Genomic DNA, 41,440 nt, shown 5'->3' on the forward strand with positions numbered 1-41,440 from the left:
CAAGGCGGAAACCGCCTTGAAAGGCGTTCCTTGAACACTTCATCTCCGTCCCAAACAGATGACATTGGGCAGAATTGGCGCGTTTAGCTGCACAGACAAGCACTATGCAAAGGTCTCTCAGAATGTGAAACCAAAAGTAAATGCAATGCCTTTCTGGCAAGGAGGGGCATTTTCGTGGTAACTGGACGGCTTATCCGCGTTGATCCGCCCGATCAGAAAAAACTGCAACAGGGCGCCGTTCGAGCATGATCGCGGCGGCCACCGATGCGGTGACCGCGACTACGCCAATACCCATGGCGGCCAGCATCGGCCAGACGGTGCCCGGCCACATGGCTTCAGATACCGCCCAAGCCACGAGAGCACTTGTCAGCGCGCCGAACCCCACCTGCAAGGTCCCTGCAAGACCAGCTGCCGCACCTGCCAGATCCGGACGCACACTCACGGCCCCTGCAATTGCACTGGGCAAGCAGATCCCATTCCCGATCCCAACCAGCACCATCGGCAGAAAAATCGAGAGCGGCGTGCGCATTCCCGCATATGCAGCCAAGGAAATGACGAACACGGCAACGGCAGACAGCACCGAGCCGATCACAACCATCCTGATAATGCCGAGGCGTTCCGACAGGCGTCCGGACAGGAAGTTTCCAATCAGGTACCCACCTGCGACGAACATGAAATAAAAACCCATTTCGGACGGTTCCAGCCCAAGCACCTCTGCGGCGATGAAAGGCCCGCCGCCAAGATAGGCAAAATAAGCGGAGGCCGTGAACATGGCCGTCAGGGCAAAGGCCCAGAATTGCGGCGCGCGGCCAAGGGTTTGGTAGTTTCGGGCAAGGCTGGCGAAGTCGCCTTTGGCTGTGAGATTATGGTTCGTTTCCGGCAAATGCGTTAGCACGGCCGCAAACACCATCACTCCGGCAACCAGGATCAGCCAGAACCCGCCTTCCCATCCGAAGCTCCGGTCGAGCATCCCGCCGAGAGCGGGAGCCACCATTGGTCCGACCGCCATCCCCATGGTGACGTAACCGATCATTCCGGCCGCCTGGTCACGGGAGCATAGATCCTTGACGATGGCACGCCCGATCACCAGTCCGGCACAGCCTCCCGCACCCTGGATCACCCGGGCCGCAATCAGGAATTCCACACTGGGTGCGACCAGGCAGAGTACCGAACCAAGGACAAAGGCCGCCATACCGGCGACAATCACCGGGCGCCGGCCGTACCGGTCCGACAACGGGCCAAGAAACAGTTGGGCAACAGCAACAGCCCCCAGATAAACCGACATGGTCAACTGGATCTGTGCCTGATTCGTGTGAAATGCGTCCACCATTCCCGCCATCGACGGCAGGTAGATCGTCATCGCGAGAGGACTGATGGTGGAGACCGCAATCAGGATCCAGAGCGACGGTGCAGGCCTTGCGGCGTGCCGCCCTGATTGCGGAGTTTCATTGATGAGATCGACCGACATGCGCCAAAAGGACCGTTCCAAGAATTGCCCACAACCCTAGTTAACAACCACAACAATATCAACCTATGATGCGGAGGGGCGTATCCTAAATGACGGCAAGGTTGCAATGCGTACGTTTTACATGTCTTTCCGAACGCTCGGCATGTGGATGAAATTCGGCATCTCAGTCTCCCCCCTAAACAATCCCCCGCACGTCAGTTTGGCCGCCCATGTCGCGTGCGGCCCGACAGAAACGAGGGTTGGCTGTTACCGTTTTGGTGTCCACAAAGCGTGATCTGGTCACAACCGCTTCACTCCAGATCAATCCTGCCTTTGACCTCGTGAACAAAGGTCGTCCCGTCGATCGTCAGCACGACCCTTGCCTCCAGATGACCGCTGTCCTTGCCGCTTTCACGCACATGCGCCTCGATTGCCTGTTGCGATGACACGCCGACCTGCTTGAGAAACTTGCGCAAGGACATGTTGAAATTCGCTTCGTTCATATTCGTGCCTCCCGTTTGGCCCAGAGGGGTGGCCGGGCGATGACCGCCCCTCCGGTGGTGCCATGCCCGCAAGTTTCGCGAAGGCTTGCCAAAACGTCAATCCAAAGCGGTCCGCTGACACGGCAATAAAAAAAGCAGCGCTGACAGCGCTGCTTCCGGTGACGATGGCTCAAGACGGCAGGTTCGAAGGATCCTCAGCCGCGATGCCGGCTATTCAATCACGATCCTGGGCGCGCTCCGCCCCGTATCCGCCTCAAGCCGGTCGACTTCGGCCAGCATTTTCCGGGCGATGTCCTTGTAAATGGTTGCATGTGGCCCGTCCGGGTCAGACACGACCACAGGTTCGCCCGAATCGGACGTCTCGCGGATCCGCATGGTCAGAGGCACTTCGCCCAGGAATGGAACACCAAGCTTTTCAGCTTCCGCGCGCGCGCCGCCGTGCCCGAAAATGTCGTGACGGCTCCCACAATCGGGACACACGAAATAACTCATGTTCTCGACAATGCCGAGGACGGGCACATCGACACGGCGGAACATGTTGAGCCCCTTGCGGGCATCGATGAGTGCAAGGTCTTGTGGCGTCGAGACAATGACAGAGCCTGCGAGCGGCACCTGCTGCGCCATGGTCAGCTGCGCGTCGCCCGTTCCCGGCGGCATGTCGACAACAAGAACGTCCAGTTCGCCCCAGGCGACTTCCCGGAGCATTTGCGTCAGGGCCGAGATGACCATCGGCCCGCGCCAGATCATCGGTGTTTCCTCCTCGACGAGAAACCCCATGGACATGACCTTCACGCCATAGCCTTCCAGCGGCTTCATGATCCGGCCAGAGACCGGCTCCGGGCGGCCGTGAACGTTGAACAGGCGCGGGATGGAAGGCCCGTAGATATCCGCGTCGAGAACGCCCACCCGCAGGCCATTGGCTTTCAGGCCCAGCGCCAGATTGGCGGTCGTGGTCGATTTGCCGACACCGCCCTTGCCCGACGCCACCGCGATGATCCGCTTGACACCCGGCACACCGGCCTTCTGGCCAGGTTTCTCGCCGGGGGTGCCCGGATTTCCGCCTGATGAGGGCGGTGCACCACGCGATGCCATGCCGCCTTGCGCCGGCCGCGGGGCGGCTGGCCGGGACGCGGGGCTTCCGGGCGCGCGCTCTGCTGTCAGCGCAACCATCGCGGTTTCGACACCGTCGAGTTCAAGAACCACCTTTTCAGCCGCTTGCCGCAAGGCCTCAAGCTCCTGCGCCCGTTCGGCTGGAACCGTGATCGAAAAGGCTACCCGGCCATCGGAGACAAACACATCGGAGACAAGACCGAGCGAAACGATATCGCCCTCCAGATCTGGCCCCTTGATTCGCGAAAGCCGCTCCAGAACCGATTTTTTTAGGGTGTCGCTCATGCGCTCATTCCGTTTGTTTGAAATCGGGCTTAACCTAGTCACCCGAGCGCGGGCGTCAATTGGCGGCCTTCGGCAAAGACTGGAAAAGCGGACAGGACAGCGTGGCTTTGACACCCGATCAGGGCTTCGGGAAGGCGGTCACGCCATGCTTCGGTAGCCGGCAGATGAAAAGGTGTTCCAGACCACACCGTCTTTCCGCGCTTGCGTGTACTTAGGATTCTTTGCAATGTGACCGCGCCTTTCCGGCGCTCCCTTCCCTTTCCCTTTTCCGGGCAGTTCCATGACGTCACTTCTCATCACCGCGACAAACCGCGGCATCGGCCTTGAACTCGCACGCCAGGCCATCGGCCGCGGGTGGCTGGTTTACGGCTCCGCACGCACCCGCGAACAGGCCGAGCTTACCGGCAGGGAGCTTGGATCTGACCGGTTCGTGCCGTTGGTGTTCGACGTGACCGATCACACGGCCGTTGCCAATGCAGCTGCGGAAATCGATGCACCGATAGATGTTCTGATCAACAATGCCGGGATCATCGGCCCTGACCGGCAGGCAACGCTGGACATGGATTTTGCAGGCTTCGCCAAGACCCTCGAAATCAACACCCTCGCCCCCCTCGCCGTCGCACAGGCGTTTTTGCCGCACCTGAAAAGATCGGAAAACGGCCGGATCGTGACCATTTCCAGCCAGATGTCATGGATGGGCTATGCCAAATCCGATCGAATCGCCTATCGCGCCTCCAAGGCAGCCGTGAACAAGGTGATGCAGGGTCTTTCCACGGACCTGAAGCCGGACAACATTACGGTCGCGCTGGTCGACCCGGGCTGGGTCCGGACGGATATGGGCGGGCCCGAAGCCGACAATGACCCGGTAGACGTGGCAGGCGGTATTCTCGATCTTGCCGGCGGATTGACACAGTCGCAGACCGGACGGTTCTTCAAATGGAATGGCGAAGAACGCGATTTCTAGGAACACCAGCGGTGCTTGGCCCGTGTGCTCTGCAAGAAAGGCGCACACGGCCAAATCTACGCTCTCTTGCCATGACCATTGCGCCGGACGCCCGAGTCCGAGCGGGCACGTCATCTATTTGAACTGCTACTCACCTCCCCGACAACGGATTGACTGAAATGAGCTGGCCTGCCCCGATCACACTTGAAGGCGTGCATGTTCGTCTTGCCCCCCTTTCTCATACCCATGCGCCGGATCTCCGGGACGCCGCCCGCGACGGTGACTTGCACAAGCTTTGGTATACGAGCGTGCCCGCTCCCGATGCGATCGAAGCGGAAATTGATCGCCGCCTCGGCCTGCAGCAACAGGGCGGGATGCTGCCGTTTGCAGTCATCAAGCCGGACACGGGCCAGGCTGTCGGCATGACCACCTACATGAATGTGGATGCAGCGAACAAACGTGTTGAAATCGGATCGACATGGTACCGGAAAGCCGTGCAGCGGACACCGCTCAACACCGAAGCCAAGCTGCTGCTGTTACACCATGCCTTTGATGCCCTCGACTGTATTGCGGTCGAGTTCCGGACCCATTTCCTCAACCGGCAAAGCCGTACCGCAATCGAACGTCTCGGCGCCAAACTCGACGGCATCCTGCGCTCCCACCAGAAAATGCCGAACGGCTCGCTTCGCGACACGGCGGTTTATTCGATCATTGCCTGCGAATGGCCGGCGGTGAAAGCGGGTCTGGAATACAGACTGAACCCAGACTCATTGCATGACGCAGGGAAATAAAACACTTACGGGCAAATTCTTCCGATTTTAAGAGAATGTGAAGAAATGAGGCGCAGCCTGTTTTCATCGGGACGTCAACTCGATGAGGTGCACGATGCAGGTATATCGCATTTGCTATCGGGCCAGGATCAACTGGCTGCGCCTCAGGTTGTGCCTGTCCGATGAAATCGAGCATTCCCTCTCGCGGATCCGGCAGATCAACCGGCGCGCCGGGGTGACGGGTGCCCTGCTGATGACCGACAATTACATGATACAGCTGCTGGAAGGCGATACAGGCCGTGTGCTTGAAACACTTTACTGCGTGATGGGCGACCCGAGGCTGAGCGATTTCGAGGCGATTTTTCACGAACCCTCGCGTGACCGATTGTTTCCGGACAGTCTGATGTTTTTCCGGGACCTCACCGAGAGGGATGGCCCCAAACGCCATGCACAGCTGCGGTCCCTGATAGACCGGCCCTCCCCCCTCTCGCGGCAGGAAGGGCTCGATGCCTTCAGCACCTTCGCGGACGATGTAGCCCAAGGACGGCTGACCAACGGCATGATGATGATTTGAACTATAGACCCGATCGCCTCAACCGGCATCGAACCACTTCGCGCTGGACGCGCCTGCCTTGAACCGAATAGGCTTTAGCCACGCCCCCTCCAAGGCTTCAGTCTTTCTATGCCGTCAGTCTATCCATCCTACCAGACAGTTTGGGCAGGCTTCCTGTCAGCCGTGATCGGCGTCGCCAGTTCATTTGCGGTGGTCATTCACGGACTGACCCATGTCGGGGCCACTATGGCCGAAGCAACCAGCGGCCTGATGGCGCTGTACATCTCCATGGGCATTTGCGCGATTGTCGTGAGCCTGGCTCTGAAAATGCCGGTTGCAATGGCCCAGTCGATGCCCGGAGCAGCGCTTCTGGCGACAACCGGCGCAGTTGCCGGCGGCTTTCCCGCAGCCGTCGGGGCGTTCATCCTGTGCGCCGGCCTGATCATGTTGTCAGGGTTGTTCCGCCCGTTAACGCGGCTGGTTTCCGCTGTTCCGATGCCGCTTGCCAACGCAATGCTTGCCGGTGTCCTGTTCGGGCTTTGCCTCGCACCGGTCAAGTCTGTGGCCCTCGCTCCGCTCGAGGCCCTGCCGGTGATTGCCGTATGGGCTATCGGCCTCCGCTTCTTCCCGCTTTTTTCAATGTTGCTGGCACTCGCTGTCACCGTGATCCTGACCTTTACAGTTGGAACGCCCGATCAGCTGGACAGGATTTCCGCTTTTGCCAAGCTGGAGTTGGTGCCCCCCGTGTTCACATGGCAAGCGATTGTAGGCATTGCCCTGCCGCTTTATCTGGTCACGATGGCATCACAGAACATTCCAGGCGTTGCCGTCCTCGCGGCCTATAAATACAGCCCCGAACCGGGGAAACTGTTTGCAGCAACCGGCTTTTTCAGTTTCCTGAGCGCCCCGTTCGGCGGCCATGCCATCACATTGGCGGCAATCACGGCTGCCCTTTGTGCTGGAGAAGATGCCGATCCAGCACCGGAACGGCGATATTGGGCTGCAGTTTTCGGCGGTGTTTTCTACATTGTCCTCGGGTTATTTTCCGGGCTGGTGTCCGCATTCATTATGGCAACCCCGGACCATCTGATCACTGCACTGGCGGGCCTGGCATTGATCGGCGCGTTCGCTCAGGCGGTGATATCAGCGACCCGCGAGGCGGCCACCAGAACACCTGCAATCATCACGTTTCTGGTGACAGCATCAGGGGTTCCGATTGCCGGTGTCTCCAGCGCATTTTGGGGATTGGCCGCCGGTGGGGCCTTTTTCGCGTTGATGCGGTTCAAACGGCCGCGCTAAGCCCTTGTTCAAATGGATTATGTCACCATACTCAGGGCAAATGTAATTGCGGAGCCGTCTGTGTCTGAAACCTATCTTGTGAAGCCTGATCCGAAAGACCCCGCCTTGTCGGTCACAATCGGCGGCCTCGACCAGAACGGAAACCCGGTCGATACCCGGGTCGTGACCGAAAAGGCCCTGACACTTTTCCTGAACTCGCAGGAAGTGGTGACCATGATGACCATCGGCGACCATCCCGACCTGCTGGCCGTTGGCTATCTCAGGAACCAGAACATGTTGCGCGATGACGATGTCATCACCGGCATCGATTACGATGATGATCTGGAGGTCGTGGTCGTGCGCACCGAGCGCGAGACCAATTACGAGGACAAGCTCAAGAAGAAGGTCCGCACCTCCGGCTGCGCGCAAGGAACCGTCTTTGGAGATGTCATGGACAGCTTCGAAGGCATCACCCTGCCCAACGCCGAATTGCGGACCTCCTGGCTCTATGCCTTGACCAGGGCCATCAACACGACGCCGTCGCTTTATCTGGAAGCGGGCGCGATCCATGGCTGCGTCCTGTGTCAGGAAGACCGGCCTCTGGTTTACATGGAAGACGTTGGCCGCCACAACGCAGTCGATAAAATCGCGGGCTGGATGGCGCTGAACAAGGTTTCGCCAAAAGACAAGATATTCTACACCACCGGACGGCTGACGTCCGAGATGGTGATCAAGACGGTGCTGATGGGCATTCCGGTTCTGGTGTCGCGTTCCGGCTTTACTGCGTGGGGCGTCGATCTTGCCCGTCAGTCAGGATTGACCCTGATCGGACGGGCCCGGGGAAAGCGCTTCACCGCGCTTTCCGGAACCGAACGCATGGTATTCGACCTTGACCCGGCAACCGTTGACGACGAGCCGGTACGCGCCTCCAGAAAAGGGAGCTTGGCAGCGGAATGACCTCGGGTTTGGCCCAGCCGAACATCTTAGCTTGCATCCTCGCAGGCGGACAGTCGCGCCGCATGGGCGGTGGCGACAAGACGCTTCTGGAACTTGGCGGCAAGCCCATGCTTTCAGTGATTTTGGAGCGGCTGACGCCGCAAGTGGACACGATTGTGCTCAATGCCAATGGCGACCCGGCACGGTTCCGGGATTTTGGCCTGCCCGTCGAGCCCGATCCGGTCGGCGGTTTTGCAGGGCCGCTTGCGGGCATTCTGGCAGGCATGAACTATGCGAGACGGCAACGCGGCACCATCACCCATGTGATTTCGGTAGCCGCCGATACGCCTTTCTTCCCCAAGGACTTGGTGAAACGCCTGTGTGATGCGGTCCCGCAAGACCAGACAGTGATCGCCCTGGCCAGTTCGCACGAGAAGCTGCATCCGGTGTTCGGACTGTGGCCTGTTGCGCTGGCTGACGATCTGCATCATTGGCTTGCCAGCGGCCAGAACGGCAAGGTTCTGGCGTTTGTCGATGGCTATGACAGCGTCGAAGTGGCTTTCGACACGGCCGCAGAAACCGGCCTTGACCCATTCTTCAATGCCAACCGGCCGGAAGACCTGGCAACGGCACGTTCCGCGATGAACGCGATTGCTTCATGAGCCAGAACCGCGTCTTCGGGATTACCGGCTGGAAGAATTCCGGCAAAACACAGCTTGTCACCCGGCTGGTCGCCGAATTCACCCGGCGCGGCTACAAGGTGTCGACCGTCAAGCACGCCCACCACAATTTCGATATCGACCGGCCCGGCGCCGACAGTTACCGGCACAGGGAAGCCGGTGCAAGCGAAGTCGCTCTTGTTTCCGGGCGCCGCTGGGCCCTGATGCATGAACTTCGCGAGGAGCTCGAACCGCCGCTTGAGGAGATCCTTTCCCGGCTGGCTCCCTGCGACCTTGTGCTGATTGAAGGTTACAAGCGGGAGCACCACCCCAAGATCGAAGCCCGCAGGGTAGATGCCAGCAACACGGCCCCGCTCGCTGTGGAAGACCCCAACATTCTGGCAATTGCCGCCGACCATGCACCGGAAGGCGAAAGCCTGCCGCTGTTCGATCTAGATGACGTACCGGGCATGGCCGATTTTATCGCAAATGCGGTTGACCTTCCGCAGCCGGCAGAAGGGGTTCTGCCATGAGCGGAAAGCCACTGATCGATGACTGCTTCCTGCACGACAAGGACCGGTTGCGGCACGGCGAAGCCCTTCAGATCCTGAAGGACCGCTTGTCGCCGGTTGCGCAGACCGAGACAGTCCCGCTGGAACAGGCCCATGGACGGATCCTCGCCGAGACGGTCACAGCTCCGCGCGACATCCCGCTGACCGACAATGCAGCCGTCGACGGATATGCCTTCCGGCATGCGGATTATGAACCTGCTGGCGGGTTCTTCCGGCTCGAGCAGCGTATCGCTGCCGGTCATCCAAGCGAGCGCCCGATCGGTCCTTGGGCCGCAGCGCGCATCTTTACCGGGGCTGTCATGCCGGCGGGCACCGACACGGTCGCGATGCAGGAAGACTGCGAGCGCCACGACCAGGACGGACAGCACTTTGTCATCGTTCCGCAGGGCCTGAAACCGGGAGCCAACCGGCGCCGCGCCGGTGAGGATGTGAAGCGAGGGTCCGTCATTCTTGATGCGGGCATTCGATTGAAACCGCAGGATCTTGCGTCAATTGCCTCAACCGGCAAGGCAAATGTCGAGGTTTATCGAAAGCTGCAAGTCGCCCTGATATCGACGGGTGATGAAATCCGGCGGCCGGGGACGGATCTGCCGCCCGGCGGTGTCTACGATTCCAATCATTTCCTGCTGCGCGGCCTGTGCGAAACCATGGATGTCGAGGTCTCCGATCTGGGCGTCCTGCCAGACACCGCGGACGCGGTGGAGGCAGCCCTTGCCGCAGCCTCGCGGGAAGCCGATGTCATCCTGACCACCGGCGGCGCCAGCCGGGGCGAGGAAGATCACATCCTGTGGAGCCTCGACCGGCTCGGATCCCGGCACATGTGGCAATTGGCAATCAAGCCGGGACGCCCGATGATGTTCGGCCAGATTGGCAGTTGCGTGCTTTTGGGCCTGCCCGGCAATCCGGTGGCTGCCATGGTCTGCTTTCTGCTCTATGCACGGCCCGTGCTGTCGGTTCTTGGCGGCGGTGTGTTTCTCACTCCACAAGCCTTTCAGGTACCGGCGGACTTCGAGGTTCCCAGAAAGAAGCCCGACCGGCGCGAGTTCTATCGCGGCATCCTGGAAGCCGGTGCGGATGGCCGCACCCATGTGAGGAAATTCGACCGGGACGGCTCCGGCCTGATCACCGGTCTTCGGGAGGCCGATGGCCTGATCGAGATCCCGGAAGAGGCCACAAGTGTGGAGAAAGGCGATCTGGTCACCTTCCTTCCCTTCTCCGGCATGGGGGTGCGGTAGCCGCAACTCGGGATAGCCGTTTTACAAAGCGGCTATCTTCCGGCCTCTATTCACAAGGTATAGGGCCATTCGGCGGCAACGAAGCGGTAGCCGTCCCCGTTTCTGGCAACATGGCCAAAGCCCGGGAACGGGATGTGCATGCCTGCGAACAACACCCGGTCGGCGGCCGCTTCATCGAAGAAACGCCTGCGGCTTGCAACGGCTTGCGCCGGGTCGACATCGAAGCCGATGGCCCAGTCCGGCCTGGCGAACTGGTAGACGGAAGCGTGAACGATGTCTGCGGCAATGATCAACCGCTCGCCATTGTTGTCGATCACGAAGCCCGTGTGCCCCGGCGTATGACCCGGCATGGCCTTGGCGGTAATCCCCGGCAGGATTTCCTCGCCATCAACGAAGAGCGTCTGACGCGATGCATAGGCGTCGGCGGATTTGCGCGCGCCGGTGAAAAAAGGTTTCATCCCTGCCGCAGCGGCGTTCATCATGGCATCGTCATACCAGAAGGCGCGGTCAGCTTCCGGCAGCAACAGCTCGGCATTCGGAAACATCTTTTCGCCGTTCGGTTTCAGCACACCAAACAGATGATCCACGTGCATGTGGGTGATCAGAACTGCATCGATCTGGTCCGGTGCCACACCGGCCGCAGCAAGCGCCTTGTCCAGATGCCCCGCCGATGGCCCCAAATAGTCCGAGGTGCCGGCGTCGATCAGCACCAGCTTGTCGCCGGTGTTGACCAGATAGGCGTTGACCGGCCCGGTCAGCACAGGCCCCTCTACAAAAGCCGCCTCGCGCAAGCGGGTTGCTTCCTGATCCTCCAGCCCGAGGATCAGTTCCGGGCTGAGCTGAATATGGCCGTCCAGAAGCGCCGTCACCTCGTAACTGCCGACCTTGCGCCGCAGCGCACCGGCGGTCGGCACACCGGAGAAGGGCGCCGCCGCCTGCGCAAATGATGGCATCAATGCCAGGCTACCGGCGGCCATCCCTGCGGCGAGCCCTCCCGTCAGGGCCCCTTGCAGGAATCCGCGCCGGTTCAATGAAATCTGGTCCAACATAGTCTTACTCTCCAAGGCAGTGTCTGTCCGATCAAAGGCCGCAGCCTACGGTTGCTTTCTAAGTGATTTATTCGAAATAATTTGACCAGATGGCTTAGTCTTATATCTTTTAAAATAATTTCTTATTAATTGACTGCTGCTTCACCGCGTGCTCCCGCCTATTCTGGATCAATCATGGACAAACTTACAGCCCTCACCAGTTTCGTGCAGGCGGCAAAGCTCGGCAGCTTTTCTGCTGCCGCCGGTCACCTTGGTGTCTCCCAACCTGCCATCAGCCAGCAGGTGCGCACGCTGGAAGACCATTTGGGCACCCGCCTGCTCAACCGGACCACGCGGCGTCTGTCGCTCACCGAGGCAGGTGAACGCTATCTTTCCTATGCAACGGATATTCTCGAACAGATTGACGAGGCAGACCGCTCGATCCAGAGCGCCGAGGCGCAGATGCGGGGCCGCCTGTCGGTCAGCCTGCCCTATGCCTTTGCCGAGCCGCTCCTGGCATCGTTCCTGATCAACTTCAAGACCAGCCACCCGGACATCCGGCTCGATGTCCATCTGTCGGACAGTTTTGTCGATCTGCAAAAGGAACGGGTCGATCTGGCCATTCGCATGGGTGTGATCGAGGATGAGCGTCAGGTTGTGCGTAAACTCGGTGACATGCAGCGCTGTCTTGTGGCCTCCCCGTCCTATCTTGAGCGGATGGGCCGTCCGAAGCACCCGGAGGATCTCACCGCCCACGCCTTCGTACTCTACCCGTCAATGGCTGAAAGCGGGCGACTGGTGCTGTCCTCGCCGTCCGGCAAACAGGTTCGCGTCCCCTTCAATCCGGTGATGCTGATCAACAATTCGGCCGCCTTGCGGCAAGCGGCAATGGATGGCGTCGGGATCACGCTCGCAGTCACGTGGCTTGCCCAGCCCGGTATTTCCAGGGGCGATCTTGAAACCGTGCTTGATGGCTGGATGCACACCCCGCACCCGGTTCATGCGGTCTATCCCTCCAACCGCTTCATCCCCCTGAAGGTGCGGCGCTTTGTCGACGCCTACAAGACGTTCATGATGGAAAATGGCGCGTTTCAAAGCCATTCTCCACCCTGCTGAGGCGGCAAGATCCGTCAGATCTCGTCCACGGCAACATGCCACGGCTCTTTCACCGCCTCCGCTTCCCATTCTTTCCAGGCTGGCGTCGCGGTCAGGGCATCGGCGTAGCGATGGAAGACTGGATCATTTGACAGGCAATAGGTCCGGAACCGGCTGACGACCGGCGCATACATCGCGTCGGCGACAGAAAAATCGCCAAACAGAAACGGCCCGCCGGAGGCATCAAGACACTCGCTCCAGATTTGGGCGATCCGTGCAACGTCGGCCTTCACGCCGTCGTCAACCGGCAACACTTCCAGGGGACGCTTCATGTTCATCGGACATGTGCCGCGCAAGGCGGTGAAGCCGGAATGCATTTCCGCCGACACCGCCCGTGCCTTTGCCCGCACCTTCGTGTCTTCAGGCCAAAGTCCGGCTTCCGGGAACAAATCCGCGATATATTCCAGAATGGCAAGACTGTCCCAAACCGTCAGATCCCCATCCTTGAGAACCGGCACCTTCATGCTGGGCGAAAAATCCTTGAAAGCCGGATTGCCGTTTTCGAAGTCGAACGGAACAAGGTTTTCCCTGAACGGAATGTCCTTGTGCCTGAGGGCGATCCATGGCCGGAACGACCAGGATGAGTAGTTCTTGTTGCCGATGAAAAGTTCCAGATCAGCCATGACATGCTCCCGTTGTTTGCCGGGACGCTAGGTTTCGGGAAAGCATACATCAAATTGAAAAAAATCATGAGATTGATCAAAAACCCTGATTAATATTATGAAATCCGGAGCTTTTCTCTGGAGAACGCTGCTGCGAATCATCTCACGGGAGGCAGACTTGCTGCCGAAAATCGAAGCACCGCGATGCTCCCGTCCACACCTGAACCGGCGCGAAAGCACAAAAGCCGGAACTGGCCTGTGTTTTTTTTATAGGCATGCTTGAAATCTGGTCGGAAGTATTGGGATTATGCGGCTCGGGCAAAACGAACGGGCGAAGGCCCGTCTCGCCCCCAAGACAGACCATAGGGGAACTACAATATGCGAATTCTGCGTTTGGCTGCGGCCGCTGCCGTTGTGTTTGCCGGTGTTGGCGCCGCACAGGCTCAGGACTGGAGCAAGATCCGGATCGGAACCGAGGGCGCTTATCCTCCGTTCAACACCCTGACCGCCGATGGCCAGCTGGTCGGCTTCGACATCGACATTGCCAAGGCGCTGTGTGAGGAAATGAACGCCGAGTGTGTGTTTGTCACCCAGGATTGGGACGGCATGATCCCGGCTCTGCAGGCAGGCAAGTTCGACGCCGTGATCGCTTCCATGTCGATCACCGAGGAGCGCAAGCAGAAGGTCGATTTCACCAACAAATATTACAACACACCGCCGGCAATCGCCGTACCGAAGGATTCCCCGATCAAGGGCACCAGCGCGGAAGACCTCGATGGCGTGGCTCTGGGTGCCCAGTCCTCCACCACACACTCCAACTATGCCGAGGCAAAGCTGCCGTCAGCAGACCTGAGACTGTATCCGACCCCGGACGAGTACAAGCTTGATGTTGCAAGCGGCCGGATTGACGCCGTCATCGACGACGTTGTGGTTCTGTCGGAGTGGCTGGAAACCGAAGACGGCGCGTGCTGCAAACTGCTCGGAACGCTGACGCCGGACCCGGTCATCAATGGTGAAGGCGCCGGGATCGCGATCCGCAAGGACGACACCGCCCTGCGCGACCAGTTCAACGAAGCCATCGAAGCAATCCTTGCCAACGGCAAGTACAAGGAAATCAACGACAAGTACTTCGTTTTCGACGTTTATGGCGGTTAATCCTCCGGCTTGACGACTGAGCGGAAGCGCGGCGTGATCCATCTGCCGCGCTTCTCGCATATGGGCCCCTGGAAACAGCTGGCCACCCGCAGAACCGGACCGAACAACAACAAGAAAGAAGCGCCGACCCATGAACGAGCTATGGACGCTCATATCCTTCGGGGACCAGGGCTGGGGCGATGAAATCGCCGAAGGTGTGCTCGTCACGATTTCCCTGGCCCTTGCGACACTGCCATTCGGGCTGCTTCTCGGATTCATCATCGCGCTGGCGAAAAAATCCGAAGAACCGTCCCTGCGCATGGCGGCCAACATCTACACAACGATCTTCCGTGGCCTGCCGGAACTGCTGACCCTGTTTCTCGTCTATTATGGCGTGCAAATAGGTATTCAGGAGCTCGCCAAGCTGATCGGCCTCAACATGTATATCGAGGTCAATTCTTTTGTTGCCGGAATGGTGGCGCTGGCGCTGGTGTTTTCGTCCTATGCTTCCGAGGCATTCCTGTCGGCCTTTCGCGGTATTCCGCAAGGCCAATACGAAGGCGGCTTTGCGCTTGGCATGTCCCGGTTCAAGACCATGCGCCTTGTCGTGATGCCTCAGCTGATCCGTCTGGCACTGCCGGCACTTGGAAACCTGTGGCTGATCCTTTTGAAAGAAACCGCCCTCGTCTCCGTGATCGGATTGTCCGATCTGGTCCGCCAGGCGGGAATCGCCGCCCGCGTGACCAAGGAACCGTTTTTCTTTTTCGGCATTGCCTGCCTGATCTATCTGGTGCTTGCGATGATTTCGTCTGCCGGCCTGACCCGCATTGAATCCTGGTCCAAGCGGGGAGATGTCGCAAGATGACCGCTGCCAACCCTGCAACCGGCATGCCCGCTCCGCCGCCATCGGCCCGCAAATGGACGGGCGGACGCATTACCGGCCACGTCCTGATGGCGTTGTGGATCGTTGCCGGTGCCTATCTGCTCTATTATTTGTCGATCAACGTCGCGAGCCCGTTCGTTCAGAAATACTGGGGCGAATATGTCGACGGTTTCGTCGTGACCGTCCAGATCGTCGCCGCGTCATTGTTGATCGGTGCGGCACTGTCCGTGCCGATCGCCTTTGCTCGAAACTCGCAATGGAGGATCTTCCGCTGGCCGGCCTACGGCTATGTCTACTTCTTTCGCGGCACCCCGCTTCTGGCCCAGACCTTCCTGATCTATTACGGGGCCGGTTCCTTCCGCGCCGAGCTTCAAAGCATCGGACTGTGGTGGTTCTTCCGTGAAGCGATCTACTGCATCATTTTCGCGTTTTCCCTGAACACATCCGCCTATCAGGCCGAAATCCTGCGCGGCGCGATCCTCAATGTTCCACGCGGCCAATGGGAAGGCGGCATGGCACTTGGCCTGCCGCGCACTGTGATCTTTTTCAAGATTATCCTGCCCCAGGCCCTGATGGTGGCGCTGCGTCCCTATGGCAACGAGATCATCCTGATGATCAAGGGCTCAGCGATTGCTTCGATCGTGACCGTCTTTGACCTCATGGGCGAAACCCGGCGGGCGTTCTCAAGGTCCTACGACTTTCAGGCTTACATCTGGGCGGCGGTCCTCTATCTGCTGATCGTGGAAATGCTGCGGCGTATCTGGGACCGGCTGGAAACGCGCCTCACACGGCACCTGAAGCGCTGACCCGCGCTTCCCATCCCTCGAACCGGGCAGGAGACCGTCATGGATCAGGACCCCCGCAAACCGCGCCTTCATCCCGACAGTCTTCTGGCCCATGGCGGCGGCACCGACCCGGCAACCGGCGCGATTGTGCCGCCAATCCCGCTCACCACGACCTTTGCGCGGGACGAGGCCTATAACCTTGTCAATCCCGGACATCTGTACGCCCGAGACGACAACGATCTGTTTCACAAGACCGAGAAGCTGATAGCGGCACTGGAAAACGGAGCGGACTGCCGCCTGTTTGCATCCGGCATGGCCGCCATCGCCGCCGTTGCACGAACCGTGAAACCCGGCGGCACCCTTGTGGCCCAATCCGGCATCTACTGGGGCACCACCCTGTTTTTGCGCAAGCACTGCGAGCGCAATGACATCGCCCTCATCGAAACCGATGCGGCTGACCTGAGCACGTTCAGCGACGACATTGCGATTTCAAAACCCGGGCTTGTCTGGCTGGAAGCGCCAAGCAACCCCTATCTGAAAATTGCCGATATCCAGGCCATCGCGGCCCGCTGCAAGGCCGCCGGTGCCCTGCTCGCCGTCGATGCGACAGCCGCAACGCCACTCGTTCTCAGACCACTGGACCTTGGTGCGGATCTTGTCGTGCATTCGGCAACCAAAGCCCTGAACGGGCACTCGGATCTGCTTGGCGGGGTGGTGACGGCAAAGGACCCGGCCAGCAACGCATGGAGCTTCATTTGCGAAGAACGCAAGATGGCCGGTGCCGTCATGGGATCCTTCGAGGCGTGGCTTTTGCTGCGCGGCCTCAGGACCCTCGGGTTGCGGGTTCAGCGCATGAATGCCAATGCAGACCGGCTGGCAAGCTATCTTGAAAACCACGACAAGATCGAGAAAGTACTGTATCCGGGTCTGGCCTCCCATGCCGGGCATGCCGTTGCCGTGGCCCAAATGTCCGGCGGTTTCGGGTCTTTGATGTCGGTTCTGGTGAAAGGCGGCAAGGAGGCCGCATTGACGGTTGCCGGAGCGCTCTCCCTGTTCCAGCGCGCGACTTCCCTTGGCGGCGTCGAAAGCCTTGTCGAACACCGCTACACGATCGAGGGCGGCACATCCGGCATCCCTGAAAACCTCCTGCGGCTTTCCATTGGCATTGAGCATCTCGACGACCTGAAAGCCGATTTCGAGCAGGCGCTCGGTGTTTTATGAGCCTTGCAACAAATCGTCTTCGAACGGGAATTGCGACAGCAGCTCAAGACCGGTTTCCGTGATCAGAACCTGTTGTTCCAGTTTCACCCCCTCCTTGCCACCGTCCGCACCGATATAGCTTTCAACGCAAATGGTCATGCCGGGTTCAACGACGCCGTCATAGCCGGCATCGGGAAAGTCGCCATGATGGTAGAGATAGGGGTATTCGCCGGTCATGCCGCAGCCGTGAGCCGACAGATAATAGCGGTTGGCGTAATATTTCTCCGGAATGTCCCAGGCCCGGTCAGCATAGTCGCGAAAACTCATGCCGGGCTTGAGAATGTCCATGTTGTGCTGCACCTGCTCATAGGCTGTCTTGTAGAGATCCCGCTGCGCAGCTGCCGGGCGGCCCGGCCCTGAATGAAAGGTTCGTGAAAAATCCGAATAGTACCCATGGCAGCCGACCACGTCAGTATCGAGTGCGATCAACTCGTTCTCGCCGATGATGTTCGACGACGTCTCCTGAAACCAGGGATTTGTGCGCGCGCCCGCATTGAGCAGACGCGTTTCGCAATAATCGCCGTTTTGCGCGATGATCGACTGGTGCAGCACTGACCAGAGTTCGTTTTCGGTCAATCCCGGCCGGATGGCCTCACGTAATTTTCCGACACCGATCTCGGTCGCCCGCAAGGAGGCGATCACGCATTTCATTTCTTCTGGCGACTTGATAGCCCGTGCCATTTCGACCGGCTGCTGGGCATCAACGATGGTCAGTCCGCAGTCTTTCAGCGCAATGGCAGCCCCCGCATTCAGACGCTCCAGCCCGACCGTTGCGCCCGTGCCGGCCAGCTCCCCGATCAGATCCGCCATTTCGATCGCCCAACGCCGTTCGCGCGCGGCAATTTCCGGTCCCGCAGCAACAAAACTCGCTGTTGACGAGGGGCGAACCTCGTCAATGGTTTCATAGCCCTGCGCCAGATGCGCGCAGCCGGTGAATTCGAACAGGATCGACCTGTCGCGCGTCAGCAACAGGTAGCGTGCCGGGGCATTGCGCTGGGAAAACACCTGCATGTTGCGCGTGCCGGTCGCATACCGGATGTTGACCGGGTCCGACAGGATCACGGCATCGACCCCGTATTCGGCCATCTTGTCCCGCACCCGCTGGCGCCGGTAGAGCCGGACGGCACGAAGATCAATGCCGTCACTCTCCGGGGCTCGATCCAGAAGCGCGATCCCCGACAGGTCGCTGCGTTCGGCATGCCAGTCGAAATTTGCCACAGGCTCTCCCTCCAATAGCGCGTACCAGCCGGTACTATACAAGGTTCCGCGATTGCCCAACCTCTCCAGATCGGACACGCTCCATCCGCAACGCGACATTTGATAAAACAAAGTGCCTGGTCCGAGGCCAATAAAATGCTGGGTGTCTTGAACGTTGCCAAACAGGCCGATTGCACAAAGGGGCGACAGAATAATAATAAAATTTAATTACAGGATCGATTAACAGCTCATTACATAAAGGCAGGATACATATTTAAACGCCCTCACAGGGGGAAATACCATGAAAACCCTCAGGCAAAGATTGTTCGGGAGCTCCCGCCCGGAACACAAGCAACAGCCTTCAGCCAAGAACAAATACACCGTGGCAGGCCCAAAGGACGACGGCCCGGTGTCTAACCTTCCGCATTGGCGCCCAAACTACTGGATCTGACACCTAGTTTGATTGCCGCACCCGACCGGGCATCATGATAGATAAATTGCGTCACCTTGCAGCGCCCTCCCCCTTGTGACTGCGCAGCCAGGAAACAAATGTCTTGACCGGCGCCCTTTGCACCCCCGGCCGTGTCACGATGTAGTAGCCGGAACCTTCGCCGCGCAGATCCTCAAACAGAACCTTGAGGTGGCCGGCCTCCAGTTCACCCGCAACAAACTCCCGTGAAGCCGCGCAGATCCCGTCCCCGCGCCGCAACCCGTCCAGAACCATATAGCCCGGCAGGTGGCTGACACTGAGTTTGCCCGTCGGAATGACCCCCTGTTTTTCAAGCCACATGGCGATTTCATTCGTTCCCGCCTCCTGCAGCCACGGGAACTGCAGCAAGTCTTCGGGTTCGCGCACCTCGACGTCCCCGACAAGGCTCGTGGCACCAACAACCACGTAGTTGGTTTTCAGCAACAGCTCGGCGTCCAGCCCGGGCCATTCCCCGCCGCCATACCGAATGGCCAGATCAACGCCGCCCGGCTCAAGCGAGACCACTTCGGCGGTGGTGTTCAACATCAACTCGATGTCCGGATGCATCATCCGGAACTCGGAAATACGCGGCATCAACCAGCTGACCGCAAAGGTCGGTGTCGCCGTAACGTTCAACGGCCTTGCTTCCCGGTCATCGCTCAGCTGCTCCACAGAACTCAGGATCCTTGCAAACCCCTCGTGCACCCCCTCAAACAGGATTTGACCTTCCGGCGTCAACGCAATCCCACGCCCCTCCCGGACAACCAGCGGAAAGCCGAAGTGACTTTCCAGCGCGCGGACCTGCTGGCTCACCGCTGCATGGGTTACATTGAGCGCACGGCCCGCCGTCGAATAGCTGCGCGTTTGCGCCACGGCACAAAAGGCCCGCAGACTGCTCAGGGAAGGAATGTCGCGCCATTTCATATGTTACGTGACCTAACATATCGAAAAACTTGTTGAGTCGCATTACCTCATATCTAAAGCCATATTCCTCTTAGTCTCAAGTTTGGAGGATGTAAGATCATGTTGGATTCACGCACTCGTACTTTCCTGGAAGCCAGCCGTTTTTCAACCAGCACACGCCCTGACCCCGCCACCCAGTACCACCTTGACGAACAGTCCGCGAAACGGCACCGCCATGCCCGCTTGTGGCACCGCCGTCCGCATTGGTTCTGAGCTGACAGACGGCTTCAAGTCCCGTACAACCCAATTGCGAGCTTCAATCCGGCCCGGCTCCCAGCCGGGCCTTTCTGTGTGCGGGAGACAATACGGCATGGCAAAAGTCGCTTTCATCGGTCTCGGCGTCATGGGATACCCCATGGCGGGGTTTCTCAAGACCAAGGGCGGACACGAGGTAACGGTTTACAACCGCACAACACCCAAGGCGGAAAAGTGGGTGTCGGAATATGGCGGAAGCCACGCACTGACCCCGCGCGAGGCTGCCGAAGGTTGCGATTTCGTTCTGGCTTGCGTGGGCAATGACGACGACCTGCGCTCGGTCACCACCGGTCCGGATGGCGCTTTTCAGGGCCTGAAACAGGGGGCTGTGTTCATCGACCACACGACCGCCTCCGCAGAAGTGGCGCGCGAACTTCATGCGGCTGCAAAGGAGAGAAATTGCAGCTTCATCGATGCGCCCGTGTCCGGCGGACAGGCCGGCGCTGAAAACGGTGTTCTAACCGTCATGTGCGGCGGAGACCAGAATGCCTTCGACAAGGCAAAGCCGGTCATCGAGTGTTTTGCCAAATTCGCAGGCCTGATGGGCGCGAGCGGTGCCGGCCAGCTTACCAAGATGGTCAACCAGATCTGTATCGCCGGGCTCGTTCAGGGCCTGTCGGAAGCAATTCACTTCGCCAAGAAGGCGGATCTGGATGTTCCCACAGTCATTTCGGCCATCAAGGGCGGGGCAGCGCAATCCTGGCAGATGGAAAACCGCTGGGAGACAATGAACGAAGGCAAGTTCGACTTCGGCTTTGCCGTCGACTGGATGCGCAAGGATCTCGGCATTTGCCTGAAGACCGCGAATGAGACCGGCGCACGGTTGCCCGTTACGGCACTGGTCGATCAATTCTATGCGGACGTGCAGACCATGGGCGGCAATCGCTGGGACACATCGAGCCTGATCGCGCGGCTGGAAACCACCGGCAAGAAATAGTCTTGCAGGCCGGCGGACGCCCCTCCGCCGGTCCTTGTTAGCTAACCGCCTCATTCAGCCTGAGCGCGCCGCATTCCATCTCGCTCCGATCGCGCGGTTCGCCCCGATCGCGTCCTTGTAAATATCAAACAACTCATCATATCGGGCGGCCGCCTTGGCATCCGGCTCCCAGACCCGGTCGTAGCGCGCAAGCAACCCATGCACCTCGGCCAGTGTGTCGCCATATCCGGCGGCAAGCGCTGCGAGACAGACCGAGCCGACAATTCCCGGTTCATTGACCTCCAGCCGTTTCAGGCGCTTGCCGAGCACATTGGCGCGTATCTGCCCCCAGATATCAGAGCGGAAGCCGCCGCCACCACAATAAAGCGTGTCGGAGCGGGTGTCGGCTGACACTTCCAGCGCTTCCAGTACATGCCTTGCCGAAAACGCAACGCCTTCAAACACGGCCCGTGCAAATTCAGGCATCGACATGCCAAAATCGACCCCGAGAAAAGCCCCCCGCAAATCTGCGTCCCAAAGCGGCGCCCGTTCTCCGGCAAGTTGCGGCAGGAACAGGGGCGTCCGTTCCGACGCAGCTTCCGCAAGTTCCGCCATGTTCTCCGGTGTCACCGCCGCGAGACGGCAGAACCAAGCCTGTGACGCACCTCCGGACTGGGTCGGCCCGGCATGTATCCGCACACCCTCGGATTCGGCAAAGACGACGACGCCGGGCTCATGCGTGTCCGCCCGTGACGAAAGTCCGAGGATTTCACTGGTGCCGCCAAGATAGACCGGGTGGTGATCCAGAACGGCGCCCCCGCCGATCAGACCGACCCAACCGTCCATGGAGCCGGTGACCATCGGCACTCCCCGGAACGGGCCGTCACGGATCTCGCCGATGATTTTCGAAATCGGCGACATTGGAGCCATCCGGTCGGCAGCGCCGGGAACAAGATCCATAACTTCCGGAATATAGCTCCCTCCCGGCCCGACCATCCGGATGCTGGACAAGGCGTCAGTCACCACATGCCCCACAAGATGCGCCAGAGCGAAATCCTTGGGCAAAAGCACCCGGGCCGTCTGCTCCCAGATCTCCGGCTTGTGGCGTTTCACCCAGAGCATTCTGGCCAGAACATGCGAGGCATCGATCGGAACGGGACCGCCGAAAAGCGCGATCTTCTCCTCGGGGCTCAGCTGTGCGTCGAGTTCACCGGCCTCGGCCTTGGCCCGTGTATCCTGCCAGACAATCGCAGGATGCAAGGGAGCCCCTGCCTCACCGACAAAAACATGTGTGTTGACCTGACTGGTCAGAGCGGCAGCCCTGACAGTGTGAGCCGCACCTGCATCAGCCAGACTTTTCAAGGCCGTCTCGATCAGACTAACCCAGTCCATCGGGTCCTGCTCGACATGTTCGGCAGCCGGACGTACTGTGGTGTAGCTTTCGGAAAAGGTCGCAAGGGCGCGCCCGTTGCTGTCGATCAGCGCCGCCTTGACGGAGGTTGTCCCAAGATCAATTCCAAGGAATGCGTCTGCCATCAATCAACTCCCGGCCGTGAGCACGCGGTTCGGTTCGACGGGTATACTGCCGCCGGAAGAGTTGGCTCACAACCGGGCTGCCCGGTTTTTCCGAAACGTTATTCCGCCCGCGGTTTCTCCGTTGCCATGTACTGGAGCGGGAGCGCGGAAGTGGACTTGATCTGCTCCATCGCGAAGGTCGTGGACACGTCCGCTATCTCGATCCTGGCGATCAGGCGCTTGTAGAAGCTGTCATAGGCCTCGATATCCGGGACGGCCACACGCAGCAGGTAGTCAACCTGCCCGGCCATCCGGTAGAATTCGACGACCTCCGGAAACTCCCGGATCACATCCGCGAATTTCTTCAACCAATCCTCGGAATGCTGGCTGGTGGTGATGGAGACGAATGCGGTCACCTTGGCGTTCACCATTTTCGGATCCAAAATCGCCACCCGTCCGGTGATGACGCCTTCTTCCTCCATCTTCTGGATCCGCCGCCAGCACGGTGTCGTCGACAAACCGACACGGCGCCCGATCTCGGCCACCGGCACGGTACAATCCTCCTGCAGGATCGACAGAATACGGCGGTCAATACGGTCCAGCATGGGAGTTTTCCTTCGACGGGCCCGGAGGCATCAACAATACCCACGTCACATAAGGTAAGAGATTTTTCTGCTCAAGAGAGCCCCGCAATCGAAACAGCTTTTTCTCATTCTTTTTTTTAACAATGGTATTGAGAAATCTGTTTCACGCTCTGTCCGGTTACACGCCGTTTCACACACTCGGGCAACACCCGCCTGTCGCGTTAGATGCCTTGCACAGCCCTTACATGCAGGATCTTTAACCATTCGGACATGCATTGGTATTTTTTACATTGCTATTTAAGGAGTGTCGCAAGGATCGAAAAGAGCTGCAACTCTCCACGACCTCCACTCCCACCGGAAGCAGCGGGTCCTTGTAAAAAAGCGCGCCGGAAAAGCTCCTCTCCTCCCACCTTCCGGCGCGCTTTTTAAGTTTCCTGTTTCCGTTTGTGCCCGGTCAAGAAGTCAACCGGGCGACCTGGCTCTGCAACACCGGAACCAACTCGGCTTCAAACCACGGGTTCCTTTTCAGCCAGGCATTGTTGCGCCAGGATGGATGGGGCAACGGCAACAAGGCCGGACGCCCTGCGGAACGCGTCCCGTTCAGGATTTCAGACCAGGAGGCCACCGTCTCGGTGAGGCTTTTCTTCCGCGCCGATCCCAGATGATAGGCCTGGGCGTATTGGCCGATCAGGACAATCAGCTCCAGACGCGGCATCGCGGCAAAGATCCGGTCGTGCCAGGCGTTCCGGCATTCCGGCCGGGGCGGCAAGTCCCCACCCTTTGCGTCGAGCCCGGGAAAACAGAACCCCATAGGAACGATGGCCAAGCGGCCGGCATCGTAAAAGACCTGCTCGTCAATTCCCATCCATCGGCGCAGCCGGTCGCCGGAGGGATCTGTGAACGGCCTGCCGCTCGCATGCACCCGCGTGCCCGGCGCCTGTCCGCAGATGCACAGCCTTGCAAGCCCCGACACCTGAAGCACCGGGCGCGGTTCATGGGGAAGTGGTGCCATGCCGGGCGAATCACGGCAAATCCGGCACGCGCGTACCTTTGCGGCCAAGTCCGTGAGGTCTTCAGGTGCAGTATCGTAAACCCTAGTGATCCTGCTCACCCGATGTTTGACAAATGCCTGACTGTGCCCTTGCATGAACGGGCACCAGAGCGGAACCCCGCTGCTATTGTAAAGGCCTTGCGGCGGATCAAGTCCCCTTGTCCGCCGTCACAGTCTTGGCACGCCCGGCGGATCAGTCTTTCCCGGAAACACCCGCATCGGCGAAGGTCGCCATTCCGTTATGGGTCTCGGCAGCTGCCTTGACGATGCCTGTGGCAAGGGCTGCGCCGGTTCCTTCACCAAGACGCATGCCGAAATCGAACAAGGCCTCCTTGCCCATGTGAGAAAGAGCCCGCCGGTGTCCGGCTTCGGCCGAGACATGGGCAAACAGGCAATGGTCAAGCCCTTCCGGGTCCATGGCATAAACCACTGCTGCCGCTGCCGTGGTCACAAACCCGTCAACAATGACCGGAACCCGTTGAAGCCGGGCAGCGATGATCAGACCGGCCATCGCGGCGATTTCGCGGCCGCCGACCCGGCGCAGAACCTCAAGCGGGTCCTTTTCACCGTTCAGGCGCGACACAGCCATTTCGACAGCAGCCCGCTTGCGGGCAAGCCCTTCGTCATCAACACCGGTCCCGCGCCCGATCCACTCATCCGCCGTGCCGCCGAACAGACCATTCAAGACGGCGGCCGCGACAGTGGTGTTGCCGATGCCCATTTCGCCCAGACAAATCAGGTCGATTCCCCCCGCCAGCGCTTCCATGCCGTAAGCCATGGTGGCCGCACAATTGGCCTCGTCCAGCGCGTCTTCTTCCGTGATGCTCGGGGTCGGCATATCGACGGCCAGATCGAATACCTTGAGGCCGATGTCATTTGTCCTGCAAATCTGGTTGATGGCCGCGCCGCCTGCAGCAAAGTTCTCGACCATCTGCCGGTTGACTTCGCTCGGGAAGGCCGAAACCCCCTTGTCGGCAACACCATGGGCGGTGGCGAAGATCGCAACCAGCGGCCGGGTCACCTTTGGCGAGGATTTCCCGGACCACGCCGCCAGCCATGCGGCGATTTCTTCCAGCTTGCCAAGCGCTCCTGCGGGCTTTGTCAATTGCGCATCGCGGCTACGCACAGCCTGTGTGGCTTCCTCATCCGGCCCCGGCATGGAGCGCACCAGATTGCGGATATCATCGAACGGAAGGGCTGTATCGGAAACAGACATAAAAGCGAGGCTCCTGAGAGAAGGGAATTGCCGCAGTCGAGCCGCCGATCTATACCGGCGCAACCCCGAAACACAAGACCGGCGACGAATGAAACCGCGCACGCTAGACTGGATTTCATGGAGCAGCCCTCAAAGCCCGAAACCGCCGCGCCTTCTTCTGAAGACGACACACGCCACACCCCGCCTGTCCTGCGCCTTGTCTCGGACACCGCACTATGCGTCCGGTTCTTTTCACGCCTGCCGCTGCCGAGCCTCGGACGCTTCGACGATCCGGCCGCCCTGCCGGATTTCTCGACCAGCGCACGGGCCGCTCCCCTTGCCGGTCTGGTTGCCGGCTTTCCGGCAGCGGTCATTCTTTGGGTCCTCGGACTAACAGCCCTTCCGTCCCTCGCGGCCGCATTCCTGACAATCGCCGTCTTGTGCGCCGTGACGGGTGCTCTTCACGAGGACGGCCTGTCGGATGTCATTGACGGGTTCTTCGGCGGCGGCACTCCTGAAAGGCGGCTGGAGATCATGAAGGACAGCCGCGTCGGCGCCTTCGGGGCCTTGGCGCTGACCGTATCCATCGGCCTGAAAGCGGCGCTGATCGCGGCTTTGCTTGACCGGTTCGGTCCCTTTGCCGCTGCACTCCTGCTGCTGTTTGGCGAAGCGTTCAGCCGCGGCCTGATGGTTGGGCAGTGGGCGCGGTTGCCCGCGGCCCGCCCGTCCGGGCTTGGCGCAAGGTTTGGAACGCCCAAACCGGCGGCCGTGCGCCATGGCTATCTGACAAGTGTTGTCCTTCTGATCCCCGTGGCGGTTTCACTCCCGCTTGCAAACCTCGTTTGCGGACTTCTCCTTGCAAGTCTTTCAGCATATGCGGTGGGGAGACTTGCGATGGCAAAGATCGGGGGGCAAACAGGGGATGTCCTTGGCGCAACACAACAAGTCAGCGCCATTGCCCTGCTGATCGGTCTTCTGATTGTTTCCTAACAGCAACAGGTCAATGCCCTTACGTTATCCAGGCAGCGTTTGTGTTTGCAAGGTGCTGCAAAGCTTTGCAATCTTCTTTCCAAGGCACTCAACAAGCTTTCCAAGGCACTCAACAAGATACCGGTCCTGCGCCGGCGGAACGGAACACGTGGCACGTCTCATCATCATGCAATCCCGGACAACCGGCATTTTCCCGGCGCTGCTTTTGTGCGTGTTTCTGGCTGCTTGCAGTAGCCGTCCTGAAGCGGGTGCGCTGGCGATTTCGTTCGACCCCGCCCCCGATGCAACCATTCAGGACATTCTTGTCGTCACGACACGCCAGCGCGACGAACGGCCAGGCACCTTTTTCAATGGCGAACGGCGTTCTGAAGGTCTCGACTTCGCGGAGGTCAAGATTTCAGTTCCCCCCACCCATGTCCCGGGCAAGATCGAATGGCCTCAGACCCCGCCGGGCAATCCGGAGACCGATTTCGTCGTCCGGGATGCGGGATACATCCCGAACGAGGCAGCCTTCAACAAACGCCTGAACGAGCGCCTTGCAAAACTGCCCAAGAAGGACCGGACGGTGTTTCTGTTCATCCACGGCTACAACACCCTGTTTGCCGAAAGCCTTTACCGGTTCACGCAATTCGTCAATGATTCCGAGTTTGAAGGCGTTCCGGTGCTGTTCACATGGGCGTCCCGCGGAAACGTTCAGGATTATCTTTACGACCTCAACAGCGCCGCGATCGCCCGCGATGCGCTGATCAAAACCGTCACCGACCTCGCAGACAGCAAGGCAGAGAACATCGTCATCCTTGCCCATTCCATGGGCAACTGGTTGCTGATGGAAGCTGCAAGCCGTGTGCCTCCAGAAAAACGCAAGAGACTTGATGGGAAGATCGAACAGGTGGTTCTGGCCGCCCCGGACATTGATATCGATCTGTTCAAGTCCCAACTGCGCAGACTTGGCAAGCCAGAAAAACCCTACGTCGTGATCATTTCCAAGGATGACAAGGCCTTGCGCCTCTCCCGAGCGATTGCCGGCGGCAAGGAACGGGTCGGCGCCTATTCGAACGATGTCGAACTGGCCGAACTCGGAGCTGTAGTCATAGACCTGACCGAAGTAAAATCAGAGGACGCGGCCAACCATGGGAAATTTGCCCAGCTTGCCCAGGTTGCGCCCCAACTTCATGACGTGATTTTGCAGGACCAGCTGACTTCGTTCGACCCCAACGACAGTCAATTGCGCCAGACGGGTCGGGATCTCGGGAGTTTTCTCACCGATGCCGTCACGCTTCCGATCACGATCGTGACAGCGCCTATTACATTGACAACCGGTACCCGCTAAGGTCTCCTCACGAAACTCATGGACCGGAAACCAGTTCGCAAGCAATGAAGTCTCCCTGCATCAAACTCTGCAAGATCGACGAGGCAAGCCAGACATGTCTCGGCTGTTTTCGCACGCTCACCGAAATCGCCAGCTGGACGCAAATGAGCGATCAGGAACGCGACAGCGTCATGAAAGACCTTGATCAGAGACGGCTGCAGCTTTTTGCGAGTTGCGGATGAGCCGGCGAAATATGGTCCGGGCACTGGCTGTCGCCGTTATCGCGCTGGTGTCCTTGGCGGCCATTCTCTATTTCATTCTTGATTACCCGACGAACCCGGAAGATGTGGACATGGACCGGACGGGTCCGCGTCTCGTCATGTTGCTGGTTCTTCTGACGGTTTTCATGTCCTATCTTGTTTTTGGACGGGTGCGCGTGAAAGACATCTTCAAAGCTTTTTTCGTTTGGGGCGGCATCATGCTGCTGCTCGTTGTCGTCTATGTCTTCCGGGACGATGTCGTTGAAGGCGGTTATCGTGTCCTTGGCGCCCTGGCGCCCGGGCTCGCGGTGCAGCAGTCTGACGGCTCGATCGTGATCGTGCGTGACGGAGGCGGTCATTTCGATATCGATGCGCGCGTGGACGGCGTCCCGGTGACCTTCCTGCTCGACACTGGAGCCAGCGCCGTTGTCCTGACTGCGCGCGACGCGCAACGGGCCGGTTTCAACCTGGCGCAACTGTCCTACACGGCCCCGGTCTCCACGGCAAACGGCCGGGCCCTGGTGGCACCGGTGCGGATCAAGAGCATCCGGATTGCCGACTCCCAGTTTGACAATGTGCAAGGGTTCGTGGCCAAGTCGGGCGCTCTCGAAACCAGCCTGTTCGGCATGACCGGCCTTGACCGGTTTCACAGCTGGCGGATACAGGGCGACCAGCTGATCATCTCGCCCTAGAACAGCAGGTGCCGGCCGGGGTATCAACCGAGCAGGCCATACCCAAACCGTGCGGCCACAATAATCAGGAACGTGCCGAATAGCAGCTCCATGCGGCGCTTCGGCATGTCATGGGCCACTTTCACGCCCAGCGGTGCGCAAAAAGTGGTCACCGGAATGATCAGGGCGACCCCCAGCAGATTGACATAACCGGCGGAAAAAGGCGGCAGATGCGGATCTCCCCAGCCCGCCCATATCAAGCCGATTGTTCCCGGCACCGAGATCATGAGGCCTGTGCCCGCCGATGTCGCAACAGCCTGATGGATCGGACGGCCGTAAAGGGTCATGAAGGTATTGTTCATCACCCCGCCGCCAATTCCCATCAAGGTCGAAAAGAACCCGATCAGGGCACCGCAAATCGCGCGTATCGGCTCGCCGGGAATATCGCTGCCGAGCCGCCAGTGCGGCTGGTCCAGCAACATCCGCAAGCCCAGCACAAAGGCAATCACGGCAAATATGCCCTTGAGCTCGTCAGCGCTCATGTAGGCGGCCACCAGTGCTGCAGCCACGACGCCCAGCGGCAGCGGGATCAACCAGGAGCGCAACAGCGCCACATCGGCGGCTCCGCGCTTCTTGTGGGCCATGAATGACCGGAACGAGGTTGGCACGATGATCCCAAGAGATGTCGCGACCGACACATGCATCCGCACGCTCTCGTCGACGCCGAGGACGGTGAGAAACTGGTAAAGTACGGGCACAAGCACCGCACCGCCACCGATCCCGAACAAACCAGCGAGAAAACCGGCCACCGCGCCGGAGGCAACAAGAGCAAGGCCGAGCGCAAGCGCGTGACCGGACAGCAATGACAGATCCATGATACCCCATCAATGGGTGGCAGAAGATCCCATGCTAGCCGGATGTCATGCCGCGTGGCCAGACTTCAGATCGGGTCCGGTCTCGTAATCGTCCTGTGGACTCACCGCAGACAACGCCTTGGTCACGACCTCGATCCCTGCCCCGGGCCTGATCGCTTCCACGGTCAGAATGCGCCGCCACGACCGGGCCCCCGGCCGGCCATGAAACAGTCCGAGCATGTGCCGCGTCATGTGGGCAAGCCGGACGCCCCCGGCGAGCTTCCGCTCGATATAGGGAAGATAGGCCTCGACGGCCTTCCAGGGCGACACATCATCACCGCCCGCACCATAAAGCCTGCGGTCGACCCCGGTCATAATTTGCGGCGTATGATAGGCCGCACGTCCCAGCATCAGACCATCAACACACTCAAGAAATCTCTCTGCGTGATCAAGGTCTTGCAGCCCGCCGTTCAACCCGATGAACGCATCGGGATACCGCTTTTTCAAACGCACCACCCGATCGTAGTCAAGCGGCGGGATATCGCGGTTTTCCTTTGGGCTGAGACCCTGCAGCCACGCCTTGCGCGCATGCACCCACAACGCGTCGGCACCGGCGGCAAAAACCTTGTCGGCCATGGCGTCCAGGGCAACTTCCGGATCCTGCTCGTCGACACCAATCCGGCACTTGACCGTCACCGGGATCGACACCTCCGCTTTCATGGCGCTCACGCAAGAAGCAACCAGATCCGGGTCCTGCATCAGGCAGGCGCCGAAACTGCCTGATTGCACACGGTCCGATGGGCACCCGACATTGATATTGACCTCGTCATACCCGAAGTCCTCAACGATCCGCGCGGACGCTGCCATGTCCTTTGGATCGGAGCCCCCAAGCTGGCACGCCACCGGATGTTCGGCCTCATCAAATCCAAGAAGGCGCTCACGGTCACCATGAATGACGGCACCGCTTGTCACCATCTCGGTATAGAGCAACGCCCGGTGGCTCAACTGCCTGTGAAACACGCGGCAATGACGATCCGTCCAATCCATCATCGGCGCCACGGCAAAGCGCGGCCTGAGGCCGGGATCGGTGTAATCCAGCGTTTTTTTCTTGTTTTCAGTCATTTACGCGTTTTACCTGACACGTTTCCATCACGTCTCTTACGAACCGCCCGGCCTGTTCACTCAAGCGGATGCGAGCCCTTCTGCATTCGTTCAGCGCTCACCGCCTGCATATTGGTCAAATGCATTTTGATGTCGCGCCCTGTATGACCGAAAAACCGGAAAAACGCGACCCGAAAGTCTGGACCGGCAGGTTCCCGCTTGACCAAACGAACCACCAACTGCTGCGGGGTGATCTCTTCGGCGGCACGCGACCGCTTCATGCGTCACCCGGCCTCCCGTTCTATACCTCACAAAATTACGCAAAATCGCAGCCTGCGCCCCAAATCGCCAAATCCGTTTGTCTCGTGACAGGCATCACACCACGCACCAGACAATCCGACTATCTTGATGGTCATCGAATGAGTGCAACTGGAACCAATGGAGGACAAGATGGGCACCTTACTCGATTTTGCTTCTGCCGCACGGCCGGCTTCGCGGTCCCGGCGCGGGATCTCGATCATCATCAAGTCAAAGCACTTGCAAGGCGCGGAGATCATCCCGTTTCCGGGGGTGCGCCGCGAATACATGAGCGAACCGGCCGAATGCGACGCAAACCCGTTCGACACCATACAATAAGTCTCGAACGCCCGATAATCCGTTCCCAAAATGCGTTCAGCCGATGCCGTAACCCCGCACCGACGGAACGCGTTTCCAGGCTCCGCACCTTAAGCTGCCAATCGCGGGCCAACCAGAATGACAATCGCGCCGATTATGCACAGACCCGAGCCGGTGAGGTCAAAGATATCGGGCCGAACGCCTTCAACCATCCAAAGCCACGCGATGGAGCTGACAATATAGACCCCGCCGTAAGCGGCGTATGCACGCCCGGCATCCGGCGTATGGACAAATGTCAGCAAATAGGCAAACAGGGCCAGCGACACGAGCCCGGGCAAGAGCCACCAGGCCGACTTGCCGTATTTCACCCACGCCCAAAAGGAGTAGCAGCCCGCAATTTCGGCAAGTGCAGCTCCTATATATGCAGCAATCGTGATCATGTGCCCTCCACGTGCAATCCGACTCCAAGCAGCCTCCTGAAGGTCTTGCCGCTTGTCAACGCCAACATGGTTTCCAAGCAACACACGGTTGCCATGCCCTTGCAAACCAGGAACACACTTCATACGCAATGGCATAAAAAACGGCGCCAGAGGCGCCGCCAAGTTACTGTGCACGTGGCCCCATCGACCACACATTCTAATATAACCAATTATATCAAATTGATAAAGGTTATGACGTCACCTTTTCCATAAAGCACTCAAATAGCTCGGTAGTTTTCGATACCACAATCATGGCTTCAAAAGCACAACCGAATAGATTGCCTCCCACGAACCCAACCTGTGGCCAACAGCTTTCATGCCGGCCCGCAAGCCGCTACGCGCTGCTGCCTAACGATCCCTCAGGCTCAAAAACCCGTCATTGTTATGATCAAGCGCGGTAAACACCTGAGCGCCAAGCCACGCAAACTCCGAATGATCGAGCTGGGCATCCTGATTGGTATCTGCAAGGTCGATCGCCCGCTGATCGGTGGCGGCAGCTTGCACGCTGCCTTCCCCGCCACCCAGCGCCAACCTGTGTGTTCGCATCTCGGCGGCAGAGACTTTCCGGTCGCGGTTGAGATCAAGCGCCTCGAACCGCTCCGTGTTCAAGACCATGAATTCATCGCGGCTGATGGCACCGTCGCCGTCAATATCCAATCCGCCGAGTTCTCCGAAAGTCAGCGCAGGCATTGCCCTTGCTTCCCCATTGCGCCCATGGGCAAGTTCCGCACCAGCCAACGCAAGTGCGATCATCATCAAAGTCCCTTTGACCCGTCTCATATCAAACCGTTCGATCCGTGCGCCCTACCCGCGAACCCGTTGCCATGCCCATGCCGGGGGAATTGGGTCGAAAAAAGTCCGGCACGGCGATCCTTTACGAAAAGACGAGGACTGTGTCCGAAAAGCCAGCTAAAACTCGGAAAAGGTCACCGGCTCACCTTCGGTCAATTTGCCCAGCAACCGCTTGAGCAGTTCCGGCTCATCACCTGCGAGTTTTTCGTCAAAATGGCGGGCGCAGTCGCGCGCATCCGGCAAAAGGGCTTCAAGCTTTGTGCTGCCATGTCCGGTCAGAACCACATCCCGGCCCCGCCCGTCGCTCTTACTCTTCTCCCGCGCAATCAGGCCGGCAAGTTCCATACTGCGCAAGACGCGGGAAATGGCGGTCCGGTCGACACAGATATGGTCCGCCATCTGGGACGGCTTGGTAATACGGTAATGTCCGGCCATTACCAGAATGCACCACATCAAACGGGTTAAACCATGCGGCGCCAGCAGGCGTTCGAAATGCCGCTCCATCACCCTTGTGGTTAGTGATATTTGAAAGCTCAACCCTTCCTTGATCTGGTACATCCTCACCCCTCTGAATATAGTTATTATTGTCAATCACCCTAGGAGAGTTCGAAATCCATACGGCAGCACTCCCAGAGTTCGTCAAACTTATCTCTCGGTCTACTTCACAGGCGCAATTGATGCATTCAGAATTATTATCCTGACGGCGCTATCCACGCAAAAGAACGTAGCGGCTCTGCGGATATAATCACCAAGGCCGAAACTCTGGGCTTCTGCCGTTTCTGCTGGAAGAGTTTCGAAGAGCGATCCACCGCAGCTTTTGCGAGACCGGCAGCGAGCTCTCAAACGAAAAAACTGTGCATTTGATTGGAGACCGGCTTCTGCCCAGTGTCACTACAAGGGCTACGCACGCCGGGGGTGGGTTCAGCCGAGAAGCGTGCCAATGCAAAGGCGAGGTTTGGTTCGCCATAAACGATTGATTGTCAAACTGGATCATGCCTTGAGAGGCGTCCCCTAAAAAAGAGCGCTTCAGATTGAGCCTCCTACAGTGTGCCGCAGTTTGCGCTCTAGTTCACCAGGACCCACCAGCCAATGCGTCCTGCCCGCATATGCCAAAACGCAAACTGGGCTGGCCGTAAGAATCCACGCTTGCACCGGAGCTTCCTTCTACCGTCGTATCATCTGCAAGCGCGCCCCGACGTTTCTCACAACAGAACTGTTCCCGGAAGCGCTTCACCCTTGCTGCACCGCAGCGCAACGACTATATGATTGCACGGATGACCGGGGCGTCAGTAGCCGCTCATCCTCCCTTTCGACCGGCATGACCAGACGCCCCTCCGGTCCTCAACATCATTATCGGTTTTCAGGAGTTAGCCATGCTCGGCAAGAAGGTTCCGCTTGTCACGTTCCGCACACGCGTCCGCGACGAATCCATCGAAGGTCCCAACCCTTTCCGCTGGGAAGACAAGACGAGCGACGACTACTTCAAGGGCAAGCGCGTTGTCGTGTTCTCGCTGCCCGGCGCATTCACCCCGACCTGCTCCACGTTCCAGCTTCCGGATTTTGAAAAGCTCTTCGAAGAGTTCAAGGCAGAAGGTGTGGACGAGATTTACTGCATTTCCGTCAATGACGCATTCGTCATGAATGCCTGGGCAAAGGCCCAGAACATTGAGAACGTGAAGGTGATCCCGGACGGATCCGGTGAGTTCACCCGCAAGATGGGCATGCTGGTCGCCAAGGACAACCTCGGCTTCGGCATGCGGTCCTGGCGTTACGCTGCCGTGATCAATGACGGCGTCGTCGAAATGTGGTTCGAGGAAGACGGTTTCTCCGACAACTGTGAAAGCGACCCGTACGGCGTCTCGTCCCCGCAGAACATTCTGGAAAACCTGCGCGCGCCGAAGTCGGCTGCAGCCTGATTATCCGGACCAAACACGGACATCCCGGGCAATGCCGGGATGTCCGATTGATGCGCGCAAGGGCAGCATTCGCCTCACAGCGGCAGGTTAGCTGCGCACCGGCTTGCCGGATTTGACGGCCTCTTTGTCGTCCTCCCGCATTTCCAGCCACATGGCATTGAGGATTGCGAGGCAGCATGCCAGCGGCATGCCGAGGATCCAGGCAAAATACCACATCGTTTTCTCTCCTCAGTAGGCCGTGTCGTTGTTGTTTTCGATGGTCTGCTCGTCGACCTTGCCCCACAGCACCTTATAGACCCAGGCGGTATAGATCAGGATCATCGGCATGAAGATGATCGTCGCCACCAGCATGTTGAACAGGGTTCTGTGGGTCGATGCCGAATCCCAAACCGTCAGGCTGGCATCCGGCTGAACCGAGCTTGGCAGGATGAACGGAAACATCGACACGCCGACAGTCGCAATGATGCCGAATACCGACAGTTGCGAGGACACGAAGGTCAGCCGCTCGAACCGGCTGTTGAGACCGGCGAGTGCTCCAAATGCACCCAGGAACCCGAGGGCGGGAGCCAGCCACAGGATCGGATAGGCCGCGTAGTTTTGCATCCACGCGGCATCTCCGGTCACAACCGTTTTCCAAAGCGGATTTGACGGCATGTTCGGGTCGATTTGGGATGTGATCCTGTAGCCGTCGACATACCCGGCCGAAACAAGATAGCCACCGAGAGCAAACAGTACGATGGCTCCGATGGCGGCGAACGAGCCATAACGGCGGCCGCGTTCGGCGACAACCCCGTTGGCCCGCAGGCCCAGCCATGCCCCGCCATGCATCACCAGCATGCAGACCGACAACAGCCCGCAAAGCAGAGTGAAGGGCGAAAACAGCCCGAAGAACGACCCGTCATAGGTCATCCGCAAATCGGGATCGAGTTTGAACGGGATCCCCAACAGGACATTGCCGACGGCCACGCCAAACACAAGTGCGGGCACAAACGAGCCAACAAACAAGGCCCAGTCCCAACGGTCGCGCCAGCCGGGATCAGGACGCTTCGAGCGGTATTTGAAAGCGACCGGGCGCAGGATCATCGCTGCCAGAACGACAAACATCGCCAGATAGAAGCCGGAAAAGCTGATCGCATAAAGCGGCGGCCAGGCGGCAAAAATCGCTCCGCCGCCCAGAATGAACCAGACCTGGTTGCCTTCCCAGGTCGGACCGATCGTGTTGATTGCCACCCGGCGTTCGGTATCGGTCCGCCCGACAAAGGGCAACAGGGCTCCGACGCCCATATCGAAGCCGTCAGTCATGGCAAACCCGATCAGAAGCACACCCAGAAGCAGCCACCAGATGAGTTTGAGTGTCGAGTAGTCAATGAATTCATAGAGAACCATGGCCGCTTACTCCGCTGGTGCCGGGATCGGATGTGCCGGAACGGGTGCCGCCGGTGTGTCACCGGGCAAATGCCCGTCATCCGGTCCCTTGCGAATGTATTTGATCATCAGAGTGATTTCGATCACCAGCAGGGTCGAATAAAGGGCCACAAACCCGGCAAGTGTCAACAAGACCTCTGTTACCGTGAGACTGGAAACGCCCGCAAAGGTCGGCAGCATTCCCTCGATAATCCAGGGCTGACGGCCATATTCGGCCACGAACCATCCCATCTCGCTGGCGATCCATGGCAGAGGAATGGACCAGAGCGCGACATAAAGCAGCCAGCGCCGCTTTTGCGCCAGCATGTCCAGCCTGGACGTGGAGGAATAGTAGAAGAAAACCGCCGTCAGCAGGATAAAGAAGAAGCCGAAGGCCACCATGATCCGGAAGGCATAAAACATCGGCAGGACTTCCGGGACAGTCGACCAGGCGGCCTTGTCGATCTGCTCGTTCGTCGCCTTGGTGGGATCATTGGTATAGGGCAACAACAGATAGGCATACCCCAGATTATGCTGGTTCTGGATAAAGGTATCGCGAACCGACTGGGAGACGCCTTGCGGATTGTCTCGGATTTCCTGAAGCGCGTGCCAGGCAATCGCCCCCTGTCGAATGCGATCCTTGGTTTCCCCGACCAGTTGCTTGATCCCGGGGATCTCCTCCGTCAGCGAGCGCGTCGCAATCAGCCCCATGACATAGGGAACTTCGATCGCAAACAGGTTTTCCCGTTTCTGCATGTCGGGGAGCGCAACGAGATTGAATGCCGCCGGTGCGGGTTCGGTGTCCCACATCGCTTCAATCGCCGCGAGCTTCATTTTCTGGTTGATGTTGGCCTCATATCCGCTCTCGTCACCAAGAACCACAACGGAAAGAGATGAGGCAAACCCGAAGGCTGCGGCCACTGCGACCGAGCGTTTTGCAATCGCGTTGTGGCGGTTTTTCAGAAGATACCACGCCGACACTCCGATCACGAAAACCGACGCCGTCACATAGCCGGCGGACACCGTGTGCACGAATTTCGCCTGAGCCACCGGATTGAACAGCACATCAAAGAAGCTCGTCACTTCCATGCGCATCGTGTCGGGGTTGAACATCGCGCCAACCGGATGCTGCATCCAGCCATTGGCGATCAGGATCCAGAGCGCCGAGAAGTTCGTCCCGAAGGCAAGCGCCCAGGTCGCCGCCAGATGCTGGCGTTTGGAGAGCCTGTCCCAGCCGAAGAAAAACAGCCCGACAAAGGTCGCTTCGAGGAAAAAGGCCATCAGGCCCTCGATCGCAAGCGGTGCCCCGAAGACATCGCCGACATATTGGCTGAAATAGGCCCAGTTCATCCCGAACTGAAATTCCATGGTCAGCCCCGTGGCCACACCCAGGACAAAGTTGATGCCGAATAGGGTGCCCCAGAACTTGACCATCCGCTTCCAGATCTCGCGGCCGGTCATGACGTAGACGGTTTCCATGACTGCAAGCAGGATGGACAATCCGAGTGTCAGTGGCACGAAGAGGAAGTGATACAGCGCGGTCATGGCGAACTGGAGCCGTGACAGATGAACGATATCGAATTCCATTTAGAACGCTCCGGTTTGGCCGGAACGGCCCGCCCCTCAGGGCCCAGCTCCGGCACAGGACGTCTGCATTGCGCATGGCAATGCCTGACCGCACCCTAGCACCGTCGCAAAAAGAGCCCATACGTTGTAATACGTGGACCCCGTGTCAAAAAACACTCGGACCTGATCCAGATTAGAAACAGTCGGCAAGCCCCTGAGGTTTCGACCCTATTCAACCTCGGGAAGTTTGACGATGCGCTGCGCCCGGGCGATCTCCTGAGGCTTATGGGCGATCATCAGAACCGCCGCATCGCCCTTGAATGCAAAGAAGCGATCAAGCACATCGGCCGCGGTCTCATCATCCAGCCCCTCTGTCATCTCGTCGAGTATCCAGAGACTGGGCCGTGTCAAATAGGCGCGCGCAAGCCCGAGCCGCCGCAGCTCACCGCCGGACAACCCAAGTCCGCCCTCGCCGAGCATGGTCTGCAGACCCTTGTCGAAACGCCTGATGCGCCCGGCAAGGTTGGAACGCTCCAGCGCATGCCACAATGCGTCGTCTCCGGCGTCCGGATCGGCGATGCGCAGGTTGGCCGCCACCGTGTCATGAAACAAATATGGCCGCTGTGTCAGGACGGTCACCTTTTTCCGAAGGTCCCTTTCGCCAAAGCCGGAAACCGGCTGTCCGTCGAGCAGAACACGTCCTGAAGCGGGTTGAATGAGACCGGCAGCCAGCGCCGATACAGTCGATTTCCCGCAACCGCTGCGCCCGGTGATCGCGACCGTTTCGCCGCGTGCGACGGCCAGATTGAATTCCCGCAGAACCTGACGCTCCGCACCGGGATAGCCAAAAGACACGGTTTCCAGCGACAAAACCGGCCCTGCTTCCGAGGCAGCGGCCCCGGCAGAAACAGCGAGGCTTCCGGACTTGGCCTCCCCCCAGACAAGGGTTCGGTCCGCCCGTTCGGCTGCGCGCCGGATCCGGGGCAAGGCCGCGAGCCCCGGGAACATGCCTCCGATGATTTCAGGCAAGGCAATACTGACCAGGAGCACGCCTGCCCCGATACCGACAGGAACGGCACCGGACGCAATCAAAAGCCCCACGGTCAGGACCATGGCCGCCAGATAGATTTGCCCTGCAAAAAACGACAGGGCGGTGAATTTTCCGGTGCTGTCGTCGATCTGCGCCTGCGACCGGGAGGCAAGACAATCGGCCTCAAGAACACGATCCGCCGCGAGATCAAGGCCACCATAAACAGCAAGATCCCGGCGGCCTGCAACAAGGTCGACACTCCGGATTCGCATCGCTTCGTGCCCGGCCTCAAGCCGCCGCGCCGTCTGCCGGTTTGCGCCTTTCAGCCGAAGAACAAGTGCCGCAATCACAGCCACAAAGGCGCCGAAAACGGCCAGAAGCCGGAGATCGACCTGCGCAAGCCAAAGACACAGGAGCGCTGCCGTCCCGATGACAAGCACAAAGGGTACGGTCAACCGCAGATAGACCGCATCCAGCAGGCTGACATCGGAAGTCAGGCGGTTCAGCATCGAACCGCTGCGTTTTGCGGAAAACGTCTCCATGTTGCGCGCGGCCTGCCCGGCAAACAGTCCGGTTCGCATTCCGGTCAGGAACCGGAATGTCGCATCATGTGTCACCATGCGTTCGCCATAGCGCCCCACCGTGCGGGCAATCGCAAGGCCGCGAATGACCGCACTCGGAATAAAGATGTTCAGGAAGGCCCCGGTCAGTCCGGCCACCGCGCAAGCCGTGATGAACCAGCCGGACACCCCAAGCAGCGCCAGGCCTGACAGCGCGGGAACAAAGGCAACCAGCAGCCCCAGGAAAAAGGCAAGCCGGTTGTGGCGCCATTGACGCGTGATGATGGAGAATATCGCCGTCATGCCACCGCCTCCGCTTTCCGGCAGCCCGCAAGATCGATCTGGCGCCAGTCCAGTTCAAACAGCCGCGGGTCGTGGCTGGCAACAAGCGTTGTTCGCCCTGCGGCCAACTGCTTCAGACCTTCAATGACATCCGCCGCAGTCTCGTCATCCAGTCCGGCTGTCGGTTCGTCCGCTAGGAGCAATGTTGCCTCCTGGCGCAGTGCGGCCCGCGCGAGCGCAAGACGCCGGCCCTCTCCGACGGACAAGCCGAAACCATCTTCCCCGATCACCGTCCTGAGGCCCTTCGGCAGCCGCCGGACAAACGCCTCCGCACCGGCCAGTCTCAAGGCGGCGGCAATATCCGCCTCTGTTGCCTGCGCATTGGCCAGACGAAGGTTGGCCAGAATAGAGCCGTGAAACAGCCGCGGCTCCTGCCCCAGCCACGCAAGTGACCTGCGCCACTCTTCGCGCGAAAGGTCGCTTCGGGGCGACCCGTTGATCAACAGTTCGCCCGCATCCGGCGCAACAAATCCCAACAGGCAATCGATCAGCGTGGTCTTTCCGGACCCGCTGCGCCCCCGCAAAATGACCGGTTGCCCGGCCTCGACACGGAAGGATATGCCCGCCACCCGCGGTGCATCGCTCCGGCCAACACGTACCTGCCGGAAAACGATTTCGGGCGCACCCGGATGCCCTGCCCCTTCACTCATCTGGTTGATGCGGGCTTCGCCGGTCTCTCTCAAATTGTGACCGGCCGCATACAATTCCGCCGCCAGTTCGTTCAGCTTGCCATGCGCCGCCAGCCCGGCCGCCCGGTCGTGATAGGCGATTGCATAGGAGCGAAGCGGTGCGAAAAACTCCGGCGCCAAAAGCAGAATGAACAAGCCCGGCCCGAACGAAAGCACACTCGTCCAGGTTCCGAAGGAAATGTCGCCAATCAGGGAAAAACCGACATAGACCGCGACAAAGGCAATGCCGATCGCACTGAACAGCTCCAGAACGGTTGAGGACAGGAAGGCGATCTTGAGCACATCCATTGTGCCGTTGCGAAACCGTTCGCCGACTTCCGAGATTTCGGTCTCGGTCTCTTTCAGGGCTCCGAACAATCTCAGGGTTTGCAAACCACGGACCTTGTCGAGCAGGACACCGCTCATCCGGGTCAGTTCGTCCTGCTGTTTTTCACTGGCGGCTTTCGCCCCCATGCCGATCAAGGCCATCATCACCGGGATCATCGGTCCGGTAACAAGAAGAATGGCTGCTGCAAGCCAGCTCACCGGCAAGGTCGCCAGCAACATCACCAGGGGGACGATCTTGAGGCGCTGTTGTTGTGGCATGAAATTGGCGAGATAGGGACCCAGCGCATCAACCTGTTCGCTGATATGGGCTGCGATCCGGCCACTCCCCGGCAGGTCCGAAGCCGGGGATGCGCTTGTAACGGCATCCAGCAACTCCGCGCGCTTGCGGGTCTTGACCGTGTCTGCTGTTCGGCGCGCCAGTTTTCCAGAGACATTTTGCAACACGGCCCGCACGGCACCGATCCCAAGAAAACCGAGCGCACAAGCCACCAGTTCCCAAGCCGCGAGGGCGTTCGTGCCGGTAGATGCCACGGACGAAAGCAGCATTGCCACGGCATAGGCAACCAGTCCGGCCTGCGGCAACCAGCAAATGTCGGAGAAACACAACAAAAGGCCAGCCCGCTTCAGGGCTTTGCGCTCATCCGACTTTAAGAGGACAGTGGACGCATCCGGCGCGGCAGCTGCTTGTCCCTGAAATCCTGCACGCTCTTTGGCGGCTTGCTTCATAAATGCTTCCCGATGTCCCGGTCGTTGCCCTAGCCTGCGCGCTGCCCGGTGCTCTGAAGCTCAAACCGCTGCGCAAAATGCACAATTCCGCAAATTATCTAACCGCTTCATGCCGGTTTTTCCAGTTCTGTACGCCAATGCCCCCTGCAGCCGATCATCGCAGTCCACGGGAAACCTGGCGCTCATGTCTTACCTCGGGCAGGTACGGGGTTGCAGCTTGCCCTGCCGGGCACCCATGCAGCACCCGCAGACACAACCGGAAATAATTCCTCCCACCCCGCAATTTTAGGGGGTGCAATCTCAGAGAGAACGTGTTTATCATATACTCATACAACCAAAGCATGTTTTGAGTGCTTTAAGACAGTTGTTTCAGATCAGTAGCTCCGGCTGCGACATTCTACTTCTTGTACCCTGGTGTGTTTTTCACACCATCATACCCGCTGAAAACTTCAAAGCCGGCCCACCGGCTTTTTTTTTGCCCATTTCCCGCAGGTGCGGGTGGATTCAGCTGCGAAGTGCAACAAGG

The 41,440-nt window shown here is 59.3% G+C and carries 42 protein-coding genes; 20 read left to right on the forward strand and 22 right to left on the reverse strand.

Annotated elements, in window-relative coordinates; translation table 11 throughout:
* Window positions 1-190: 190 nt before the first annotated feature.
* The 3 genes from E1297_RS16145 to E1297_RS16155 form a co-directional block, all read right to left on the reverse strand.
* Window positions 191-1,468 (reverse strand): multidrug effflux MFS transporter, encoded by a 1,278-nt coding sequence (locus E1297_RS16145; RefSeq protein WP_155140000.1) that lies wholly within the window; start codon window positions 1,466-1,468, stop codon window positions 191-193.
* A 290-nt stretch (window positions 1,469-1,758) separates the two neighbouring features.
* Window positions 1,759-1,950 (reverse strand): DUF6494 family protein, encoded by a 192-nt coding sequence (locus E1297_RS16150; RefSeq protein WP_155140002.1) that lies wholly within the window; start codon window positions 1,948-1,950, stop codon window positions 1,759-1,761.
* 210 nt (window positions 1,951-2,160) lie between these two features.
* The gene (locus tag E1297_RS16155; RefSeq protein WP_155140004.1) at window positions 2,161-3,345 is read right to left on the reverse strand and encodes an Mrp/NBP35 family ATP-binding protein; all 1,185 of its coding nucleotides are present in this window, start codon (window positions 3,343-3,345) and stop codon (window positions 2,161-2,163) included.
* A 280-nt stretch (window positions 3,346-3,625) separates the two neighbouring features.
* Between E1297_RS16155 and E1297_RS16160 the strand changes: the two genes are divergently transcribed.
* From E1297_RS16160 to glp, 8 genes are all read left to right on the forward strand, one after another.
* Window positions 3,626-4,309 carry an SDR family oxidoreductase gene (locus E1297_RS16160; protein ID WP_155140006.1) on the forward strand — a complete coding sequence of 228 codons (684 nt, stop codon included), beginning with the start codon at window positions 3,626-3,628 and terminating at the stop codon, window positions 4,307-4,309.
* 158 nt (window positions 4,310-4,467) lie between these two features.
* Complete coding sequence (locus E1297_RS16165) at window positions 4,468-5,079, forward strand: GNAT family N-acetyltransferase (protein ID WP_155140008.1); 612 nt, start codon at window positions 4,468-4,470, stop codon at window positions 5,077-5,079.
* 94 nt (window positions 5,080-5,173) lie between these two features.
* Entirely contained in the window at window positions 5,174-5,632 is a 459-nt protein-coding gene (locus tag E1297_RS16170; protein ID WP_155140010.1) for a BLUF domain-containing protein, read from the forward strand.
* Window positions 5,633-5,740: 108 nt separating this feature from the next.
* Window positions 5,741-6,910: a benzoate/H(+) symporter BenE family transporter gene (locus tag E1297_RS16175; RefSeq protein ID WP_155140012.1), complete on the forward strand. Its 1,170-nt coding sequence runs from the start codon at window positions 5,741-5,743 to the stop codon at window positions 6,908-6,910.
* A 12-nt stretch (window positions 6,911-6,922) separates the two neighbouring features.
* Window positions 6,923-7,846: a formate dehydrogenase accessory sulfurtransferase FdhD gene (locus tag E1297_RS16180; protein ID WP_155140014.1), complete on the forward strand. Its 924-nt coding sequence runs from the start codon at window positions 6,923-6,925 to the stop codon at window positions 7,844-7,846.
* Window positions 7,843-8,487 (forward strand): molybdenum cofactor guanylyltransferase MobA, encoded by a 645-nt coding sequence (gene mobA / locus E1297_RS16185; protein WP_155140016.1) that lies wholly within the window; start codon window positions 7,843-7,845, stop codon window positions 8,485-8,487. The genes E1297_RS16180 and mobA overlap by 4 nt, the downstream gene beginning before the upstream one ends.
* Window positions 8,484-9,017, forward strand: coding sequence for a molybdopterin-guanine dinucleotide biosynthesis protein B (gene mobB / locus E1297_RS16190; RefSeq protein ID WP_155140018.1), 534 nt, complete (start codon window positions 8,484-8,486; stop codon window positions 9,015-9,017). Before mobA ends, mobB begins: the two co-directional genes overlap by 4 nt.
* Window positions 9,014-10,291: a gephyrin-like molybdotransferase Glp gene (gene glp / locus E1297_RS16195; protein WP_155140020.1), complete on the forward strand. Its 1,278-nt coding sequence runs from the start codon at window positions 9,014-9,016 to the stop codon at window positions 10,289-10,291. The genes mobB and glp overlap by 4 nt, the downstream gene beginning before the upstream one ends.
* A 50-nt stretch (window positions 10,292-10,341) precedes the next feature.
* Here the strand turns inward: glp and E1297_RS16200 are convergent, their stop codons facing one another.
* The gene (locus tag E1297_RS16200) at window positions 10,342-11,340 is read right to left on the reverse strand and encodes an MBL fold metallo-hydrolase (protein WP_155140023.1); all 999 of its coding nucleotides are present in this window, start codon (window positions 11,338-11,340) and stop codon (window positions 10,342-10,344) included.
* 174 nt (window positions 11,341-11,514) lie between these two features.
* Here E1297_RS16200 and E1297_RS16205 point away from each other — a divergent pair, with 174 nt between their 5' ends.
* The gene (locus E1297_RS16205) at window positions 11,515-12,435 is read left to right on the forward strand and encodes a LysR family transcriptional regulator (RefSeq protein ID WP_155140025.1); all 921 of its coding nucleotides are present in this window, start codon (window positions 11,515-11,517) and stop codon (window positions 12,433-12,435) included.
* Between the two features lie 14 nt (window positions 12,436-12,449).
* Here the strand turns inward: E1297_RS16205 and E1297_RS16210 are convergent, their stop codons facing one another.
* Window positions 12,450-13,097, reverse strand: coding sequence for a glutathione S-transferase family protein (locus E1297_RS16210; protein ID WP_155140027.1), 648 nt, complete (start codon window positions 13,095-13,097; stop codon window positions 12,450-12,452).
* A 357-nt stretch (window positions 13,098-13,454) separates the two neighbouring features.
* On the opposite strand from E1297_RS16210, the gene E1297_RS16215 reads away from it, so the two are divergent.
* The 4 genes from E1297_RS16215 (at window position 13,455) to E1297_RS16230 (ending at window position 17,099) form a co-directional block, all read left to right on the forward strand.
* Window positions 13,455-14,231 (forward strand): ABC transporter substrate-binding protein, encoded by a 777-nt coding sequence (locus tag E1297_RS16215; RefSeq protein WP_155140029.1) that lies wholly within the window; start codon window positions 13,455-13,457, stop codon window positions 14,229-14,231.
* A 130-nt stretch (window positions 14,232-14,361) separates the two neighbouring features.
* Window positions 14,362-15,075 (forward strand): ABC transporter permease, encoded by a 714-nt coding sequence (locus tag E1297_RS16220; protein ID WP_155140031.1) that lies wholly within the window; start codon window positions 14,362-14,364, stop codon window positions 15,073-15,075.
* Window positions 15,072-15,899: an ABC transporter permease gene (locus E1297_RS16225; RefSeq protein WP_155140033.1), complete on the forward strand. Its 828-nt coding sequence runs from the start codon at window positions 15,072-15,074 to the stop codon at window positions 15,897-15,899. The genes E1297_RS16220 and E1297_RS16225 overlap by 4 nt, the downstream gene beginning before the upstream one ends.
* 39 nt (window positions 15,900-15,938) lie before the next feature.
* Window positions 15,939-17,099 (forward strand): PLP-dependent aspartate aminotransferase family protein, encoded by a 1,161-nt coding sequence (locus E1297_RS16230; RefSeq protein WP_155140035.1) that lies wholly within the window; start codon window positions 15,939-15,941, stop codon window positions 17,097-17,099.
* Here E1297_RS16230 and E1297_RS16235 read toward each other — a convergent pair.
* Window positions 17,094-18,434 carry a Xaa-Pro peptidase family protein gene (locus E1297_RS16235; RefSeq protein WP_209015815.1) on the reverse strand — a complete coding sequence of 447 codons (1,341 nt, stop codon included), beginning with the start codon at window positions 18,432-18,434 and terminating at the stop codon, window positions 17,094-17,096. The two genes, E1297_RS16230 and E1297_RS16235, sit on opposite strands and share 6 nt — an antisense overlap.
* A 403-nt stretch (window positions 18,435-18,837) precedes the next feature.
* Entirely contained in the window at window positions 18,838-19,728 is an 891-nt protein-coding gene (locus E1297_RS16240; protein ID WP_155140039.1) for a LysR family transcriptional regulator, read from the reverse strand.
* A 349-nt stretch (window positions 19,729-20,077) separates the two neighbouring features.
* Between E1297_RS16240 and E1297_RS16245 the strand changes: the two genes are divergently transcribed.
* A complete protein-coding gene (locus tag E1297_RS16245) occupies window positions 20,078-20,959 on the forward strand; it encodes an NAD(P)-dependent oxidoreductase (protein WP_155140041.1) in 882 nt (293 codons plus the stop codon).
* Between the two features lie 54 nt (window positions 20,960-21,013).
* Here the strand turns inward: E1297_RS16245 and E1297_RS16250 are convergent, their stop codons facing one another.
* The 4 genes from E1297_RS16250 to cobT all read right to left on the reverse strand — a co-directional run bounded on the left by E1297_RS16250 (window position 21,014) and on the right by cobT (window position 25,304).
* Window positions 21,014-22,474 carry an FGGY-family carbohydrate kinase gene (locus tag E1297_RS16250; RefSeq protein WP_155140043.1) on the reverse strand — a complete coding sequence of 487 codons (1,461 nt, stop codon included), beginning with the start codon at window positions 22,472-22,474 and terminating at the stop codon, window positions 21,014-21,016.
* Window positions 22,475-22,572: 98 nt separating this feature from the next.
* Window positions 22,573-23,055 (reverse strand): Lrp/AsnC family transcriptional regulator, encoded by a 483-nt coding sequence (locus E1297_RS16255; protein WP_196223332.1) that lies wholly within the window; start codon window positions 23,053-23,055, stop codon window positions 22,573-22,575.
* A 436-nt stretch (window positions 23,056-23,491) separates the two neighbouring features.
* Window positions 23,492-24,184 carry a uracil-DNA glycosylase family protein gene (locus tag E1297_RS16260; RefSeq protein WP_155140047.1) on the reverse strand — a complete coding sequence of 231 codons (693 nt, stop codon included), beginning with the start codon at window positions 24,182-24,184 and terminating at the stop codon, window positions 23,492-23,494.
* Between the two features lie 97 nt (window positions 24,185-24,281).
* On the reverse strand, window positions 24,282-25,304 hold the full coding sequence (gene cobT, locus E1297_RS16265; protein WP_155140049.1) for a nicotinate-nucleotide--dimethylbenzimidazole phosphoribosyltransferase: 1,023 nt from the start codon (window positions 25,302-25,304) through the stop codon (window positions 24,282-24,284).
* A 117-nt stretch (window positions 25,305-25,421) separates the two neighbouring features.
* Between cobT and E1297_RS16270 the strand changes: the two genes are divergently transcribed.
* From E1297_RS16270 to E1297_RS16285, 4 genes are all read left to right on the forward strand, one after another.
* Window positions 25,422-26,273, forward strand: a complete 852-nt coding sequence (locus tag E1297_RS16270; RefSeq protein ID WP_155140051.1) for an adenosylcobinamide-GDP ribazoletransferase — start codon at window positions 25,422-25,424, stop codon at window positions 26,271-26,273.
* 148 nt (window positions 26,274-26,421) lie between these two features.
* On the forward strand, window positions 26,422-27,603 hold the full coding sequence (locus E1297_RS16275) for an alpha/beta hydrolase (RefSeq protein WP_209015816.1): 1,182 nt from the start codon (window positions 26,422-26,424) through the stop codon (window positions 27,601-27,603).
* A gap of 44 nt (window positions 27,604-27,647) precedes the next feature.
* Window positions 27,648-27,824, forward strand: a complete 177-nt coding sequence (locus E1297_RS16280) for a DUF1289 domain-containing protein (RefSeq protein ID WP_155140053.1) — start codon at window positions 27,648-27,650, stop codon at window positions 27,822-27,824.
* Window positions 27,821-28,534, forward strand: a complete 714-nt coding sequence (locus E1297_RS16285) for a TIGR02281 family clan AA aspartic protease (RefSeq protein WP_155140055.1) — start codon at window positions 27,821-27,823, stop codon at window positions 28,532-28,534. Before E1297_RS16280 ends, E1297_RS16285 begins: the two co-directional genes overlap by 4 nt.
* A gap of 23 nt (window positions 28,535-28,557) precedes the next feature.
* Here the strand turns inward: E1297_RS16285 and E1297_RS16290 are convergent, their stop codons facing one another.
* From E1297_RS16290 to E1297_RS16300, 3 genes are read right to left on the reverse strand one after another with little or no spacing between them, the layout of a single operon-like run.
* Window positions 28,558-29,388, reverse strand: a complete 831-nt coding sequence (locus tag E1297_RS16290) for a sulfite exporter TauE/SafE family protein (protein ID WP_155140057.1) — start codon at window positions 29,386-29,388, stop codon at window positions 28,558-28,560.
* Between the two features lie 45 nt (window positions 29,389-29,433).
* A complete protein-coding gene (dusA, locus tag E1297_RS16295) occupies window positions 29,434-30,489 on the reverse strand; it encodes a tRNA dihydrouridine(20/20a) synthase DusA (protein WP_155140059.1) in 1,056 nt (351 codons plus the stop codon).
* A 56-nt stretch (window positions 30,490-30,545) separates the two neighbouring features.
* Window positions 30,546-30,749: a hypothetical protein gene (locus E1297_RS16300; protein WP_155140061.1), complete on the reverse strand. Its 204-nt coding sequence runs from the start codon at window positions 30,747-30,749 to the stop codon at window positions 30,546-30,548.
* 169 nt (window positions 30,750-30,918) lie between these two features.
* Between E1297_RS16300 and E1297_RS16305 the strand changes: the two genes are divergently transcribed.
* Window positions 30,919-31,104 (forward strand): hypothetical protein, encoded by a 186-nt coding sequence (locus E1297_RS16305; protein ID WP_155140063.1) that lies wholly within the window; start codon window positions 30,919-30,921, stop codon window positions 31,102-31,104.
* A gap of 89 nt (window positions 31,105-31,193) precedes the next feature.
* Here the strand turns inward: E1297_RS16305 and E1297_RS16310 are convergent, their stop codons facing one another.
* The 3 genes from E1297_RS16310 to E1297_RS16320 form a co-directional block, all read right to left on the reverse strand.
* The gene (locus E1297_RS16310; protein ID WP_155140065.1) at window positions 31,194-31,523 is read right to left on the reverse strand and encodes a YnfA family protein; all 330 of its coding nucleotides are present in this window, start codon (window positions 31,521-31,523) and stop codon (window positions 31,194-31,196) included.
* 387 nt (window positions 31,524-31,910) lie between these two features.
* Window positions 31,911-32,318, reverse strand: coding sequence for a hypothetical protein (locus tag E1297_RS16315; RefSeq protein ID WP_196223331.1), 408 nt, complete (start codon window positions 32,316-32,318; stop codon window positions 31,911-31,913).
* Window positions 32,319-32,471: 153 nt separating this feature from the next.
* Window positions 32,472-32,912, reverse strand: a complete 441-nt coding sequence (locus E1297_RS16320) for a MarR family winged helix-turn-helix transcriptional regulator (protein ID WP_155140067.1) — start codon at window positions 32,910-32,912, stop codon at window positions 32,472-32,474.
* 815 nt (window positions 32,913-33,727) lie between these two features.
* On the opposite strand from E1297_RS16320, the gene E1297_RS16325 reads away from it, so the two are divergent.
* Window positions 33,728-34,270 (forward strand): peroxiredoxin, encoded by a 543-nt coding sequence (locus tag E1297_RS16325; protein ID WP_155140069.1) that lies wholly within the window; start codon window positions 33,728-33,730, stop codon window positions 34,268-34,270.
* Window positions 34,271-34,357: 87 nt separating this feature from the next.
* Here the strand turns inward: E1297_RS16325 and cydX are convergent, their stop codons facing one another.
* The 5 genes from cydX to cydD all read right to left on the reverse strand — a co-directional run bounded on the left by cydX (window position 34,358) and on the right by cydD (window position 40,914).
* A complete protein-coding gene (cydX, locus tag E1297_RS16330) occupies window positions 34,358-34,486 on the reverse strand; it encodes a cytochrome bd-I oxidase subunit CydX (RefSeq protein WP_155140071.1) in 129 nt (42 codons plus the stop codon).
* A gap of 12 nt (window positions 34,487-34,498) precedes the next feature.
* Entirely contained in the window at window positions 34,499-35,656 is a 1,158-nt protein-coding gene (gene cydB, locus E1297_RS16335; RefSeq protein ID WP_155140073.1) for a cytochrome d ubiquinol oxidase subunit II, read from the reverse strand.
* A gap of 6 nt (window positions 35,657-35,662) precedes the next feature.
* Complete coding sequence (locus E1297_RS16340; RefSeq protein WP_155140075.1) at window positions 35,663-37,261, reverse strand: cytochrome ubiquinol oxidase subunit I; 1,599 nt, start codon at window positions 37,259-37,261, stop codon at window positions 35,663-35,665.
* Window positions 37,262-37,468: 207 nt separating this feature from the next.
* Window positions 37,469-39,133, reverse strand: coding sequence for a thiol reductant ABC exporter subunit CydC (gene cydC / locus E1297_RS16345; RefSeq protein WP_155140077.1), 1,665 nt, complete (start codon window positions 39,131-39,133; stop codon window positions 37,469-37,471).
* The gene (gene cydD, locus E1297_RS16350) at window positions 39,130-40,914 is read right to left on the reverse strand and encodes a thiol reductant ABC exporter subunit CydD (RefSeq protein ID WP_155140079.1); all 1,785 of its coding nucleotides are present in this window, start codon (window positions 40,912-40,914) and stop codon (window positions 39,130-39,132) included. The genes cydC and cydD overlap by 4 nt, the downstream gene beginning before the upstream one ends.
* Window positions 40,915-41,440: the final 526 nt, after the last annotated feature.

Source organism: Roseibium sp. RKSG952, assembly GCF_009711355.1.

Coding starts and splice junctions, on each gene's coding strand:
- E1297_RS16250 (WP_155140043.1), bottom strand. CDS start 22,474: ATGGCAGACGCATTCCTTGGAATTGATCTTGGGACAACCTCCGTCAAG.
- E1297_RS16260 (WP_155140047.1), bottom strand. CDS start 24,184: ATGCAAGGGCACAGTCAGGCATTTGTCAAACATCGGGTGAGCAGGATC.
- cydB (WP_155140073.1), bottom strand. CDS start 35,656: ATGGTTCTCTATGAATTCATTGACTACTCGACACTCAAACTCATCTGG.
- E1297_RS16340 (WP_155140075.1), bottom strand. CDS start 37,261: ATGGAATTCGATATCGTTCATCTGTCACGGCTCCAGTTCGCCATGACC.
- E1297_RS16290 (WP_155140057.1), bottom strand. CDS start 29,388: ATGGATCTGTCATTGCTGTCCGGTCACGCGCTTGCGCTCGGCCTTGCT.
- E1297_RS16200 (WP_155140023.1), bottom strand. CDS start 11,340: ATGTTGGACCAGATTTCATTGAACCGGCGCGGATTCCTGCAAGGGGCC.
- cydX (WP_155140071.1), bottom strand. CDS start 34,486: ATGTGGTATTTTGCCTGGATCCTCGGCATGCCGCTGGCATGCTGCCTC.
- E1297_RS16225 (WP_155140033.1), top strand. CDS start 15,072: ATGACCGCTGCCAACCCTGCAACCGGCATGCCCGCTCCGCCGCCATCG.
- dusA (WP_155140059.1), bottom strand. CDS start 30,489: ATGACTGAAAACAAGAAAAAAACGCTGGATTACACCGATCCCGGCCTC.
- E1297_RS16245 (WP_155140041.1), top strand. CDS start 20,078: ATGGCAAAAGTCGCTTTCATCGGTCTCGGCGTCATGGGATACCCCATG.
- cydC (WP_155140077.1), bottom strand. CDS start 39,133: ATGACGGCGATATTCTCCATCATCACGCGTCAATGGCGCCACAACCGG.
- E1297_RS16180 (WP_155140014.1), top strand. CDS start 6,923: ATGGATTATGTCACCATACTCAGGGCAAATGTAATTGCGGAGCCGTCT.
- E1297_RS16215 (WP_155140029.1), top strand. CDS start 13,455: ATGCGAATTCTGCGTTTGGCTGCGGCCGCTGCCGTTGTGTTTGCCGGT.
- E1297_RS16310 (WP_155140065.1), bottom strand. CDS start 31,523: ATGATCACGATTGCTGCATATATAGGAGCTGCACTTGCCGAAATTGCG.
- mobB (WP_155140018.1), top strand. CDS start 8,484: ATGAGCCAGAACCGCGTCTTCGGGATTACCGGCTGGAAGAATTCCGGC.
- E1297_RS16150 (WP_155140002.1), bottom strand. CDS start 1,950: ATGAACGAAGCGAATTTCAACATGTCCTTGCGCAAGTTTCTCAAGCAG.
- E1297_RS16170 (WP_155140010.1), top strand. CDS start 5,174: ATGCAGGTATATCGCATTTGCTATCGGGCCAGGATCAACTGGCTGCGC.
- E1297_RS16205 (WP_155140025.1), top strand. CDS start 11,515: ATGGACAAACTTACAGCCCTCACCAGTTTCGTGCAGGCGGCAAAGCTC.
- E1297_RS16285 (WP_155140055.1), top strand. CDS start 27,821: ATGAGCCGGCGAAATATGGTCCGGGCACTGGCTGTCGCCGTTATCGCG.
- E1297_RS16160 (WP_155140006.1), top strand. CDS start 3,626: ATGACGTCACTTCTCATCACCGCGACAAACCGCGGCATCGGCCTTGAA.
- E1297_RS16230 (WP_155140035.1), top strand. CDS start 15,939: ATGGATCAGGACCCCCGCAAACCGCGCCTTCATCCCGACAGTCTTCTG.
- E1297_RS16315 (WP_196223331.1), bottom strand. CDS start 32,318: ATGATGATCGCACTTGCGTTGGCTGGTGCGGAACTTGCCCATGGGCGC.
- glp (WP_155140020.1), top strand. CDS start 9,014: ATGAGCGGAAAGCCACTGATCGATGACTGCTTCCTGCACGACAAGGAC.
- E1297_RS16320 (WP_155140067.1), bottom strand. CDS start 32,912: ATGTACCAGATCAAGGAAGGGTTGAGCTTTCAAATATCACTAACCACA.
- mobA (WP_155140016.1), top strand. CDS start 7,843: ATGACCTCGGGTTTGGCCCAGCCGAACATCTTAGCTTGCATCCTCGCA.
- E1297_RS16280 (WP_155140053.1), top strand. CDS start 27,648: ATGAAGTCTCCCTGCATCAAACTCTGCAAGATCGACGAGGCAAGCCAG.
- E1297_RS16165 (WP_155140008.1), top strand. CDS start 4,468: ATGAGCTGGCCTGCCCCGATCACACTTGAAGGCGTGCATGTTCGTCTT.
- E1297_RS16325 (WP_155140069.1), top strand. CDS start 33,728: ATGCTCGGCAAGAAGGTTCCGCTTGTCACGTTCCGCACACGCGTCCGC.
- cydD (WP_155140079.1), bottom strand. CDS start 40,914: ATGAAGCAAGCCGCCAAAGAGCGTGCAGGATTTCAGGGACAAGCAGCT.
- E1297_RS16270 (WP_155140051.1), top strand. CDS start 25,422: ATGGAGCAGCCCTCAAAGCCCGAAACCGCCGCGCCTTCTTCTGAAGAC.
- E1297_RS16300 (WP_155140061.1), bottom strand. CDS start 30,749: ATGAAGCGGTCGCGTGCCGCCGAAGAGATCACCCCGCAGCAGTTGGTG.
- E1297_RS16220 (WP_155140031.1), top strand. CDS start 14,362: ATGAACGAGCTATGGACGCTCATATCCTTCGGGGACCAGGGCTGGGGC.
- E1297_RS16240 (WP_155140039.1), bottom strand. CDS start 19,728: ATGAAATGGCGCGACATTCCTTCCCTGAGCAGTCTGCGGGCCTTTTGT.
- E1297_RS16145 (WP_155140000.1), bottom strand. CDS start 1,468: ATGTCGGTCGATCTCATCAATGAAACTCCGCAATCAGGGCGGCACGCC.
- cobT (WP_155140049.1), bottom strand. CDS start 25,304: ATGTCTGTTTCCGATACAGCCCTTCCGTTCGATGATATCCGCAATCTG.
- E1297_RS16210 (WP_155140027.1), bottom strand. CDS start 13,097: ATGGCTGATCTGGAACTTTTCATCGGCAACAAGAACTACTCATCCTGG.
- E1297_RS16305 (WP_155140063.1), top strand. CDS start 30,919: ATGGGCACCTTACTCGATTTTGCTTCTGCCGCACGGCCGGCTTCGCGG.
- E1297_RS16175 (WP_155140012.1), top strand. CDS start 5,741: ATGCCGTCAGTCTATCCATCCTACCAGACAGTTTGGGCAGGCTTCCTG.
- E1297_RS16155 (WP_155140004.1), bottom strand. CDS start 3,345: ATGAGCGACACCCTAAAAAAATCGGTTCTGGAGCGGCTTTCGCGAATC.